This window comes from Chryseobacterium sp. CH21, assembly GCF_004119445.1.
GTDB lineage: Bacteria > Bacteroidota > Bacteroidia > Flavobacteriales > Weeksellaceae > Chryseobacterium.
Map to the genome: position 1 here is coordinate 1 of NZ_QICI01000105.1, position 57,671 is coordinate 57,671.

Annotated in this window: 51 protein-coding genes and 5 pseudogenes (1 of these 56 running past the window's edge); 32 read left to right on the top strand and 24 right to left on the bottom strand. The window is 35.6% G+C overall.

What is annotated here, in order from left to right; translation table 11 throughout:
* Positions 1-450 precede the first annotated feature (450 nt).
* Both BOQ62_RS21350 and BOQ62_RS21355 read left to right on the top strand, forming a co-directional pair.
* Complete coding sequence (locus BOQ62_RS21350) at positions 451-843, top strand: TetR/AcrR family transcriptional regulator (RefSeq protein ID WP_317127409.1); 393 nt, start codon at positions 451-453, stop codon at positions 841-843.
* Between the two features lie 137 nt (positions 844-980).
* Complete coding sequence (locus tag BOQ62_RS21355) at positions 981-1,394, top strand: nuclear transport factor 2 family protein (RefSeq protein ID WP_129042354.1); 414 nt, start codon at positions 981-983, stop codon at positions 1,392-1,394.
* 92 nt (positions 1,395-1,486) lie between these two features.
* Here the strand turns inward: BOQ62_RS21355 and BOQ62_RS21360 are convergent, their stop codons facing one another.
* Positions 1,487-2,494, bottom strand: a complete 1,008-nt coding sequence (locus tag BOQ62_RS21360) for a catalase (RefSeq protein ID WP_129042355.1) — start codon at positions 2,492-2,494, stop codon at positions 1,487-1,489.
* 211 nt (positions 2,495-2,705) lie between these two features.
* Here BOQ62_RS21360 and BOQ62_RS21365 point away from each other — a divergent pair, with 211 nt between their 5' ends.
* From BOQ62_RS21365 to BOQ62_RS21390, 6 genes and pseudogenes are all read left to right on the top strand, one after another.
* Positions 2,706-3,227 (top strand): FKBP-type peptidyl-prolyl cis-trans isomerase, encoded by a 522-nt coding sequence (locus BOQ62_RS21365; RefSeq protein WP_228414451.1) that lies wholly within the window; start codon positions 2,706-2,708, stop codon positions 3,225-3,227.
* Between the two features lie 143 nt (positions 3,228-3,370).
* Entirely contained in the window at positions 3,371-4,324 is a 954-nt protein-coding gene (locus BOQ62_RS21370) for a hypothetical protein (protein ID WP_129042356.1), read from the top strand.
* Between the two features lie 65 nt (positions 4,325-4,389).
* Positions 4,390-4,800 carry an Rrf2 family transcriptional regulator gene (locus tag BOQ62_RS21375; protein ID WP_129042357.1) on the top strand — a complete coding sequence of 137 codons (411 nt, stop codon included), beginning with the start codon at positions 4,390-4,392 and terminating at the stop codon, positions 4,798-4,800.
* 58 nt (positions 4,801-4,858) lie between these two features.
* Entirely contained in the window at positions 4,859-5,512 is a 654-nt protein-coding gene (locus BOQ62_RS21380) for an NAD(P)-dependent oxidoreductase (RefSeq protein ID WP_129042358.1), read from the top strand.
* A 17-nt stretch (positions 5,513-5,529) separates the two neighbouring features.
* A complete protein-coding gene (locus BOQ62_RS21385; protein ID WP_129042359.1) occupies positions 5,530-6,702 on the top strand; it encodes an MBL fold metallo-hydrolase in 1,173 nt (390 codons plus the stop codon).
* A gap of 219 nt (positions 6,703-6,921) precedes the next feature.
* Positions 6,922-7,958: pseudogene (locus BOQ62_RS21390) on the top strand (alkene reductase).
* Positions 7,959-7,991: 33 nt separating this feature from the next.
* Here the strand turns inward: BOQ62_RS21390 and BOQ62_RS21395 are convergent.
* Positions 7,992-9,020, bottom strand: a complete 1,029-nt coding sequence (locus BOQ62_RS21395; RefSeq protein WP_129042360.1) for a M23 family metallopeptidase — start codon at positions 9,018-9,020, stop codon at positions 7,992-7,994.
* Between the two features lie 224 nt (positions 9,021-9,244).
* Here BOQ62_RS21395 and BOQ62_RS21400 point away from each other — a divergent pair, with 224 nt between their 5' ends.
* On the top strand, positions 9,245-10,285 hold the full coding sequence (locus BOQ62_RS21400; protein ID WP_129042399.1) for an NAD(P)H-dependent glycerol-3-phosphate dehydrogenase: 1,041 nt from the start codon (positions 9,245-9,247) through the stop codon (positions 10,283-10,285).
* A gap of 79 nt (positions 10,286-10,364) precedes the next feature.
* Here BOQ62_RS21400 and BOQ62_RS21405 read toward each other — a convergent pair whose 3' ends face one another.
* From BOQ62_RS21405 to BOQ62_RS21420, 4 genes are all read right to left on the bottom strand, one after another.
* Positions 10,365-11,135, bottom strand: coding sequence for a hypothetical protein (locus tag BOQ62_RS21405; RefSeq protein WP_129042361.1), 771 nt, complete (start codon positions 11,133-11,135; stop codon positions 10,365-10,367).
* Positions 11,136-11,145: 10 nt separating this feature from the next.
* Positions 11,146-11,967 (bottom strand): hypothetical protein, encoded by an 822-nt coding sequence (locus BOQ62_RS21410; RefSeq protein WP_129042362.1) that lies wholly within the window; start codon positions 11,965-11,967, stop codon positions 11,146-11,148.
* A gap of 11 nt (positions 11,968-11,978) precedes the next feature.
* Complete coding sequence (locus BOQ62_RS21415; RefSeq protein WP_129042363.1) at positions 11,979-12,704, bottom strand: hypothetical protein; 726 nt, start codon at positions 12,702-12,704, stop codon at positions 11,979-11,981.
* 194 nt (positions 12,705-12,898) lie between these two features.
* Entirely contained in the window at positions 12,899-13,081 is a 183-nt protein-coding gene (locus BOQ62_RS21420) for a hypothetical protein (RefSeq protein ID WP_129042364.1), read from the bottom strand.
* A 512-nt stretch (positions 13,082-13,593) separates the two neighbouring features.
* On the opposite strand from BOQ62_RS21420, the gene mqo reads away from it, so the two are divergent.
* The 3 genes from mqo to BOQ62_RS21435 all read left to right on the top strand — a co-directional run bounded on the left by mqo (position 13,594) and on the right by BOQ62_RS21435 (position 16,441).
* Positions 13,594-15,099 (top strand): malate dehydrogenase (quinone), encoded by a 1,506-nt coding sequence (gene mqo / locus BOQ62_RS21425; protein WP_129042365.1) that lies wholly within the window; start codon positions 13,594-13,596, stop codon positions 15,097-15,099.
* A gap of 67 nt (positions 15,100-15,166) precedes the next feature.
* A complete protein-coding gene (locus tag BOQ62_RS21430; protein WP_129042366.1) occupies positions 15,167-15,568 on the top strand; it encodes a hypothetical protein in 402 nt (133 codons plus the stop codon).
* Positions 15,569-15,574: 6 nt separating this feature from the next.
* The gene (locus tag BOQ62_RS21435; protein ID WP_129042367.1) at positions 15,575-16,441 is read left to right on the top strand and encodes an AadS family aminoglycoside 6-adenylyltransferase; all 867 of its coding nucleotides are present in this window, start codon (positions 15,575-15,577) and stop codon (positions 16,439-16,441) included.
* A gap of 2 nt (positions 16,442-16,443) precedes the next feature.
* Here the strand turns inward: BOQ62_RS21435 and BOQ62_RS21440 are convergent, their stop codons facing one another.
* Positions 16,444-18,024 carry a GMC family oxidoreductase N-terminal domain-containing protein gene (locus BOQ62_RS21440; protein WP_129042368.1) on the bottom strand — a complete coding sequence of 527 codons (1,581 nt, stop codon included), beginning with the start codon at positions 18,022-18,024 and terminating at the stop codon, positions 16,444-16,446.
* Positions 18,025-18,154: 130 nt separating this feature from the next.
* On the opposite strand from BOQ62_RS21440, the gene BOQ62_RS21445 reads away from it, so the two are divergent.
* The 4 genes from BOQ62_RS21445 (at position 18,155) to BOQ62_RS21460 (ending at position 22,907) form a co-directional block, all read left to right on the top strand.
* Positions 18,155-18,772 carry a DUF1684 domain-containing protein gene (locus BOQ62_RS21445; RefSeq protein WP_129042369.1) on the top strand — a complete coding sequence of 206 codons (618 nt, stop codon included), beginning with the start codon at positions 18,155-18,157 and terminating at the stop codon, positions 18,770-18,772.
* A gap of 4 nt (positions 18,773-18,776) precedes the next feature.
* Positions 18,777-19,250, top strand: a complete 474-nt coding sequence (locus BOQ62_RS21450; protein WP_228414453.1) for a GNAT family N-acetyltransferase — start codon at positions 18,777-18,779, stop codon at positions 19,248-19,250.
* Between the two features lie 73 nt (positions 19,251-19,323).
* Positions 19,324-20,133, top strand: a complete 810-nt coding sequence (locus tag BOQ62_RS21455; protein ID WP_129042371.1) for a glucose 1-dehydrogenase — start codon at positions 19,324-19,326, stop codon at positions 20,131-20,133.
* 104 nt (positions 20,134-20,237) lie between these two features.
* Entirely contained in the window at positions 20,238-22,907 is a 2,670-nt protein-coding gene (locus BOQ62_RS21460; RefSeq protein WP_129042372.1) for an MGH1-like glycoside hydrolase domain-containing protein, read from the top strand.
* Positions 22,908-22,921: 14 nt separating this feature from the next.
* Here BOQ62_RS21460 and recO read toward each other — a convergent pair whose 3' ends face one another.
* The 5 genes from recO to BOQ62_RS21480 are packed head-to-tail and all read right to left on the bottom strand — an operon-like array spanning position 22,922 to position 27,582.
* Complete coding sequence (gene recO / locus BOQ62_RS21465; RefSeq protein ID WP_129042373.1) at positions 22,922-23,608, bottom strand: DNA repair protein RecO; 687 nt, start codon at positions 23,606-23,608, stop codon at positions 22,922-22,924.
* Positions 23,609-23,611: 3 nt separating this feature from the next.
* On the bottom strand, positions 23,612-24,223 hold the full coding sequence (locus BOQ62_RS24350) for a T9SS type A sorting domain-containing protein (RefSeq protein ID WP_410494235.1): 612 nt from the start codon (positions 24,221-24,223) through the stop codon (positions 23,612-23,614).
* A 53-nt stretch (positions 24,224-24,276) separates the two neighbouring features.
* Positions 24,277-25,869 (bottom strand): hypothetical protein, encoded by a 1,593-nt coding sequence (locus BOQ62_RS21470; RefSeq protein WP_410494233.1) that lies wholly within the window; start codon positions 25,867-25,869, stop codon positions 24,277-24,279.
* 1 nt (position 25,870) lies between these two features.
* Positions 25,871-26,821 (bottom strand): bifunctional metallophosphatase/5'-nucleotidase, encoded by a 951-nt coding sequence (locus BOQ62_RS21475; protein ID WP_129042374.1) that lies wholly within the window; start codon positions 26,819-26,821, stop codon positions 25,871-25,873.
* Positions 26,821-27,582, bottom strand: a complete 762-nt coding sequence (locus BOQ62_RS21480; protein WP_129042375.1) for a 5'-nucleotidase C-terminal domain-containing protein — start codon at positions 27,580-27,582, stop codon at positions 26,821-26,823. Before BOQ62_RS21480 ends, BOQ62_RS21475 begins: the two co-directional genes overlap by 1 nt.
* A gap of 107 nt (positions 27,583-27,689) precedes the next feature.
* Between BOQ62_RS21480 and dapA the strand changes: the two genes are divergently transcribed.
* From dapA to BOQ62_RS21500, 4 genes are all read left to right on the top strand, one after another.
* Positions 27,690-28,562, top strand: coding sequence for a 4-hydroxy-tetrahydrodipicolinate synthase (gene dapA, locus BOQ62_RS21485; protein ID WP_129042376.1), 873 nt, complete (start codon positions 27,690-27,692; stop codon positions 28,560-28,562).
* Positions 28,563-28,764: 202 nt separating this feature from the next.
* Positions 28,765-29,277, top strand: coding sequence for a GNAT family N-acetyltransferase (locus tag BOQ62_RS21490; RefSeq protein WP_129042377.1), 513 nt, complete (start codon positions 28,765-28,767; stop codon positions 29,275-29,277).
* A gap of 284 nt (positions 29,278-29,561) precedes the next feature.
* Positions 29,562-30,143 (top strand): helix-turn-helix domain-containing protein, encoded by a 582-nt coding sequence (locus tag BOQ62_RS21495; protein WP_105704058.1) that lies wholly within the window; start codon positions 29,562-29,564, stop codon positions 30,141-30,143.
* Entirely contained in the window at positions 30,136-30,582 is a 447-nt protein-coding gene (locus BOQ62_RS21500; RefSeq protein ID WP_129042378.1) for a response regulator, read from the top strand. Before BOQ62_RS21495 ends, BOQ62_RS21500 begins: the two co-directional genes overlap by 8 nt.
* Before the next feature lie 614 nt (positions 30,583-31,196).
* Here BOQ62_RS21500 and recG read toward each other — a convergent pair.
* The 6 genes and pseudogenes from recG to BOQ62_RS21530 form a co-directional block, all read right to left on the bottom strand.
* A pseudogene (recG, locus tag BOQ62_RS21505) lies at positions 31,197-33,282 on the bottom strand (ATP-dependent DNA helicase RecG).
* A gap of 164 nt (positions 33,283-33,446) precedes the next feature.
* Positions 33,447-33,980 carry a thioredoxin family protein gene (locus BOQ62_RS21510; RefSeq protein ID WP_129042379.1) on the bottom strand — a complete coding sequence of 178 codons (534 nt, stop codon included), beginning with the start codon at positions 33,978-33,980 and terminating at the stop codon, positions 33,447-33,449.
* A 41-nt stretch (positions 33,981-34,021) separates the two neighbouring features.
* Entirely contained in the window at positions 34,022-35,533 is a 1,512-nt protein-coding gene (locus BOQ62_RS21515; protein WP_129042380.1) for a peptide MFS transporter, read from the bottom strand.
* Between the two features lie 19 nt (positions 35,534-35,552).
* A complete protein-coding gene (locus BOQ62_RS21520) occupies positions 35,553-36,545 on the bottom strand; it encodes a YhcG family protein (protein ID WP_129042381.1) in 993 nt (330 codons plus the stop codon).
* Between the two features lie 60 nt (positions 36,546-36,605).
* A pseudogene (locus BOQ62_RS21525) lies at positions 36,606-38,359 on the bottom strand (peptide MFS transporter).
* 132 nt (positions 38,360-38,491) lie between these two features.
* Complete coding sequence (locus BOQ62_RS21530) at positions 38,492-40,147, bottom strand: peptide MFS transporter (RefSeq protein ID WP_129042382.1); 1,656 nt, start codon at positions 40,145-40,147, stop codon at positions 38,492-38,494.
* A gap of 261 nt (positions 40,148-40,408) precedes the next feature.
* Here BOQ62_RS21530 and BOQ62_RS22675 point away from each other — a divergent pair, with 261 nt between their 5' ends.
* A complete protein-coding gene (locus BOQ62_RS22675; RefSeq protein WP_164976822.1) occupies positions 40,409-40,582 on the top strand; it encodes a bacteriocin-like protein in 174 nt (57 codons plus the stop codon).
* Positions 40,583-40,748: 166 nt separating this feature from the next.
* Positions 40,749-41,528 (top strand): GLPGLI family protein, encoded by a 780-nt coding sequence (locus tag BOQ62_RS21535; protein WP_129042383.1) that lies wholly within the window; start codon positions 40,749-40,751, stop codon positions 41,526-41,528.
* Positions 41,529-41,605: 77 nt separating this feature from the next.
* Here the strand turns inward: BOQ62_RS21535 and BOQ62_RS21540 are convergent, their stop codons facing one another.
* The gene (locus BOQ62_RS21540) at positions 41,606-41,974 is read right to left on the bottom strand and encodes a helix-turn-helix domain-containing protein (RefSeq protein ID WP_129042384.1); all 369 of its coding nucleotides are present in this window, start codon (positions 41,972-41,974) and stop codon (positions 41,606-41,608) included.
* 151 nt (positions 41,975-42,125) lie between these two features.
* On the opposite strand from BOQ62_RS21540, the gene BOQ62_RS21545 reads away from it, so the two are divergent.
* The 3 genes from BOQ62_RS21545 to BOQ62_RS21555 are packed head-to-tail and all read left to right on the top strand — an operon-like array spanning position 42,126 to position 44,721.
* A complete protein-coding gene (locus tag BOQ62_RS21545; RefSeq protein ID WP_129042385.1) occupies positions 42,126-42,323 on the top strand; it encodes a hypothetical protein in 198 nt (65 codons plus the stop codon).
* A 54-nt stretch (positions 42,324-42,377) separates the two neighbouring features.
* Positions 42,378-43,886, top strand: a complete 1,509-nt coding sequence (locus BOQ62_RS21550) for a thioredoxin domain-containing protein (RefSeq protein WP_129042386.1) — start codon at positions 42,378-42,380, stop codon at positions 43,884-43,886.
* Between the two features lie 10 nt (positions 43,887-43,896).
* Entirely contained in the window at positions 43,897-44,721 is an 825-nt protein-coding gene (locus BOQ62_RS21555; protein ID WP_129042387.1) for a GLPGLI family protein, read from the top strand.
* A gap of 41 nt (positions 44,722-44,762) precedes the next feature.
* On the opposite strand, the gene BOQ62_RS21560 is transcribed toward BOQ62_RS21555, so the two are convergent.
* From BOQ62_RS21560 to BOQ62_RS21570, 3 genes are all read right to left on the bottom strand, one after another.
* On the bottom strand, positions 44,763-44,999 hold the full coding sequence (locus BOQ62_RS21560) for a hypothetical protein (protein WP_129042388.1): 237 nt from the start codon (positions 44,997-44,999) through the stop codon (positions 44,763-44,765).
* An 83-nt stretch (positions 45,000-45,082) separates the two neighbouring features.
* Positions 45,083-45,469: a hypothetical protein gene (locus tag BOQ62_RS21565; protein WP_129042389.1), complete on the bottom strand. Its 387-nt coding sequence runs from the start codon at positions 45,467-45,469 to the stop codon at positions 45,083-45,085.
* Positions 45,470-45,477: 8 nt separating this feature from the next.
* A complete protein-coding gene (locus tag BOQ62_RS21570; protein ID WP_129042390.1) occupies positions 45,478-47,607 on the bottom strand; it encodes a S9 family peptidase in 2,130 nt (709 codons plus the stop codon).
* Positions 47,608-47,827: 220 nt separating this feature from the next.
* Here BOQ62_RS21570 and BOQ62_RS21575 point away from each other — a divergent pair, with 220 nt between their 5' ends.
* Both BOQ62_RS21575 and BOQ62_RS21580 read left to right on the top strand, forming a co-directional pair.
* Complete coding sequence (locus tag BOQ62_RS21575) at positions 47,828-48,301, top strand: hypothetical protein (RefSeq protein ID WP_129042391.1); 474 nt, start codon at positions 47,828-47,830, stop codon at positions 48,299-48,301.
* Between the two features lie 12 nt (positions 48,302-48,313).
* Positions 48,314-48,502: a DUF6496 domain-containing protein gene (locus BOQ62_RS21580; RefSeq protein ID WP_129042392.1), complete on the top strand. Its 189-nt coding sequence runs from the start codon at positions 48,314-48,316 to the stop codon at positions 48,500-48,502.
* Between the two features lie 66 nt (positions 48,503-48,568).
* On the opposite strand, the gene glgP is transcribed toward BOQ62_RS21580, so the two are convergent.
* Positions 48,569-50,233, bottom strand: coding sequence for an alpha-glucan family phosphorylase (glgP, locus tag BOQ62_RS21585; protein ID WP_129042393.1), 1,665 nt, complete (start codon positions 50,231-50,233; stop codon positions 48,569-48,571).
* A gap of 204 nt (positions 50,234-50,437) precedes the next feature.
* Between glgP and BOQ62_RS21590 the strand changes: the two genes are divergently transcribed.
* The 5 genes and pseudogenes from BOQ62_RS21590 to BOQ62_RS21610 all read left to right on the top strand — a co-directional run bounded on the left by BOQ62_RS21590 (position 50,438) and on the right by BOQ62_RS21610 (position 57,190).
* Positions 50,438-51,235 carry a hypothetical protein gene (locus BOQ62_RS21590; RefSeq protein WP_129042394.1) on the top strand — a complete coding sequence of 266 codons (798 nt, stop codon included), beginning with the start codon at positions 50,438-50,440 and terminating at the stop codon, positions 51,233-51,235.
* 190 nt (positions 51,236-51,425) lie between these two features.
* Entirely contained in the window at positions 51,426-53,528 is a 2,103-nt protein-coding gene (locus tag BOQ62_RS21595; protein WP_129042395.1) for a T9SS type B sorting domain-containing protein, read from the top strand.
* 88 nt (positions 53,529-53,616) lie between these two features.
* On the top strand, positions 53,617-54,207 hold the full coding sequence (locus BOQ62_RS21600) for a DUF1572 family protein (RefSeq protein ID WP_129042396.1): 591 nt from the start codon (positions 53,617-53,619) through the stop codon (positions 54,205-54,207).
* A 66-nt stretch (positions 54,208-54,273) separates the two neighbouring features.
* Positions 54,274-55,619: pseudogene (mtaB, locus tag BOQ62_RS21605) on the top strand (tRNA (N(6)-L-threonylcarbamoyladenosine(37)-C(2))-methylthiotransferase MtaB).
* A gap of 54 nt (positions 55,620-55,673) precedes the next feature.
* Positions 55,674-57,190 (top strand): annotated as a pseudogene (locus tag BOQ62_RS21610) (FMN-binding glutamate synthase family protein).
* Positions 57,191-57,254: 64 nt separating this feature from the next.
* Here BOQ62_RS21610 and BOQ62_RS21615 read toward each other — a convergent pair.
* On the bottom strand, positions 57,255-57,671 hold the 3' portion of the coding sequence (locus BOQ62_RS21615; RefSeq protein WP_129042397.1) for a hypothetical protein. It continues 360 nt past the right edge of the window; only the last 417 of its 777 coding nucleotides appear in the window; the start codon falls outside the window, past its right edge — the gene reads right to left on this strand; its stop codon occupies positions 57,255-57,257.

The window sequence follows — 57,671 nt, forward strand, 5'->3', positions numbered from 1 at the left end:
ACCTTTGGCGCTTAATGATTCACCCTGTTTCTTGTGGATTAATTAATACTATAAAGTTAATTTACGTAATTCAAAAAACTTTATAATACAAACTAAAGGGCGCTAAAGATTAATATTGTTTTTAAGGCGCAAGAAAATCAAAGATTTTCAGCAACGTTGAATTTTTAAAATGTAAAGCTTATAGGTTTCAAAAACCTATAAGGTTTGAGGCGATGGGAATCAAAACCTATAAGTTTTTCAGTAAGAATACTTATTAATTATTTAAGATCATATCATTAGTAATATTAAATTTTATCGGAGATAAAATCCTTGCGCCCTTACTATGCTTTATCAATAAAAATTTTGTGTCTTTGCGTTTTCCAAAACTCAAAAAATATTTTCAAAATAAAACAGACAGATCGGTCTGTTCATTATTTTTTTTCATACATTTGTTCCATAAAATAATGCACTATGAAATCTCCAAGAGAAAGAATAATAGAAATCACTTTTCAATTGTTTGCCAGACAAGGCTATAATTCTACCGGAATCAATCAGATTATTTCCGAAGCAGAAGTAGCCAGAGCAAGCTTTTACCAGTATTTCAAATCCAAAGAAGATCTGTGTGTAGAATTTCTGAAGGTGAGACACGAATATTGGTTTGGTGAGCTCAATACCTTTTTAACAAAAGAAAAAGATTCAACATCTAAAATCATCAAAGCTTTCGATTTTCTGATCTATATGAATGAGAAGGAAAACTTCAGGGGATGCAGTTTTCTGAACATTTTATCAGAAATACCAATGGATAATACCAAAATCCTGAAGGTCATTCAATCTCATAAAGCAGATCTCAGAAATTTTTTTTAGAATTAGTGAATGATGATACTCTTTCCGATCATATCTACATGCTTTTTGAAAGTAGTATTATAGAAAGTCAGCTTTTTAAATCTAATGAATTAATTGAAATATCAAAGAAAATAGCCACCAATCTAATACAATAAATTATGGAACAAAAACATCCGCTTCCGCCTTTCACTCTTGAAACGGCATTGGAAAAAATTCAACTGGCAGAAGATGCCTGGAACAGTCAGGATCCTGAAAAGGTTTCCAAAGCATATACCATCGATAGCGAATGGAGAAACAGAGATATCTTCGTGAGTGGCAGAGAGGAGATTGTCGTATTTCTTCAAAAGAAATGGGAGAGAGAACTCAATTATAAGCTTAAAAAAGAGTATTGGGCACACACAGATAATCGTATTGCCGTTCGCTTTGAATATGAATATCAAACCAAAGATGGAAACTGGTTCAGAGCCTATGGAAATGAAAACTGGGAGTTTGATGAAAACGGATTGATGGCGAAAAGATTTGCAAGCATCAATGACTTGGCTATCAGAGAAGAATATAGGAAGTTTAGATAAAATGTAAAGACTGTTGTTAGAACAGTCTTTTATTTTTTAGTTGGATAAAACTTTATCACACTACGTTCAAAAATTCATCACTCATCATTATTTTAACTGTTTTTCCCATGCAGAAGCTTATTAATCTTCCTCCTTGTCTGTACAGAAACTTTATACGCTTCATCGCGTAACTTTTGTATTTTTCCTACAGGCTGAAAAAAGATTTTGCTCTCAAAAGGATTGAATGAAAGAAGTTCAGTAGCACAATGATGTGAATCCAGCAATGAATTTTTATTGATTCTGACCTCACCAATTTTAATAAAGGGGGAGTTTTTCCATTCAACATTCAATCTGTTGATGGGTTGGTCTTTCAGATCATAGCATATCTGTATCAAAACATCTGCAGTAAAATCATAAGTAAGCAGATAACTTTTCAAAGACTCCTTAATCTTTTGTTTTCTCCCTGTATTTTTGTCCACATATTGCGGACATAGCTTTATTTTGATAACCTGATCTCCCAGACGGTAAGCTCCTACAGAATAATAATCAAACGACAGAATAAAATCATTTCTCTTCCCTATAAGCTTTAGCATATTGCGGAACATATCACTTGTTAATAAAGAAGGAATCATTTTGAGCACTTGAATAAACATGGGAAATAAATTTCGCCATTGCTTCATATAAATCCGGTTAATTGCTGTAAATAATTTCAAAAATGTAGAAACAGATTGAATAGGGAACAAAGGAAAATTCACTAAAGCATAATTGGCAAGTAACACTCCGTTTTCGTCCTTGATCTGTACCGCAAAACCATAAGCCGGAATATCTTTTTTAGCATTCTTAATCTTCAGCTGGGCATTGGAAAAACGTATAGTAAGATCAAATTTTTCCTTATCAAAATAGGGCTGCAGCGATTCCGGGATATCAGGCTCTATCCAGAATGTTCCCTTTGCTACGGCATAAGTCTTCGCATGCGCATTCCGGGTGGCATAATTGACATCACTGATGGAGGAGGACTGCTCAACAAAATCAGCTATTGTTTTTTTAGTGATTTCCAGAAGTTTCTTTTCCTCTTCATTCAGCTCATCAAACTTCTTATTATATTTTAATGGATCTGGCATTTAGTTTTTAAAATTCAATTATAACGCCAAGTTTTGAAATCTGTGTTAAGCAAGTATTACAATTGTTTGAATTTTGTGGAAAACAGTATGGAAAATAAGAAAACGTAAGTCAATATGGTTGCCGAATTTTAATTAATAATGTGTTTAAATGGTTGATTATTAAGTTTTAATGGTTGTTGAATAAGAATAAATTGAAAGATTATTGTTTGATATGAAAGAGCTTCTATTTTTAAGCTTTCATCCTAATGCTTCCATCTTCCGAACTCAAAAAAGCCTTATCTTTGTAAAAAATTATAATATGGGAGTAGCAGATTTGTTATTTAAACGTAAAAAAGAATTGGCAGAAAAGAACCTGAAAGATGGTAAAGAATATATGGAAGAGTATGGTAAAAGAGAAAGCGTAGTGCAGTTACCAAGCGGCTTACAATATGAAATCATTACAGAAGGAGACGGGGCAAAACCAGGTCCTAAATCTACTGTAAAGTGCCACTACCACGGAACGACTATTTCCGGTAAAGTATTCGACAGCTCTGTAAAAAGAGGTACACCTGCATCTTTCCCTTTAAACAGAGTGATTTCAGGTTGGACAGAAGCACTTCAGTTGATGCCGGTTGGAAGTAAATGGAGACTGATCATTCCACCGCATTTAGCATATGGAGATCAGGAGATCAGCAAAGAAATCGGGCCAAACAGTACCCTGGTTTTCGAAGTTGAATTGCTGGATATTAAATAATCCTTACTTAAAAATACATTAAAAATTTACCTGATTTCAGGTAAATTTTTTTATTTATACTATATTCGTATGGGTGAATTGTAAAATGAAGAAGAAAGAAGAGAAGAATTTACATTACGCTGGGCAACACAAAATATAACTGTATGAAAAGACTTTTTTACCTTTTTTTTGCTATTGCTGGCTTACTGGTATCCTGTGTTTCCAAAAAGAATCAGGCTATTCAGCAGAATATTCTTACCCTGAAAGACAGCTATTGTAAGGCACCATTCAAGTACAATTATAATAATAAACTTCCGTCTTATAATTCAGATTCTATATTGACAGCCAATAAAGATCTGAAGGAAACCTTTACGGATCAGAGTATTTTGATCTTAAATGCTTTGAATAATCTGGATGATGTTCACAAAATTATTCAGCTTAAAAAAGATTCTTCACTCACTTCACAAGTCAAAATATTACAGCTTAAAACCAAAATTAACAGCAGAATTACTATTGCTTTAACAGAACTGGATGCAGTTGCTGCTGAATTTGATTGTGAAGGAGAAAGAGTAGCACAGATCGGAAACTATGTAGACAATCTGAATTCTTCCAGAAATAATAAATTGATTTTATATTCTATCATTGCCGGTGCAGCTTCTTCCATAGCGGGAGGTATAGTGAAAAGTGATGGCTGGGACAATGCAATAGGTATCGGAGGAGGTATTTTAGGAGCAGGTTTTGGTCTGGCAACCCTTAATCCCAAAGGAAAGAAAGTAGAATTTATCCATCAAAGAAATCTTTTGAGGGATATTTGGAGAGAAAAACTTGAATCTCCCAATTTTCCACCTTTTATCTGGTATATGTATACGGAGAAGAAATTTTCTAACAAAGAAGAACACTCCATTATCGGAAATATGAAACAAAGATGGCTTCATTATCAGTTTGACGATGTAAAAGAAGCTGCAGATAAGTCTGTTATTTTTAGTGATGGAGGATTCTACAGAGCAGACGATCTTCATAACCGGGCAGCCATGCTCAATCAGATGCAATCGGCAACACGTACCATTAACCAGAATATCAATTATTTACTCCTTGATCTGGATAAATTAATCCTTTAAGAAAAATTTAACTGTAATAAATTTTGTTACATTTAAAAAATGTGTATCTTTGCAAAGTAATTACAATGAACAATACAAGATTTGCTACGGCAGTACATATTATGACCTTATTAGCGAAATGTCCTCAGGAGTGGCTTACTTCTGACTGGATGGCCGGTAGTATCAATGTGAATCCGGTGATTGTCCGAAAGGAGATCAGTGTGTTGAAAGAAGCAGGTCTGATTATCAGCAGACAAGGAAAAGAAGGAGGGAGTCAGCTTGCAAAAAATGCTGAAATGATCACTATTTCTGAGATCTATAAAGCAGTAAAAAATACTGAAGTATTAGGCAAAAAAAATCAAAATCCCAATCCGGCCTGCAGTGTTGGAAAGGAGATCAACAATCATTTAAATATATTATTTGAAGAAACAGATCAATTGGTTGTAAACTTTTTAGGAGATAAGTCATTACAGGAATTCACTGACCAGTTTGAATAAAAATTTTTTAACCTTAAATGTAACAAAATTTATTACAATTAAATTAAAATAAAATAGTATGAAAAAAGTAGCAGTAATCGGTGCAACAGGATTTGTAGGAGCACACGTAGTAACAGAATTAGCAGAGAGAGGATATGCAGTAGAAGCATTGGTAAGAGATGCATCCAAAGTAAAAACACAGGAAAATGTAACCGCGAAAAGTGTTGATGTAAACAATGTAAATGAATTGACCGAAGCATTGAAAGGAAGCGATGCCGTAATCAGTACATTCAATGCAGGATGGACCAATCCTAATCTTTACAATGATTTCTTAAATGGTTCTGAAAATATTCAGAAAGCAGTTGAACAGTCAGGTGTAAAAAGACTCATCGTAGTAGGTGGAGCAGGAAGCCTTTACACTCCGGATAATGTACAGATCGTAGATACCCCGGATTTCCCTGAAGCATACAAGCCAGGGGCAACAGCAGCGAGAGACTATTTAAACAAAATCAAAGAAAATAATACTTTGGATTGGACATTCTTCAGCCCTGCTATTGAAATGAATCAGGCCAATGTAGGAGAAAGAACAGGAAAATACAGAACTTCATTAGAAACTCCGGTATTTGATGAAAACGGAAGAAGCCGACTGTCTGTAGAAGATGTAGCTGTAGTTTTAGTAGATGAATTGGAACAAAACAACCACATTCGTGAACGTTTTACAGCAGCTTATTAATCTATAAAAAAACAAAAATGATACAAAAGAAATTATGGTCGTTATTAGCATTGTTGGGATTCATCAGCATATTTGCAGGGAATCTCAAAGTGAAAGTTTATAATCCCGGAACCAAAGCTATTTTTCCCATTACGTCTACCATTATTTATGGTGATAAAGATGCCATATTGGTAGATGCTCAGTTCCAGAAACAATATGCAGAACAGCTGGTAAAAGAAATAAAAGCAACAGGAAAGAACCTGAAAACTGTTTTTATTTCTCACAGTGATCCTGATTTTTATTTTGGACTGGATGTGATTAAAAAAGCTTTTCCCAATGCTAAAATTATCTCAACAGCACAAACCGCTTACCTTATATCGGCTTCAAAAGATGATAAAATGGGAGTATGGAAACCACAGTTGAAAGCAGATGCTCCAACAGAAATTATAGTTCCTGAAGCAGTTACTTCAATTCCTGATCTTGAAGGAAACAAAATTGAAATCAGACAAAATCAGGAAGATCCTGCACATAGCTTTCTTTGGATTCCTTCCATCAAAACCATTGCAGGCGGGATTTCTGTGTCTGTAGGCTCACATCTTTGGATGGCAGATACTCAGAACGTAAAAGCAATTGATCAGTGGATAGAACAAATAGATGTTATGAAAGCATTGAATCCGGAAAAAGTAATTCCTTCCCATTTTGCAGAACTATCCACATCACCACAGTCTCTTGATTTTGTGAAAAACTATCTGGAAAACTATAAAAAAGCAATTACTGAAAACAAAACTTCATCTTCTATTGTAGATTTTATGGTTAAAAAATACCCAAATCTGCCAGGAAATGATGAACTAGGAATGGGAGTGAAGGTTTTCCTTAAAGAAATGGACTGGGATTTGAAATCTCCATATCCGGCAATTGGCCACAAAGTGGAAGTAGATTTTGGAACTGTAAAATTCCTTCTTGATTTTAAAGATAATAAAACCATGACATTTACAGGAACAGCCGGAAGCTCAAAAAACAGTACAGATACTGTAGAATATACTGCTGTGGAAGTAGCAAAGAATGTTTTTATGGTGTACTGGAATGAGCCTCATCTTGGCTTCAATGTAACCCATATTCAGGATTATAATAAAAATATCATCTATTCAAATATTGTAGATCCCGATGGTACGTTTACCCATCTGAAAGGAACACTTAAAATCTTGAAATAGTGAAACAAAAACTGTTGTCGTAAGGCAGCAGTTTTTTAATAGCAGGAACTCTTATTAGGAATAATGTATTATTACTATTTTAGAATGTATTTTTACAAGTGAAAGGATATGTCATTGCTCTATTTTTGTAAATAAAATTACAAGAAAATAAAAAAGCTTATGAAAAAATTATTTCAATCCTATCATCTTAATGGTGTTCAGTTAAATAACAGATTTGTAATGGCTCCAATGACCCGAAGCCGTTCTTCAGAAGGTTCCGTACCCAATGACCTTATGGCAGAATATTATGCTCAGAGGGCTACGGCAGGTCTTATTATTTCTGAAGCAACTCAGATCTCCCTTCAGGGAATGGGATATGCTAAAACTCCGGGTATTTATAATCGGGAGCAAATTGAAGGCTGGAAAAAAGTAACAGAAAAGGTACATAAAAAGGAGGACATCTGTTTTTGCAGCTTTGGCATGTAGGACGTGTCTCTTCTTCAAAAATCAACGGATTACAGCCTTTGGCACCATCAGCTATTCCTGCTGCCAATACTAATGTGTATATTTTTGACGGTGCACCCAATAATGATGCTACATTTGTACCCGTAGAGGATCCTAGAGAAATGACAAAAGAAGATATTCAACAAACCGTGGATGACTTTGTAACAGGAGCAAAAAATGCGATAGAAGCAGGTTTTGACGGTGTAGAAATACATGGGGCAAACGGTTATCTTATTGATCAGTTTCTGCGTAGTAATTCTAATATAAGAACAGATGAATACGGGGGAAGTGCAGAAAACAGAATTCGCTTTCTGATGGAGGTGACCGAAGCAGTAGCCAAAGCGGTAGGTAAAGAAAAAACGGGCGTAAGGCTTTCTCCATTTATAAAATTTAAAGATATGGATGATCCTGAAATACTTGAAACAATTATGCTGGCTGCGGAAAAACTTAATGAATTGGGAATTGCTTATATTCATTTATGTGAAGCAGATTGGGATGATGCTCCGGGAATTCCGTACCCATTTAGAAAAGAACTTAGGGATAAATTCAAAAATACAATTATTGCTACCGGAAATAAGACTCCTTCCGAAGGAGAAGACTTATTGGAGCAGAACCTTGTGGATCTTATTGGTTTTGGGAGGAAATTTTTAGCTAATCCTGATTATCCGGAAAGAGTAAAACAGAATGCATCACTGAATGAAATTACAGATCCTCATACTTTATTCGGAGGAGGAGATGCCAGAGGATATACAGATTATACATTTTTGTCTTAACAAACAAGGGCTGTCGATTGACAGCCCTTATCTTTATAGATTCATAAACAATTTCGGATTAACCGGAGTATTGTTTTTGTGTACTTCATAGTGAAGATGAGGTCCTGTAGAACGTCCGGAATTTCCGGATTTAGCAATTAACTGACCTACTTTTACTTTTTCATTTACTTTAGCAACAAGCTGAGATAAGTGTCCGTATAGTGTAGCCAGCCCGTTTCCGTGAGAAACAATTACACAGTTTCCATAGCCGCCTTTCTGCCCGGAGAAAATAATAGTTCCCGCAGCAGCAGCTCTTACATCAGAGCCATAAGCAACAGCAATGTCTAACCCCTTATGAAACTGCATCTGATCAGCTTCAGCAGGGGGATTGTTTTTTTCAGCAACAGCGGTTTTGGTTACAGTAGTTCCTACAACGGTTTTTGTAGCAGCAGGAGCTGTCGCAGCAGCCACAGGAGCTGCTTTTGGAGTAACCATTACTTTTACTTCTCTTTTATTTCCATAGCTGTCGGTAAGTTCTATGATTTTTTCTACAGGTTCCGCTTTCACTTCAGGTTTTGCAGCGACAGCAACAGCTGGTTTGGATTCTGCAGCAGCACTTGTTTTTACCGAAGCATAAACGGTTTTGAAAGGGATTGGATTTTTTCTTATTCCGAAATTAGAGGAAATATATCCGTCAGTAGGCATTCCTAATGGAACTTGCATCAGTTTTTTCTGAAGATCCATAAGATATTGGCTGTATCGGTTAGCCTGCTTGGAAAGATAAATAGAATTTGAAATACTGTCCTGATCCAGCATCATTAGTTTTTCATTAGAAATGTCCTTAGACTTCAGGAAGGAGTTGAGTTGGCCAACGGTCTGATCTACAAGAGTAAGATCAGTTTTCATTTTTAAATAATCTACACTGTCTTTTTCAGTGTTTATTTTTACAAGGTTTACTTCGTAGGTTTTGTCATCTCTTTCGGAAAAGAGCTTGGCTATAAATACACCTTGTGCAAAAACTACTAGTAAAAGTCCTCCCAGAAGGATATTTACGTTCTTCTTGCTGTTTAGAAATTTTTTCATATTTCTTCTCTTAGTAAGTTAAAACGGTTTTGAAGATGCAAATTTAATTAAAAATAAGTTTTGAGAGTTATTTTTAACTAAAATTCAGTTTTTTCTGTATTTAACGGTTAATTAGCTATTTAATTGTGTTGGAATGTTAATTTTTTCAGAAAATGGCTTTTATCATAGTTTCAAAGCCTGCGTTACGTCTTTGTTTTAATATCTTTGCAGTTCACATTCCAATTATGGCTAAAAAGAAAATTATTTCAGAATCTTCGAATCCAAAAAAGAATAAAAAGGATATTTCTGTAGGAGTTGTAGGAAGCGGAAGTTTTGCAACCGCGATCGTAAAAATGCTTGTTGAAAACTGCAAAGTAGTACACTGGTGTGTAAGAAGTGAATTTGTAAAAGGAGCCATTGAGCTGCGTGGGCATAACCCCACTTATCTTACAGCCGCTCACTTTAATCTGAAAAGCTTAAAACTGACAACAGATATCAATGAATTGGTCTCTGCCTGTGATGTTGTTGTACTGGCAACTCCGTCCATCTACCTTTCTGATACATTAGACAAGATGACCTGTGACTATTCAGATAAGATCTTTATTTCTGCGATTAAAGGGATTATTCCTAAAGTAAATGATGTGGTAGCCCATTATCTGCGTGATGAATTTAAAATCGGTTTTAGAAATCAGGCTGTTATTGCAGGACCTTGCCATGCAGAAGAAGTAGCGATGGAAAGACTTTCTTACCTTACCATTGCTACTGTAGAAGATGAAACCGCTGAAAAACTTGAAGGTATTTTCAGTTCAGATTTTATCAAAGTACAAACAAGTAAAGATATTTTAGGAAATGAATACAGTGCAATCCTTAAAAATATTTTTGCCATCGGAGCAGGAATCGCAAGCGGATTAGGGTATGGAGATAACTTTACAGCCGTCTTTGTATCTAATGCGATCCGTGAAATGGAAACTTTCCTGGAAGCCATCTATGAAGCCCCAAGAGATGTGAATGAAAGTGCTTACCTGGGAGATCTTTTGGTAACAGCATATTCACTTTTCTCAAGAAACAGAAACCTTGGAAATCTTATCGGAAAAGGATATACAGTGAAATCTGCAATCCAGTCTATGAATATGGTGGCTGAAGGATATTATGCAGCAGATTCTATTTATAAAACAGCAAAGCAGAAAAATCTTAAACTGCCGATTATTGATACCGTATATACCATTCTTTATGAAGGTAAAAATGCTGAAAAACAGTTTAAAAAACTGACTGCAAAATTGAACTAAAAAAAACAGAACCTTAAAATTAAGGCTCTGTTTTAAATATAAATAATGAAGCTTAAGCATTACAAATGCTTAAGCTTTTTTATTGACCCATCTTAGTAATAACAAGTGATAACGATGATCTGACATTAAGTGTACTGGCTGTAAAACCGTTTCCTGTATCAAATTCAAACTTCTGGCGAATAGTGGTAGGAGAAGCTAGTGTTAAAAAATAACTTCCCTGGTAAAATGTAAAAGAACTGGATAGTTCACACATTCTGTTAACCTCCGTAATAGTTGCACTCGTAGAAGCATTAATCAGATAAGATCTTGTGCAGGTGAAATTCTGGCCAAGATACTGTGTATTGGCTGTACCGTTATTGTTATTGGCGTTACTTGCATCCACCCCATAACGAATAATATATGTTCCGGCAGGTAGTGTAATGGTTGAATTATCTGCACCCAATGATGCTCCAGTAATTTTATTGGATGTTACTGTAAAAGTATTCAGGGTATTATTGGTACTTCCGGTTGGAATTAAGGTTCCTGAACCTATAAGCAGAGACATGATCTGAGGTTCACTTCCGGAAATAAGAGTACGCTGCCACTGATTTCTTACCCAGACATAATATCCTTTCGGGAAAGTAGAAGCCCCTCCGCTATTGTAGATAATGAGTCCATCTGCAGGGTTGGAAATAGGAGTTGAAGTGCTGTTAAGCACAACAAGATCATATTGTGGAAAAAGAACCCCTTTGTTTGACGAATTGATGTCCAGGACACTGCTTGCATTAGGAGTGTTCGTATTGATACCGACTTGTGCTTTTATGTAAGCGCTGAAAAGTACCATACAGACAATATAAATATATGTTTTCATTGTGTTTTAATTATTGGTTAAGGGCTGATCTTTGAATATCAACTTTCGCATTGGTAATGATGATCTCTCCATTATTAGGAGCAGTTCCTCCAGCTCCGTTCTGATAAGTTCCTCCTGTATCATGAGCAATTGCAGGTAATAAAAGAATAGGAGAAGCTGAAGTAGTCACAAACGAGAAACTCATATTCAACGTGTGGGTTTTGTTGCTGGTAATAGATTGAGCATTGATACTGATGGTCTTACCATACTGAGTTCCGCTCACAGGATCTATCAGCTTTACAAGATACTGATGAAGATGAACCTGAGTTCCCCCTATTCCGGCTGTAGCACTTTCAAGCGCTGTTCTGATATTCAGACATACGTTGATCAGATAACCGCTGTTTCCGGGAAGAGTAATTACACCATTAGAAGTATTGTATAAAGCTCCAATATCATTTGATAACACAGTAAAAGCAGCATCGTTGAAATTTTTATAAGTACCGTTTGCCAAACCACCTAATACTGTATAATCAGTTGTACGCTGCAGCATCATGTAACTTACCAGGTTATAGGTATCAGACAGCAGGTTCCACATATTGTTTTTCCACATGTAAATACCAGGACTTATAGAATTTCCTTTGTTGTATACAATAAGCCCTTCTACCGGACTGTTTATCGGTGATGTATTGCTCAGTACGTCTACAATATCTACTCTTGGAAGAAGAACTCCCTTATTGGTTGTAGAGGCCACATCCAAAACAGCAGAACTGTTAACAGTGGATTTCCCAATCGCAACCTGTGCATATATGGCCTGTGCTATGATCAATAATAGCAGGATATAACTTTTTTTCATATTTATTGTTTTTAAAGCTGAGATATTTTAATATAAGATCCATTGGCAATTACATTCACAAGATCGTAGAATGTACTGTTTTGCATTCTTCCCAGGCTCATTCTTAGACCCCCGATAATATTGGCATTGGCATTAGCCGGTACATTATAATAGAAAGACCAGGTAGCCAGGTGGTTAGTGTTTACTTTTGAAACAATTGGTTCTTCTTTTCTGGAAACGGATACTGCTGTAAAAGTATTGGTGGTATTATTATAGGTATCTGGGAAGAAATCTATAAAATACCCCATTAGATAATAAGTGCTTCCGGAAAGTGGAGCAGTACCGTTTACTCCGGCTGGGCTTTCCTGAGGGGAGTTTAAATTCAGATTCACTTCCACCAGATAGTTTCCCTGTGGAAGAATGAGTGAATATCCTGAAGAAGTGTTCGGGAGAACCTTAAATCCACTGATATTTGATACTCCGGATATAGCCGGATTATTTACTAAAAGTGGGGCACTGTCACCCGCTACAGCATTATCCAGCCCAGAGTATGATCCCGTGAAATCAAGGTATGCTACTTTTGGCGTATTTTGAGCATCAATGGTACTCTGCCATGAATTGGTTGTACTGTTGAAAACATGCAGGGCTTTATTATTGCTGTTTGTCCCTCCGTTAAATCCGATCAGTCCATTGGCAGGGGATGCTACCGGGGTAGTAGTGCTGCTCAGATTAGCAAGATTCAGGTTGGGGAATAACATTCCTTTATTACCCCCTGAAATGGTTACCGTAGGAGCTGTTGTATAACCGCTTCCTCCGTTGTTGATCGTAATACCTGTAACTACTCCTCCGGAAATAGTTGCTGTAGCACGGGCTTTTGAACCTCCGTTTACAACTGACCCTCCTCCATAAAAATTAACAGTAGGTGCTGTTGTATAGCCGCTGCCTCCGTTACTTATGGAGATACCTGTAACTGCCCCCCTGAAATGGTAGCTGTAGCTATGGCAGGAGTTCCTTTGAAATTCTCAATGTGCAGAATAGCACTGGGATCTGGTGTGGACGTGTTGATCCCAACACTTCCACTTTGGGCAAATGCTGCTGTCGCAAACATTGTACCCAAAAAGGTAATAATTTTCATCTTTAGTATGTTTATGAAATAATTTTAATTAAAAATTTGATATAATATCCATTAATTCAATTCAAAGGTACGTAAAAAAAACCATTGTTTTATGGTTTTCATATCGATTTATTTCTATTGTATTGGTTATTTTTCAATAAAAAGTGATATTATTTGTGTGTTTTGTAATTATTTGTCACTTGTGCTTGATAAAAAATAATTACGTAAAGGTTTATGATTGCGATGTTTGGAGCAGTGAACTTAAATAAACTTAATTTTTTACAGCATTTTAGTGGAAAAAGGTAGCTGTATTATTTACTCAATGGTGAATTAAAAAAAATGAAAATTTAATTTAATTTTAATGTAAATTGTGATATTATCAATCATTTTAATGATTTTTTATTGAAATTTTCCATGGCTTTTTGTTGTGTACTCAAGAAGTATTTTTGAAACAAAAAATAACATGTTAAAATCGTTAAACGCACTCCGGTTTTTAAAACTTTTCCCGAAATTTGAAGTAAAATTTTAAAATTATGTCACAATCGCTTACAAGCAGAACACCGAAACCTAAATACGACGTTGTACTGATAGGGGGCGGAATCATGAGCGCCACTTTAGCAACGCTGCTTCATGAATTTGATCCAAATCTTGAAATCGCTATCTTCGAAAGACTCGGAAGGTTTGCCAAAGAAAGTACAGCAGCATGGAACAACGCCGGAACAGGGCATTCCGCTTTTTGTGAGCTAAATTATACCCCGGAAAAACCAGACGGATCTATTGATATTACTAAGGCAGAAAGTATTGCAGAACAGTTTGAAATTTCAAAACAATTCTGGTCTTATCTGATTACCAAAGGATATATTCATGAACCCAAAGAATTTATCAATGCCTGTGCACATATGAGCCTGGTATTCGGAGAAAAAGATGCTGAATATCTTAGGAAACGTCATGATAAAATGGCAGAATCTGTTCTTTTTTCAGGAATGGAATTTTCTACAGACCACGAAAAACTGAAAGAATGGATTCCGTTGGTGATGAGCAAAAGAAATCAATCCGAAGTAATGGCAGCCACAAAGATGGATATGGGAACGGATGTGAATTTCGGAACACTGACAAGAAAAATGGGAAGACATCTTCTGGAAGATTCCAATGTTGAGGTTTTCTTATACCATGAAGTGAAAGATATCAGCCCGAGAGAAAGTGGAAAATGGGAAATGAAGGTAAAAGACCGAATTCACAGCCACAAACAGGAAGTAGTAGCTGACTTCGTATTCATCGGTGCCGGAGGATATGCGCTTCCGTTACTGGACAGTTCAGATATTAAAGAGAGTGAAGGATATGGAGGTTTTCCGGTTTCAGGACAGTGGCTGGTAAGCCATAATCAGGAACTGGTGGAAAAACACCATGCTAAAGTTTATACTCAAGCTACAGTAGACGCTCCGCCAATGTCTGTTCCGCACCTTGACCTTAGAATCATTGATGGGAAAAAAGCACTTCTTTTCGGACCTTTTGCAGGATTCTCTACCAAATTTCTGAGGGAAGGAAGCTATCTTGATCTTCCGGAAAGTGTAAACACGAAAAACCTAAAATCACTCTTCGGAGCATGGTGGCATAATATCCCATTGACGAAGTATCTGATTCAGCAGGTTGCCATGACAAAATCTCAAAGAATGCAGCATTTGAGAGAATTTATCAAAGATGCAAAAGAAGAAGACTGGGAATTGAAAGTAGCCGGACAGAGAGTTCAGATCATCAAAAAAGATGAAAAAGAAGGAGGTAAACTGGAATTCGGGACCGAAGTGGTGGTGAACAAGACAGGAACAATTGCCTCTCTGTTAGGAGCTTCACCAGGTGCTTCTACAGCAGTATATGCCATGTTGAATGTGTTGGAAAAATGCTTCCCTGAAAAACTGCATGGAGAATGGAAAGGAAAACTGCTTGAAATGGTTCCTTCCTATGGTCAAAAATTGGCTGAAAATCCGGAATTGACCCATCAGGTAAGGAATTACACAAAAGAGAAATTAGAATTAGAATATTAACATTAATAATGAGCAATGAGTGATAGTAACTATTACTCATTGCTCATTACTTATTACTCATAAAAAGGTGGAAGAAGTAATTGTAAAACCAGTTATTGCAAAAGAAATCCTGGAATCTCTTCAGGCCAAAACAGAAGAAGAGAAACAGGTTATTGTACACTGTTGTTTTCCGGCATCACCGTTTTTAGGAAACCTGATCAGGATCTGGCATTCGACTTATCTTTTTGACAACCAGTCAGAACATAGAAGCAAAATGATTCATGTGGAAAATATTTCAATTTCTCCATATTGGACACCGGTTCCCTTTATGAAAGACTTTTGGTTTACCCTGATATTTTCCGGTCTTCCGAAAGATTGTAAAAGTTTTGATCTGAAGGAAGTTATTCCCGAAGAAGGCGGTTTTTTTGTAGAATCAATCAAGAGAAATTCCTCTGATGTGTATCGTGTGAAAATATCAGAATCCTATTAATGTAATATGAAAGTAAGGGAAGAAAAATTAGAACAGATTATTCATTGGGCTGAAAACAACCCAGATATTCGTGCGATTCTCCTGACCAGTTCACTGGTAAACCCTTACGCTCCTGTAGATGATTTCAGTGACCTAGATGTAGAACTTGTCTTTGAAAACAGAGCATCTTATGAATCCGGAAATGAATGGATCAGGCTTTTTGGCGATCCCATTTCTATGATTGAAGAAGATGATCGTGTTTTTGAAGGAAGGCATGCCATGAAAATGGTGCTGTATAAAGATCATGTAAAAGTTGACTTTAAGCTTTATCAGGTATCAGAATTTATTGAAGAAATCAAAGAAGAAAACCTTTCCGAAGATTGGGATGTAGGATATAAAGTTTTAATAGATAAAGATAAGCTGACTGAAAATCTGAAGCCATCAACATATCAGTCCATTATGATTCAGAAGCCATCTGAAAAAGAGTTTCAACAGCTGATGAATGACTTCTGGTGGGATACAACCTATGTTGCAAAGTGCCTGAAGCGCGGAGATATTTTTTATGCTAAATTCATGTCTGAAAATATACTGCGAACAGATTATCTTGTCCCTTTGATTGAATGGTATATTGCCGGAAATCATGACTGGAATAATCTCACAACTAATAAACACGGAAGACTTTTCAAGAAATATTTATCCCAGGATCTATGGAATAAAGTGGAAGCTACTTTTTCAGGAAGTGATATTGCAGAAAACTGGAATGCATTGTTTGCCTATGCAGATCTAGTACATGAGTTGGGAATTTCTCTGGCAGAAAAGCTTCATTTTACCTATCCGGCAAAGCTGGAGGATGATATCAGAAACTATCTTAAGGAGGTACAGACAATGCCTTAATTTCAGGCAAATTCATTCTGTTTGATCAGATTTTCAATACAGTATTCTGCAATGGCTGTAATGGTTACAAACGGATTTACCCCAATGGTTCCAGGAATTAACGATCCATCCAGGACATACAGATTTTCATGATCTTTTAGCTTTCCATATTCGTTGGTAGCTTCTCCTAAAACGCATCCACCAAGTGGATGATAACAAATATCTGCCCCAAAACCATTATCGAAAAGAAGATGACTTCTGGTACCACCATTAGCTTTATTCATTTTCCGGATAAAATATTGGGCATTTTCTTTCATTTTCATAGTATTGCTTTCGTCCCAATTCAGCATCAGAGATTGGCTGGTTTTATTGTAAGTAACTTCTCCTTTTTTATCAACTCTATTGATTAGTAAATACAAAGCGGTAGCGACATCCATACCCATAGGTAGTGGTGCAATTTCTGTGAAAAATGGATGTTCCGGATCATCCCAGTTATCAATTCCTCCCACAGGAATCGTAGATTGCTTAGCTCCTGTACCACCAGACAAAGGCTTAACCCAGTTTCTTCCGGTCATGAAATTACCATTGTTCCCCCAATTTTTTCCGATATTTTCATGTATAGGGAAATTATTCTGAGCATTAGATTGCAGCAGAAGCTGTAAAGTGCCCATTGTTCCTGCAGAAAGAATCAGTTTTTTACAGGTGAAAACTTTGTCGGCAACCAAAATTCCGGAAGTATCAATCTGCTGAACATTTAAAGTATAGCTTTTATCATCATTCAGCTGAATGGACTGGACACAATGAAGGTCAAGGATTTCTAAATTTCCGGTTTCCATTGCTTTTTTGAGATATGTTTTATCCAAACTATTTTTCCCGTGATTATTTCCATAGATCACTTCTGTATTAAGGGCAGAGCGTGGAACTTCATTGCGGAATTCTTTTTCCATGTATTTAAAATCATACACATTCGGAACTCTCATCGTTTTAAAACCAGCTTTGTGAGCTTCTTCTTCACCTACCCGTGTGAACTTATAATAAGGACAGTCTTTCAGAAACTGTTCATCAATAACATTTACTTTAAGCTCTTCCCGAACCAGAGGAAAGTAATGACTGTAAAACTTTTCTGCATCAAGATTGGGGAAAACTTCTTTAAAATAGCTTTCCTTTGGAGTAACGGCCATCCCGCCATTTACCAGAGAACCTCCGCCAACCCCTCTTCCTACCCAGATATTGATATGCTCAAACTTCAGACGGTCCAATATTCCGGTAAAAGGAGTCAGAGAAAAAATATTCATAAAAGGAGCAATGCTTTTCTTTTTCAGCCAAGCAGAACTTTTCCCGGGTTTCAACAGATTGGAATAGGGAATTCCTGACTTTTCCCAGTTAAGACCCATCTCAAGTAATAGCACTTTTTTTCCGGCTTCACAAAGACGCAGGGCAGATACAGCGCCACCGTATCCGCTGCCAATAATGATAATCGGGACATTAAAGTTTTCTTTTACATTGCTGTTTTTTCTTTCTGCAGCATGGAACAATCCGGATTGAAGAAAATAGAAACCGGATATTGCCAATGCACTGGTTTTAATGAAATTTTTTCTGTCCATGACCTTTGATTTTCAAAAAGTATGCTAAATCTATGGGTGTTTATTTTATTTATTACAGATTATATTTTTTATTACAATTTTAACTTTTGTTGTTTCTAAAATTCATAGTTTTACTTATAATTTTAAACTCATGAAAAAATATATATTCCTCTTTTTACTCTTACCACTATGGTTTTTTTCACAAAAAAAGATGTCAAAGGAAGAAAAAGAGGTACAGAAATTTCAGAAAGAACTGAATGCTGAATATCTCAATCCAAAGGAAACTCCATTAAGAGGAGATAATTTTAAAAACTTTAAACAACATCCTTTCTTTCCTTTTGATGCTAAATATAGAGTAACCGCAAAGTTTGTTAAATCAAAAGACACCCAGCCTTTTGAACTTCCTACCTCTTCAGGGAAGACAAAAACTTATCAGGAATATGGAAAAGCAACCTTCACACTGGACGGAAAACCTTATACCGTTACTTTATACCAGAGTCTGGATTTGATCAAGCAGGAAAAATACAAAGACTATCTGTTCCTTCCATTCCGTGATGCTACCAATGAAAAGGAAACGTATGGAGGAGGAAAGTACATGGATCTTAAAATTCCGAAAGGAAATACCATTGTGCTTGATTTTAATCAATCCTATCATCCTTTCTGTGCTTATAATGCTTATGATTACAATTGCCCTGTTGTTCCTGAAGAAAATAAGCTTCCAGTGGAAATCCGTGCTGGGGTAATGTATGAAGATATTTACCATCACTAATACTATGATCCATTTAGAATTCTTTAAACAGGAGCATCTTTCCGGGGTAAGTTATGCTTTGGATGAACATCAGATGAGATTTACTGCAACGGCCCAACAGGCTTTGCAGAGTATCAGCGAACGGGATGATGATGACGCATTTCCGGTGACCATATTTGAAAATGGTACACCAGTTGGTTTTTTTGTGCTTGATTTTGGAAAAGATAAATTAGAGCTTACAGATAATGAGAATTCAGTTTTAGTACGTTCTCTATCTGTGAACCCTCAGATGCAGGGTAAAGGAATTGGAAAAGCGGCTATGCTGAGAGTTGGTGATTTTGTCAAAGATCAATTTAGAACCTGCAATGAAATTGTCCTTGCAGTCAACCAGAAAAATGATTCTGCATATCATATTTATCTTCAGGCAGGATATATTTACGATGGCAAAACCAGAATCGGAAGAAGCGGACCTCAATATCTGATGTACAAAAAACTTTAATAAACTTTAAGAGTTATAATTTTTTATCTGCTGATATCTTTCCATAAATTTGAGTAACAACAAATTACAAAAGATGGAAATATCACTTCAAAATCAGGTAGCCGTAGTCACAGGAGCTTCCAGCGGAATCGGCTCCGGAATTGCAAAATCATTAGCATCAGCGGGAGCAACAGTCATTGTTAATCATTCTTCCGAAAGATCTGCAGAAGAAGCTAAAGCTGTTTTGAAAGAAATTATGGATGCCGGAGGAAAAGGAATGACTTATCAGTGTGATGTCTCCAAAGAGGATCAGGTAGTCAAAATGTTTCAGGATGTAGTGGCTGAATATCAAACCATAGATATCCTGATTAATAATGCAGGGATTCAAAAAGATGCAAAGTTTACCGAAATGACTATGGATCAGTGGAACGCTGTTATAGGTGTGAATCTTACCGGGCAGTTTCTATGTGCCAGAGAAGCCATTAAAGAATTTTTGCGGCGAGGGATAGATCCCTCACGTTCCGTTGCCTGTGGGAAAATCATTCATATCAGTTCAGTACACGAAATTATTCCATGGGCGGGACATGCTAATTACGCTTCTAGTAAAGGCGCAATAAGAATGTTGATGCAAACCTTGGCCCAGGAATATGGTGCCGCTAAAATCCGTGTGAATTCAATTTGTCCGGGAGCCATCCAGACTCCTATTAATCAGAATGCTTGGAGTACTCCGGAAGCGCTCAATTCTCTTCTTACCCTTATTCCTTATAACAGAATCGGACAGCCGAAGGATATCGGAAATTTAGCCGCTTTCCTTGCCAGTGACCTTGCAGATTATATCACGGGAACCAGTATTTTCGTTGATGGCGGAATGACTACATTTGAGAGCTTTTCTACAGGAGGATAATGTAGTTCAAGGTTTAAAGTTTAAAGTTTTAGATTTTCTTCATCACTTTAAACAGCATCAAATATTACTTATTGCTCATTATTCATTACTCATAATTATCGCTTATGTCAGAAAAACAGAGAATTTCGGATGTTTCATGGAAAAAATGGGGTCCTTATGTAAGTAATCGTGAATGGGGACTTGTCCGGGAAGACTACAGTGGAAACGGAGACGCCTGGAATTATACCAATCATGATACAGCAGAAGCCAAAACATACCGTTGGGGCGAAGAAGGAATATGCGGAATCTGCGATGATCTTCAGAAGCTTATATTCTCGGTAGGATTTTGGAATAAAAAAGATAAAATGGTGAAAGAGCGGTTCTTTGGATTGACCAATGGGCAGGGAAATCATGGGGAAGATGTAAAGGAGTATTTCTATTATCTGGATTCTACCCCTACGCACTCCTATATGAAAATGCTGTATAAGTATCCTCAAAATGCTTTCCCCTACGAAGATCTTATCAAAACAAATGCTGCAAGGAGTAAAGAAGAAACCGAATATGAGCTGATTGATACTGGAATTTTCGATCACAATGAATATTTTGACATCTTTATCGAATATGCAAAAGAAAGCCAGAATGATATTCTTGTGAGATTAACGATTGTGAATAAATCTGAAAAAGAAGCTCCTCTTTTACTATTGCCCACGGTGTGGTTCAGGAATACCTGGAACTGGGGATATGATGACTATAAGCCACAATTACATGCTGAAGATGCCGATCATATTCATGTGAATCATCAGGATGTTGAGATTAAAAATGTATATGCAAAACAATCTTTAAAGACGCTGTTTTGTAACAATGAAACCAATAATGAAAGGCTCTACCAGTCTTCCAATGAATCAAAATACTGTAAAGACGGAATCAATAATTTTGTGATGACAGGAAATTCCCAATCTGTCAATCCACAGAATATCGGAACCAAAGCTTCTTTCTTCATTGATGAAGATTTTAAGCCTGGCGAATCCAAAACATTTGAATTCAGACTTTCAGATAAAGATGTAAGAGAACCATTTAAAGACTTTGAGATTCTTTTTGAACAAAGACAGAAAGAAGCAGATGAGTTTTATGCCGAGATCCAGAAAGGAATTTCTTCGGAAGATGAAAAGCTGGTTCAGAGGCAGGCTTTTGCCGGAATGTTGTGGAATAAAATGTTTTACCATTATAATGTAGAAAAATGGCTGAAAGGAGATCCTTCTGAGATGCCTCCGCCAAAGTCCCGGGAAACAATCAGAAACTACGAATGGAAGCATCTTAATAACGAACATATTATTTCCATGCCGGATAAATGGGAATACCCCTGGTATGCAACATGGGATCTGGCATTTCATACCATAAGCTTCTCATTGATAGATTCTGATTTTGCAAAACATCAGTTAAAACTCTTTTTGTTCGAATGGTACATGCATCCCAACGGACAGCTTCCCGCATACGAATGGAACTTGAGTGATGTAAATCCTCCTGTACATGCATGGGCTGTTTTCAGGGTGTTTAAAATTGATGAATATTTAAAAGACAAACCCGACATTGAGTTTTTGGAAAGTGCTTTCCAGAAGCTATTGATGAATTTTACATGGTGGGTTAATAAAAAAGACCATAATGGGAATAATATCTTTGAAGGTGGTTTTTTAGGGCTTGATAATATTGGTGTTTTTGACCGGAATTCTGTTTTACCGAACGGAGAACAGCTGGAACAGTCAGATGGAACAAGCTGGATGGCCATGTTTGCTCTGAATATGATGAGAATTGCTCTGGAGCTGGCTCTTTACAATAAAGTGTATGAAGAAATGGCTATGAAGTTTTTTGAACATTTTCTGTCGATTGCCCATTCACTGGATAATATGGGGGATGAAAATTTCAGTCTTTGGGATGAACAGGATGAGTTTTTCTATGATGCAATAGCTTCCAGTGACGGAAGTCATATGTATTTGAAGTTAAGAACCATTGTAGGACTGATTCCGATGTTTGCCGTTGAGGTTATTGATGATGAAATGATTGAAAATCTTCCTAATTTTAAGAAAAGAATGAAATGGGTGCTGGATAATAAACCGGAGCTCGCTTCTCTGGTTTCAAGATGGGAAGTGAAAGGTCAGGACTCCAAACACCTTTTGTCTTTGCTTCGGGGACATCGCCTGAAAAGACTGCTAAACCGAATGCTGAACCCAGATGAATTTCTAAGTGATTACGGAGTAAGAGCTTTATCCAAAGAATATGAAAATAATCCCTACACGTTAACGTTGAATGATACGAATTACAGCGTTAAATATACACCTGCGGAAAGTGACAGCGGACTTTTCGGTGGAAATAGCAATTGGCGCGGTCCTATATGGTTTCCGATTAATTTCCTGATCATTGATAGTCTGCAGCGATTTTTCTTCTATTACAGCCCTGATTTTTTAGTAGAATATCCTACGGGGAGCGGTAATTATTCGAACCTGGATCAGATTGCAGATGCTTTAAACAAAAGACTTGCAAAAATATTTTTAAAGGATGAAAATGGTAAACGCCCGGTTCATGGGCAGTATGAAAGATTTCAGACCGATCCGGATTTTAAAGATCATATCCTTTTCTATGAATATTTTCATGGAGATAATGGTCGTGGAGTAGGAGCATCCCACCAGACAGGATGGACGGGGCTTATTGCCAAGATCCTCCAGCCACGGTTCTCCAAAAAAGAAATTGCAGAGTCAGAAACTGAAATGCCGGATAATGTTGAAAAAACAAAAGAGAAGTAAAAAACAAATTTATTTTATTCAAATATCTGCTGAATAATCTCTAAAGATGTAGGAGTTTTGAAATCCGTAATATGATAATGATAATACACCAAAAGACTATCGAGGAAATCCTTCCGTAAGGAAGAATGGATCTTTGTCGCATAAAAATCTTCCGCACAAAGCGCTTCTTTCCACAGTGTAGAAATTTCTTCATTGAACAGCTGATGGCTGATTTCAAGGGAGAAAGTTCCGGTTTCCGGATCTAAAAATTTGCCTTCACTCAATAATGGGGCAACACCCTGAATTTTTAAGAAAGCCAGTAAAAACAGAAGGTGAGCCTGATAATTTTTGTTGGTCAGCTCATTGATAAAATGATCAATGCCGGAATAAATCGGGATATTTTTATTTTCATACTTCAGGATATGACTCAAAAAGTCTGAAATAAAGAAAATAACAGTATTGACTTTTATATCGGTATAAATGTCATTATTCTTTACCAGTTCAAATTTTGAAACAGTTGCTATACCATTACCCCGTGATGGATTTACAGAAAAATTAAGCTGGCTCAGAGGTTGCAGCAGGGCTTTCTTTTTATTCTTTTTAGCATAGATTCCTTTCAGAAAATAGCTTTGAAAACCCTCTTCTTCTGTAAAACAATGCAATACAGCATCATTTTCTCCATATTTGATAAATGAAAGTAAAAAACCGTTTTGTGAATTCATTAATTAATTGACTACTCCTATTTTGGCTGTAGCTTTGTCAGATCCGTCTTCATTGGTCATCAGAACAAAATAAATTCCTGATGCTACTCTTGTTCCTTTTTGATTATTAAGATCCCATTCATAATAACCTCCTCGTGCTACAGCAGAGTGAACTACATTTCCTGCAGCGTCTACAATTCTTATATTGGTTTTTTCTGCAAGACCTTTAATGGTTACTTTTCCTTTGAAATTGGAATAAACAACAGGGTTTGGATATACCATAACATCCCCAAAATTGGAAGTTACATCTGCAACATCCCCTTGATAGGTTACAATGCCGTTATACGTTACAAAATAGACCTTACCTGTTTTCTTGTCAATTTTTATATCCGTGACACTGTTTGTCGGCAGCGGTGAGTTTTCTTTAGTAAAGTGTTTTATGGTTTTCTGACCATCAGAAGACAGATAATATACACCACCTCCATCAATAGATACCCACTTATGATCTCCTCCGTCTACAGCAATTTGAAGAATGGCTGATTCTCTGAAAAGTTCTTCTCCCAGACCATTCTGTTCTATTACAATAGGTTCCATTGCAGGGTGAGAGTTTTTGATTTCAGACGAAGCACTAGGCATTACTCTTAAACCACTGTCTGTGCCAATCCATGCATCGCCGGATTTGTCAAATGCTACGGATAATACACCTCCTGAACTTCCCGGAAGCCCATTATTTTCAGCAAGAATATAATCAGTGTCATCAGAAAGATTGGTTGCTCCTTTATAATCATATACCCAGAAGTTATTGGATCTCGGTAGGGGAGTCCATAGCATGTTTTCATGAAAAACTGTTTTCTGAATACCATCACTGGCAAGTACGATTTTTTGATGACAAAGTCATCAGCTGCTTTATCATAGATTCCCATAGAAGGGTTTCCGTCATTAAATCCAAAAGATACAAAAAGATTACTCTGAGAATCTGTAGCAAAACCTACAGGACGTCTGTAATAAGGCTGTGCTCCAAGATTATAATACTTTACCATTTCAAAATCCTTACTGGTAGCATTATACTTCATTTTGTAAACCCCATTCTCTCTCATTGTATAATTAGTAAAAAGAACTTCATTACCACTGAAAGGGCTTATAATTGCATCCAGTACATTAATGTCAGGTGAAGGATTATTAACAAAATAGGAAGGATAAATCCATTCTGTTCCGTTGAAATAATAGAAGCCTGGTTTCTTAGGATTAATAGCCGGTTCATTATAGTTATTTGCCCTTGCTCCTGTAGAGACAAGCATCTGATTGTTATCAAAAAGATTGATATTATAAGCTATATTGAAATAAGGTCCCGATGGCTTATAAGTATTGTTACCTTCATCTTTTATCCCTGACAGTACAGTTCCACCCAAGATTTTTCCACCAGCAGTGAGTGCGGTATTGCATTCTTCACCAAGACTTACTGCATTCTGAGAAACCCCGTTTATTCCGTAGGTATAAACTCTGTTGTCTGTAACAATAATATTATTGGATGTAATAACAACATCACGAATATTTTCGAAATTAGTAGGAAGCTGTATTGGAGTACCGTTATTGTAAGCATAGGCTACTGTAGCATTGGAAAATACCAGTTCAGATTCTGAATCTATATGTTTAAAAGCTCCTGGAATCTCAGTGGTCCAGGTAGAATACACAGGGAAAGTGGTATTCATTTGATGGCTTTTTAATCCTGTATTGGTTACAGAATATACTTTATTCCCGAATATGGTAGCTTCATTACTTGCCTGATACACTCCACCAGTAAGGAAAAATGCAGAATCTCCAAATTCTTTATTGGTCAGATTAAAGATGGAAAGTCCATATCCTACAGAAATTACAGCCTGATCTCCTGTGATGGAAATATGGTTGATCTTTTTATTACCGTTATAGCCGGTAGCAATGGGGATATCAACAATGTACTTGATTTCCTGCGGAGTGATCACATCCATGGAGCCATTTTCATAACCGATAAGCCCAATTTTAGTCTGTGGATTATAATCGAAAGCTGTAATTCCGATATTATGCAGACCATTAGCTTTGGACAACTTCGTAATTTCTCCTGTTGCAATTGTATAATAGAATATTCCGTTTTCTGTGGCTGCAATGATTTTTCCATTGTCTTCTTTCATGGCGAAAACATTATTGTAGGAAAATAAATCCGACCATTTTTTTGATGAAATGACCTGAGCTTTTGTAAACTGCAGAGAGGCTAAAATACCAAGAGAAATTAGAGAGAGTTTTTTCATATTATGCGGTTATGCTGCTGTCTATTGCCTGATTGTTCCAGGAAATATGCTGTACGTTTTTGTTTATATCAAAATAAAAATCTATTCTACCTAAAAGAAGTCCTGCCCATCCAACCTGGTTCACCAGTACATTTCTGCCCTGTCTGTTGGTATAGGATTGAGGTTCCGGTAGGAATGTATGGGTATGGCCACCTAAGATAATATCAATATTTTCTGTATTGGCGGCTAATATTTTATCACTTATTTTATTCGGTTCATCTTTATAATCGTAACCGATATGGGAAAGACAGATCACAAGATCACATTTCTGATCTTTTTTCAGGAAATTTGAATAGTGCTGTGCTACATCTATCGGATTGGAATAAACGGTTTCTCCATACTGTTTTTTACCTACAAGGCCATCCAGCTGAATTCCCACTCCGAAAATTCCTACTTTGATTCCATTCTTATTGAATATCTTATACGGAGATGTTTTCCCGTCAAGAATAGTGTTTTTAAAATCATAATTGGAACAGATAAAAGGAAACTTCGCATTAGGAAGTACTTTTAAAAATCCATCAAGACCATTGTCGAAATCATGATTCCCCATGGTAGAGGCATCATATTTCATCATGGACATTAATTTGAATTCCAGTTCTCCTCCAAAGAAATTGAAATAAGGAGTTCCCTGGAAAATATCTCCAGAATCAAGAAGCAGTACATTGCTTTCCTGACTTCTGATTTGCTGAATTAAGCTAGCTCTTCGTGCAAAACCTCCCTGATTAGGATTTCTTGTATAGCTTGCATCGAAAGGTTCTATTCTGCTGTGTTGATCATTAGTATGAAGAATAGTGAGTTTATTCGCAGATTTTAAGTTGAGAATTTTTAATTCTTCCGCCATCATCATATTGGGAGCTAAAGCCATTGCTAAAGATCCGCCGCCTATTGCTTTTAAAAAACTTTTTCTATCCATTATTTCTTCCCGATAAAATTTAAACGAACATCAGAATTGACCACAACTTCAGGAGTTTTCTTAAAATAATCAATAAATAAATCTCTCATTTTAATACCTGTTGCTATTAATTCTCCTTTTGCAAAGAATTTCATATTGTCTCCACCCAGCGCAAGATAATCTGAAGTGGCAATATAATAGTCTTGAGCCGGATCCACTTCTTTACCATTGATTAATGATTTGATGATCTGCCCGTTTTTGGTCTCAATATACAAGTGAGAAACAGGATTGTTGACCTGTGTTTTTGCATAATACTCAAAAAGTCCCTGTATATCTGCTCCTTTCATTTTCACAATAACCACCTCATTCTCGAAAGGCATTACTTCAAATACATTTTTGAGCAAAATATCTCCCTTTCCAATAGTAGTACGGATTCCTCCGATATTGATTAATGCAGCATCTACGTTTTGCTTAAGATGAGTTTTTATCCATTCGTTACCTCCTTCAAACGTATAATCAGCTAAAAGATTTCCCAGATTGCTGTTATCACCCTGCTTGGTAAGATCCACATGGGTGTGTGAGATCTTCTGGTTCATTTCTTTATCCAGTTTTTGTTTATAGGGCTCAATAAATTTTACAAATTCCTCTTCATTTTTTAGCTCATTATTAATAGAAATATTTTTCTGAGTCTTTACAGACATAAGCTGCTGCGGTACAGAAGCCGTTTTGCATGCTGTAAGGGACGCCAGAGCAATTCCTAGTAATAAGAATTTATTTTTCATAATATCTTTTAGTATATGCAAATATAACTATATGTATAATAAAACATTATTATTTATTATAAATTCTTGGTGTAAATGACTAAATTTGGCAAAAATAATTCTAACAGATGAGCATTTTAAAAGGAGTAGGTGTTGCATTGGTAACGCCCTTTAATGAAGATTTATCCGTTGATTTCGACAGTTTAACGAAACTTGTTGAATACAATATCGAAAACGGAACCAATTATTTAGTAGTATTGGGAACTACGGCAGAGGCCGCAACGCTTTCTGCAGAGGAAAAGAAACAGGTAATTGAGCATATCATTAAGGTGAATAGTAAACGTCTTCCTTTGGTTTTAGGAATTGGCGGTAACGATACTCTTGACGTTAAGAAACAAATTGAGGAAGCAGATCTTTCTGCATTTGAAGCAGTACTTTCAGTATCTCCATATTATAATAAACCGAACCAGGAAGGACTTTATCAGCATTATAAAGCGTTAGCTTCTACCGGGAAAAATATTATTATTTATAATGTTCCTTCAAGAACGGGACAGAATGTAGACGCAGATACGACACTTCGTCTCGCTAAAGAATTTCCTAATTTATTCATGATTAAAGAAGCTTCACCTAATATTTTGCAATATTTTGACATTCTTAGAAAGAAACCTGAAGGCTTTTCATTATTGTCAGGAGATGATGAATATACATTACCAGTTACTCTTGCAGGTGGAGATGGAGTGATTTCCGTAATCGGGCAGGCTTATCCTAAAGAGTTTTCTACGATGGTACAGCTGGCTTTTGAAGGTAAAGTAAAAGAAGCCTATGAAATCCATAATAAGCTGGTAGATATTACCCGTCTTATTTTTGCAGAAGGAAACCCTTGTGGTATTAAAGTAATTCTGGCTGAAAAAGGAATTATCAAAAATTTCTTAAGACTGCCTTTAGTAAAAGCTTCAGAGGGTCTTCATGCTAAGATTAAAGCTGAAATGACAAACATTTAAAAATGATTAAATACGTTTCTGGAAATAAATTCTAATTTTTTCAGTAACATTTTAATCTTTCCATAAACTTATTAAGGTGAAAAGTTAAACGCTTTTCACCTTTTTTATTTCCCATAATTGGTAAGTAGAAAAACATCTGTAAGAGTAAAAAATAAAATATTCAGGAAGAATTTTTGTAAACTTTGTATTTAAAATCAAAATAATGAAATTAATAGAAGCGAAAGAAAAGGATATTCCTTTGATCCAGAATTTGGCAAGAAGATCGTGGGAGAGTGCATATGTAGGAATTATTTCCAATGAACAGATTAATTATATGTTGGGCGAAATGTATTCTCATGATGAAATTTCAAAGCATCTGGAGAATCCCAATTATCATTATTATTTAATTTTTGATGAAAATAATGAATCTTTTGAAGGTTTTATCGGTTATGAACACGGTTATGAAAAAGAAACTACCAAGCTTCACAGAATTTATCTTGTGCCGGAAAGTAAAGGAAAAGGCTTCGGCAAAGGAGCTCTTGACTTCCTGAAAACAAAACTCTCCGAAAGCAGCGATAAAAGAATTATTTTAAATGTAAATAAAGACAATAACGCAAAAAAATTCTATGAATCACAGGATTTTAAAGTATATAATGAATTGGTTTTGGATATAGGGAATGGTTTCGTAATGGATGATTATCAAATGGAGTATATAATTCACTTTGATTTGACTTAAAATTCTGTAACATTTAATTATAATTCTATAACAAGTGATGTGTTTTTTTGATTCATCTTTGCTTCAGAACCAAATCACTTATAACAATACATTCATATGCTTGGTTTTGAGCTGAACAGCTTTTTATCAGTATATTTTTTTCATCCTTAGTGTTTAAATTCCTGTATTCAATGATACAGGAGTTTTGCGTATATACGTCAAAATAAAAAAATAACAGCTATTTCACTTTTAAATGAAATAAATTGTTATATTTACTAAATAATATTGGCTTATATAATACTAGGATGAAAATGTATGTTAAATTTGATTTCAATGCCCTTTGTAAAAAGGTATTGGACGAGAAACTTAAAGAACACGGACTGAAGTACAGGTTGCTGAACTTTGGTGAAGTGGAGTTCTATGAGCCCCTTACTCAGGAACAGCACAACCTTTTTAAGAAGAATCTGGAAGACTATGGTATTGAGATCATAGAAAGTCAGAAGACCGCACTGGTACAGAAAATAAAAGATGCTATCGTAGAATTGGTCTTTTCTGATGAGATTATTCCGGTAAAAGCATCCATTTACATTTCTGAAAAATTGAATCATAGCTATGGATACCTTTCCAACCTTTTTTCGGAAGTAGCATTTACTTCTATTGAGAATTTTATAATTCTGCAAAAAATAGAACATGCAAAAGCACTGATTATACGAAACAAGCAAAGCCTCACAGAAATTGCCCACAAGCTGAACTATTCCAGTGTGGCACATTTGAGTACCCAGTTTAAAAATACAACAGGAATCACACCATCCCAGTTTCAAAAGATTATTGGGAAACGAAGAAGAGCTCAAAGCGCGGTAATAAATCCAAAAATGCAGTATGAATAAAGAATTTCTGAACGTAATAGTAGCAGATAACGATGATAGGACCTTGATTATTTTTAAAAATATTTTAAAAGAACTTAAAATCTCTATAAAAGTTCAATGCTTCAACAACGGAAAAGATCTTATGGAATATCTGAACAATGAAGATGCAGTAGTTCCGGAAATTGTTTTTATCAACTACACAATCTCAGGAAAAGAAAGTATGGATTGCCTTGAAGAAATTGGATCCAATTCAAAATTCAATAATATGGTAACCGCCATTTTCTCTGAACCGATTTCGGAAAATGAAATAGAAGATATTTTTGTAAAAGGAGCTCATATTTTTATGAAAAAAACTGAATGTTTTGAGAGCTTCAAAAAGGTGCTTACAGAAGTTATTACCATCAATTGGCAATATCATACTTCCGGATTAAATAAAGATCATCTCATTCTGAAAGTATGATGAATAAAGGATTTATTAATTTAATATTAATAAATTATAAATCATATTTATTGCATACTATTCACAAATAAGTGATAATTTTATAACTAATAATTAAAATAATATAAAAAGGATCTGAATTAATATACAGACATTTGTAAAAGTAAATTCAGAGACACAAATTTCATTATATAGTAGAAGATACGGATGAATGAGAAGTAATTGTTTCTAAAAAACAAAAAATTATATAAATCACGATGTTAGTTAAACAAAATGGATTATAATAATTTTCCAATTTTAAAGCATAGAAGATCTTTAAACAAAACGGTACAATCATGAAAACTCAAAAGTAGTTGGAGATATTTTTATTCGTTTCATTCCCTCATCTCCACCGAAACACAGTTAGTTTTTATAATAAGCAAGTTGGAAAAATAATTCATTTTGTTTTTTTATAATTTATTTTAATAGTTATGGTTTTGACTCATTATTATATTGTTATATAAATATTTTCACACCACATCACAAAATATTAAGCCATAACTATTAAAATGAATTTTTTTTGGACAGACCAAAAGTAATTTCTTCTAAATAACAGTTTTATAAGGGGACCGCAGGAAAATTTTCTGCGGTTTTTTTTATGATATTTTACTCCACTTATTTTTTCCTTTGTAATATCTGATATAATAGTTTTAATAATCAGATTATCAGGTCTGGAAAGCATTGGATCTGCTTCCAGAATTCTTTCTACCGTATTTTTCGTGGTTTTAATGATCGCAGAATCATTAATCAAATCCAATCTTTTAAAATCTACCACACCACTTTGCTGAGTACCCAGAATATCTCCCGGACCGCGAAGCTGCATATCTACCTCAGAAATTTTAAAACCATCATTGGTCTCAGTCATGGTCTTGATACGTGTTCTGCTTTCTTTAGACATTTTATCTGAAGTCATCAGAATACAATAGCTCTGTTCCGCCCCTCTTCCTACACGCCCTCTCAACTGGTGAAGTTGTGAAAGCCCAAATCTTTCCGAACTTTCAATCACCATAACAGAAGCATTGGGAACATTTACTCCCACTTCAATTACCGTAGTTGCGACCATAATTTCCGCTTTTCCGGAAGCAAAATAAGCCATAGCTGCATCTTTTTCGTCAGGCTTCATCTTTCCATGCAGCATGGTTACGTTATAATCCGGGAAAAATTCCATAACGTGTTCCAGCCCCTCCATTAGATTTTTATAATCTAATGTTTCAGATTCTTCAATAAGAGGATATACGAAATAGACCTGTCTGCCTTTTTTAATTTCATCTTTACAGAAATTATACACATACAATCTGTCTTTTTCACGTCTGTGAGCGGTAATGATAGGTTTTCTTCCTACAGGCATTTCATCAATTACAGAAACATCAAGATCAGAATAAAAGCTCATAGCAAGCGTTCTTGGAATAGGAGTAGCGGTCATCACCAGAATATGCGGAGGAATTTTATTTTTAGCCCAAAGTTTAGCCCTTTGAGCCACTCCAAACCTATGCTGCTCATCAATAATAGCTAATCCAAGATTTTTAAACTTAACCTTATCCTCTAAAACAGCATGGGTTCCCACCAAAATAGAAAGCGAACCATTTTCCAGTTCCTCATGGATAATTCTTCTTTCGGCTGCTTTGGTAGATCCGGTTAGAAGGCGGATATTGATTCCGGTTTTTTCTAATAATTCTTTGATCCCGTTATAGTGCTGCTGGGCAAGAATTTCTGTAGGTGCCATCATGCAGCTTTGAAACCCGTTGTCCATCGCAATAAGCATGGTAAGAAGGGCAACCATCGTTTTCCGGAACCTACATCACCCTGCAGAAGTCTGTTCATCTGAATGGGTCTTTTCATATCCAGACGAATTTCTTTTAGTACTCTTTTCTGTGCATTGGTAAGCTCAAAAGGAAGATGATTTTCATAAAAATCATTGAAATGGTCTCCTATAATACGGAAAGGATTACCATATGACTGTGTTTTGTGATGGAGTTTCTTCAAACCATACCCTAATTGAAAAAAGAATGATTCTTCAAATTTCAGTCTGTAATCTGCTTTATCAAAATGTTCCTGATCTTTTGGGAAATGGACATTCAGAAAAGCATGCTGCCTGGACATGAACTTAAAGGTTTTCATCAGGTATTCCGGGAAATTCTCTTCAATAAGGCTCGGAATCTCTTTACAGATGTTTCTCAGTGCATTCTGAAAAAATCTTTGATTTAAACCTCTCTTTGTTAATTTTTCAGAACTTGGATAAATCGGCTTAAGGCGGGTGTCACCCTCTTTATTTTCTTCGGCTTCTATTTCTGGATGCGGCATAGAAAACTGACGGTTGAATACATTGATCTTCCCAAAAATATAAACTTCCTTGTTAATAGGAAGCTGCTCTTTCAGCCATTTGGAATACTGAAACCAAACCAGATCCATACTGCCTGTCTCATCATTGAATTTTGCAGACAATCTCTTGGTCTTTCCGGTCTGTATTTCCTGTACGTGAGTGATTCTTCCCTTCAATTGTATTTCCTGGCTGGTTTCTTCCTTCAGCTGAGAAACTGTATAAATTTTACTTTTATCCAGATAACGGATAGGATAGAAGTTTAGCAGATCTTCCACGGTAGATAGGCTCAACACACTTTTGATGAGTTTGGCTCTTTCCGGGCCTATTCCTTTTACATATTCTATGGAGGTTTCGAGATTCATTTTCAGATATCGGGATGCAGTTTTCGAATTTTTTGAGCCTTATTTAGGACAAAAGAAATAAAGGTTCGAATTTCGGTAAAATAAAAAAGACTTCCAAAAAAATTGGAAGTCTCTATAGTGAATTTTTATAATTGAACCTTACAATCAGGTTTTAACGTTATTAATTAATCTTTGATTTTAGATTTGAATTTTTTCTGGTAATCCTCCCACTGTTCTCTCGTTTTGATCTTTTTGAACAAATCTTTTGAGATCAGTTCCAGATAAGGTTCCAGTTCTTTGGCTGAAAGCTCTCCCTGAAGAATGGTTATAGGATCTCCGTGTCCATCCAGAAAAACAGTACTTGGGACAGCTCCTACATTCATGTATTGTGTAAACTCATGCAGAGAGTTTTTCCCTTTTTTATGCTCAGTATTAGGATTGGAAAAAATTCTTCCAAAGATCTCGATACTCTTTTTTTCTTCTGCATTAAACTTTACAGGATAATAATTCTCATTTAAAATCTGAGCAATCACAGGATGCCCATACGTTTTTTTATCCATGATTTTGCATGGGCCACACCAGTCGGCATAAAAATCAATCAATATCTTTTTGGGACTTTCCTTTTGAGCTTTTAAAGCTTCTTCAATGGTCATCCACTTTACCTGTGCAAAACTAAAATTCAATAAAAGTAAGAGTACTATGCTTAAAATTTTCTTCATATTGTGATATTTAGGTAAAAATAAGCATAATTACTTATTTTCTATTTTACATCCTGCATTAATTTTTTCACGTACGGAGATATCAAAATTAATACCACTCCGGCAATTACTGCATATAATCCTAATTGTTTATATCCATCAGTATAAGTGATCAAAGCATCATAGTTGGTGGAACCTTTTTTTGCGGTGGCAAGACTCGCTCCTATAATCCCTGCAACATACTGTCCATAGGCTGAAGCGAGAAACCACATTCCCATCATCATTCCCTGAAGATTCTTCGTAGAAAGCTTAGTCATGATGGATAATCCGATAGGAGAGAGGCACAATTCCCCAAGGGTAATGATTAATAATGCCAGTGTGAAGAAATTCAAAGAAGTGATTCCTTGAAGATCTGCAAACAGCCGGGTTGCAAATAAGACATAATACCCTAATCCTAGGAAGATAAATCCTAATCCGAATTTAATAATCGTATTGGGTTCAATTTTTCTCTTGTTTAGCCAGATCCAAAGAAGTCCAATCAATGGAGCAAGGAAAATAATGAAGAAAGCTCCTCCTGAGTTATTCACCCCATTTGGGTCTAATCCTAAGAGATCTTTGTTTAGATTTTTAGCTGCGAAAATACTTAAAGAACCTCCACTTTGTTCATAAATTCCCCAAAATATAATGGAGAATATAATGAAAACTAAAGCTGCCCAAAGCTTTTTACGTTCTGAAGCTGTTACTTTAGACATTTCATAGAATAGATAGATTAAAGTTAATGGCCCGATTGTCCACATAAAATAATCCGTATATTCTGTTTTAGCCACCATAGTCATAATGATCGGTACAAAAATCAATGACAAAACATAGACTCCATATTCTTTCCATTTTGGGATTGGAGCTGTTTTTTCTTCCGCTAAAGGATGTCCTGGCTGTAGCCCAATAGTACCCAAGGTTCTTTGAGTAAATACAAAGTTAATTAAGCTTACTACCATCACTATTGAAGCCAGTCCAAATGCAATGTGCCATCTCATTTCTTCTGCAATTACATTGCTCAGGAATTCTCCTTTACCAATTGCAATACATAAATAACCTCCTAATAATGCCCCAAGATTGATTCCCGCATAGAAGAGTGAGAATCCTGCATCTGCTCTTGAATCATTAGGTTTATAAAGCTGCCCCACCATGGATGAAATATTAGGTTTGAAGAAACCTGTCCCTACTACGGTGAATGCTATTCCTAAGAAAAAGAATTTGTGGGGATCTGTAGCAAGAATCAAGCTTCCTACGATCATCAGGAGACCTCCCCAAAACAGGGATTTTCGGAATCCTAAAATTTTATCCGCAAAAAGGCCTCCTACAAAAGTAAAGGCATATACGAAGGCCTGCGTTGCACCATATTGAAGGTTGGCTTCTTTTTCATGGAAATTAAGCTGGGATATCATAAAGAAAACCAGCATTCCACGCATTCCGTAGAAACAGAAACGTTCCCACATTTCAGAGAAAAACAGGCTCCAGATTTGTCTGGGATATTTTCCTTTGAAACTTTGTATTTCATCTAAAGTTAAGCTCATAATGCTATATGATTAAGTTCTAATAAGGGTTTTTATTTTCCTGATCCAGTTCAAAACGGATTCTGTCCTGATCGATAATTTGTTTTAATTCTTCTTCTTTTGGGAGGTACAGCAGATATTTGCTGGCAAATAAATTGTTTTTATCATTCAAAACGGAATATTTTACGATAGTTTCATCCTTTTCTGAACATAATAAAATTCCGATGGTTGGGTTATCTCCTTCACCACGTTTCAGATCATCATACATTCTTACATACATATCAATTTGTCCAATATCCTGATGAGAAAGTTCTCCTGTTTTCAGGTCGATGATGACAAAGCATTTTAGGATATAATTATAGAAGACAAGATCAATGTAGAAATCTGAGGTATCAGTAGAAATATGTTGTTGTCTGGCTACAAAAGCGAATCCTTTCCCGAATTCAAGCAAAAACTTTTGAATATGGTCAATAATGGCTGTTTCAATTTCTTTTTCAGAGAATTGTTCATCAGCTTTTAAGCCAAGAAATTCAAAAATATAAGGATCTTTTAAAACACTATGAATACTTTCTGTGGAAGATTTTTTATGCTGCAAAACCCTTTCGTAAGCAAGGGAATTGATTTGTCTTTTGAGATCTCTGTAGTTCCAATTATTCTGAACAGATTCATTGATGTAATAATTTATTTTTTCGGCATTGTCAAGCCTAATCAATAGTCTGTAATGAGTCCAGCTCAATTCGTGACGCAATGCGTCACATATTGGAAATGCATGATAAAAAGAACGCATATTTCTTAAGTTACTTTCATCAAAACCTTTTCCAAATTCCAAAGTGAGTTTTTCAGAAAGCTTTTTCAGTGTATACTTTCCATATTCTGCGCGTTCTTTCCCCTGTTGTTCATCTTCAACAATAAGTTTTCCAATCTGCCAGTAAGTAAGCAGTAGTGTAGAATTCGCAATTCGAAAAACTTTTTCGCGCGATTGTCTAATGATTTCCTTTACGGATTGGAATAAAGAATCTTCGGAAATTTCCATCGTACGAAAATAAAAAAACCTCTGACTTGGCAGAGGTTTTATTATATTTTGTTGATACAATTAGTTTACACCGTGCATCATTTTCTTTAAGATAGGCGAAATTAAACCTAAGATTACAGAAGCAATACCACAAAGTACTACGAATACCATGAAGAATTCGAATAGATTGTGAATTTCAAATCCTACAAAAGTAGGGTTGTGTAATGGAAGCTGAGCTTTATCGAAAGCAGCAACCTGATCAGCTGTCAGGGTTACTTTTTTATCCAAAACATCCTGTAAATTAATTCCCATTTCTTCAGCTTTTTTGAATTTATCACCTGTTGCAGGGATAAGAGCTCCTAATGAACCTGCCAATGCATAACCAGCAGCATTAGAAATGAAGAAAACACCATATAGTAATGAAGCAAATCTTTTCGGAGCAAGTTTACCCACTAAAGATAAACCAATTGGAGAAAGACAAAGTTCACCACAAGTCTGGATGAAGTATAGTAACATTAACCATTTGATGGCTAATAATCCTGAGTTTCCAAGATCTTTTACATTGTGTGCAATGATGAAATAAGAAAGGGCAATTAATGCTAACCCCATCGCTTGTTTGAACGGAGATACGGGCTCTTTTCCTTTTGCTCTTAATTTGTCCCAGCATAAACTGAAAGGAACCGCTAAAAGAACTACGAAAATACCGTTGAAGATCTGAACCATTGAAGGAGGCATATTCCATCCGAAAATGTTTCTGTCTGTCTGGTTATCTGCAATAAATGTTAATGAAGATCCCGCCTGCTCAAATGCAGCCCAGAAGAAAATAATAAAGAATGATACAATATAGATTACCCAGATTCTCTGTCTCTCTACCTTATTTTCTGCAGAAGACATAATCAGGAAAGCAAGAGCAATACCAGCTGAATAGATGAATGGATAGATGATACCCTTGATCAGTTGTCCCATTTCTACAGAATTGAATCCAAATTCACCTACAAGAAGGTATCTGAAAACGAAGAATAAAACAACAAATATTCCTCCTGTGATCCCTAACGCCTGGCCCGAGAATTTAGCTGTTTGCGTTTCTCCTTCTTCAAAGTCTGCACTTGTATTATTTTTTGGTAATCCTCCGATAGGTCTTCCTTCAGGAGTTACTACATATTTGTTTTTAAGGATAAAGAATGTGATTGTTCCAATTATCATGGCAATAGAAGCTGCAAGGAATCCCCATTTGAAAGCAAAAATATCTCTTACTCCCGTTGCAGCATCTTTTACGTCTCCTACGTATGGACAGATAAACTGACCTAAGAATGCTCCAATATTGATCCCCATGTAGAAAATAGTAAAAGCAGAATCCAGCTTAGATTTCTCCTGTTTTGGATAAAGGCTTCCTACCATTGAGGAAATATTCGGTTTGAAGAATCCATTACCGAAAATGATAACGAATAATGCCAGCCACATGATCATTTAGCACTTCCAATATCTGCTGAGAATGTAGAGGCACTGATGAATAATAAGAACTGGCCAATAGCCATTAATGATCCACCAATGATGATAGCATATCTGTTTCCGATATATTTATCCGCAATAAATCCTCCCAAAAGAGGAGTTAAATAACATAACGCTAGAAATCCACCATAGATGATTGCTGCATCAGCTTCTTTTATTAATAAGGAATTTACCATGAAGAGCGTCAAAAGAGCTCTCATTCCATAAAAGTTGAAACGCTCCCACATTTCTGTTCCGAAAAGAACCCATAATCCTTTAGGATGCCTGGAATTCTTATTCTCTACAAATTCATCCGGTTTCGGACTCAATGCTTCAATATTATCCATTTCTATTGTTAATTTTTGTTAAGACTGACAAATATAGTTTATTTTGGGTTTTTGGCAAGGTTTTAATTTTATTTTTAAATAAAAAAGCTGCGGAACTATTCCGCAGCTTGCTAATCGTTATAATATCAAGGATTAATGTCCTTTTTCCTTCATGATTTTGTTCAGCCTTTTTAACATAGAAAGACCCAAAAGTGTAGCAAATATTAACAGAGCGAAGTTCACCAGGAAATAATTTGTCTTATTTTCGTAGTTATACCACGTACTTGCAAGGATTCCTGAAAGTTTATTCCCAACAGAGTTAGCCAGGAAAAAACCACCCATCATCAATGCTGTAATTCTTGCAGGAGAAAGTTTAGAGACAAAAGAAAGTCCCATGGGAGACAGACAGAGTTCACCAATGGTAATGACTCCGTAGCTGGCAACCAGCCATAATGGTGAAACTTTTATGGATCCATTATCTCCGGCCATCACAGCTAAAACCATCACAAGGCAGGAAAGTCCGGAAATAAATAATCCCAACACAATTTTCGTAGGCGTTAAAGGTTCTTTTCCTTTTCTTCTCAATAATGCCCAGAATCCTACGATAACAGGAGTAAGAGCAATTACCCAGAACGGATTAATAGACTGGAATAATTCTGTATTATACAGATATACTTTATTTTCAGGGTTTTTCTCAAGGGCAGCACGCTGCTCAGGTGAAATGTTTTTAAAATAAACATCTTTCCCCATTTCTTTCTTCGTTTCCCCGTTACCATCTTTTTGGGAACGGAACTGATTATCATAAACAGGTGTTTCTTTGTCTTCATAGCTCTTTCCGTCTACCATATAAATTCCTTCCAATGGTTTTTCAAGAGAAGCAGGAACACTTCTGTCTGTATAATAATTCGCCCATCTTGTCAAAGCTGTTCCGTTTTGTTTGAAAACAGCCCAGAAGAACATACTGATCAGAAATACAGAAAGTAATGCACCGATAGAAGCTTTTTCATCTGGCTTGGCTTTAAAGTAAAGAGAGGCATAAAAGTAAATTACAGGTACACATGCAAAAATAAAGGCATCTGTACTGTCGCTTCCAAAGATATTGTTAGGGATAAACCAACCTATAGCTCCTGCAACGATAGCCGGAACGAATACTTTCAGCATAATTTCCGACAGCTTTGTATCGCCTTCCTGTACAGGTTTCATCTGTGCAGCATGAATGTAATGTTTTCTTCCGATGGTAAAAATAATCATACCGATCAGCATTCCGACTCCGGCAGTGATGAAAGCTTCACCCCAACCGAATTTATTACGCATGAAAGCGGCAATAATGTTACAGATAAACGCTCCGATATTAATTCCCATATAGAAAATATTATAGCCGGAGTCTTTGTTGGCTTTATAAGGTTCTTCAGAATAAAGATTTCCTAATAATGTTGAAATAGTAGGTTTAAAGAAACCGTTTCCGATGATAATTAATGCCAGAGAGGTATAAAATAAAGGTAGATCCTTAAAAACACCCATTCCTATATATCCTGCAGCCATTAAAAAGCCACCTAGATAAATAGATTTAATGTACCCTAAAACTCTGTCTGCCAGGAATCCTCCAATGAATGGGGTCAGATAAGTTAAGGCAATGTAAGTTCCGAAAATATCATCAGCAGTTTTGTCTGGCAGTCCAAGCCCTCCTTTCATTCCGGTAGGCTCAATAACATACAGTACAAAGATTCCAAGAATCAGGTAATACCCGAAACGCTCCCACATTTCCGTAAAAAAGAGAAAGGGCAGCCCTTTAGGATGTTTAGTCTTCATATAATCAATTTTCAAATTTCCCAAAAATAGCTTTTTAATTTCAATTGATAAAATAAATAATACTTACCTAAATGATTAATGAAATAAATAAGAACTATGAATGTGCATAAGGGTTTTCTTTATTTAAAAACTTGTACATATTTCACAAATTAAAACACAATGAATAAACATAAAATATACATATGTATTTCCTTTCTGAGTGATATTTGTTTTCTATTTTCGCCCATGTCAATAGTGACATATAATATAAAAACATTTATTATGAAAAAATTAAAAAAGATTTCGAGAGAAAAGTTAAAAAGTGTCCAAGGTGGCAGGAAAGATTTCTGTCAGCCAGGGGTTGGTGATGTATGTGCGCAATATGGACTTGAATGTGGTTTTTGGTATACTGTGCAAAATGGTCAAGTGATAGAGTCACATAATGCTTGTATGTAATAATATTGACTTCAGTTAAGGGTTTAAGGAGGCTGTTTCAAAAGGTAAATTAACACTCTGAGGATCTCCTAAATGACAAAAGTTGTCATAAAGGAGTCCGAGAGAGGGGGTGCTTTTGATACAGCCTCTTTTTTAATAGGGAGATTTTCATGAAAAATTACTTTTTATCTTATTGCTGGTATCGAATATTTTGGCTGCACAGAATATTACTTTTATATATGGACTTACTTTTAGGGCTGATAATAAAGATGTAAGACAAGAATACTATTATTTGGATGTTCTGGGTAAGCAATCCGTTTTCAGGTCAGTAGAAATACGGGAGGCAGATTCGTTAATGCAAAAAAATGGTTATTGGAACAGCCGTAAACCTATTTTTGAAGACATATATTCTTTCAAAAACTTAATCAATAATAAAGTTTACAAAAGTGTTACACATCCTGCTATGTATGATTTATATTACATCAATATTAATGATAAACTAAACTGGAAAATTCAATCTGATACAATGAAAGTTAATGATGTGCTATGTCAGAAAGCTACAACAGAATATGGTGGTCGTAATTGGATTGCCTGGTTTGATCCTACAAATCCGATACAAGAGGGGCCCTATATATTTTATGGGCTTCCGGGATTCATTATTAAACTTTCAGATGAACAAGAGAGTTTTGATTTTAACCTTATTAAAATTAGAAAGTCTACTAAAAATAATATGTTCTATTTACGAAAGGGAAGAGAAATAACTTGGGATGTTTATAAGAAATTACAGATTGATTATTATAATGATCCATTTGCTGAAATAAAAATCAAAAATATTAAAACAAAAATTGGAGATGCCAATGGAAATCCTGTTAATATAAGTTTTAAAGAAATCACAGAAAGTATTCGGAGACAGATGAAAGAAGGTAACTACCCTATAGAACTGGATAAAGCGGTAAAATATCCTTGATGATATATAAAAAAACCTTTCAGAACTTCTGAAAGGTTTTTATTATTCATAAATAATATTATATAATACTCTATGGATTAAAATCCATTTTGAGATTTTAGTACTTGATTTTCTTCATTTAGCTCACAAATTTTTTGTTTTAGAAAACCAATATAGTCCTGTAAATTTTCAATTATTGAACAATTGAGATTTTGGGTGTACTGATATTGGGATGTGTCTTTGAATGTAGAATTATTAGTACTGGTTACCCATTCTTCCTCTTCCTTAATATCAGAAATAGGAACACTGAGCGATTCAGCTATTTTCTTCCATTCTTCTTCATGTATCCTTACCTCACCCCGTTCTTTCCGGGAGTAATTGGAAGGATCAGTAAATAAAATTTTGGCCATCTTCTCTTGAGAGATGCCTTTGAGTTTCCGTAGGTTTTTTAGTTTTTCTTGCTTCATTATTTCTTAATGTCTATTACAAATATGCGAAACATGTACAACTTTTGCAAGAAAAATGCCGGAAAAATGCCTGATATATTTATTTTATTGGATGATTTAATTTATAGTTTTGAGAAGTCAATAATGACACAGAATATTTAATTAAAACATTATGAAAAGCAATTCTTTAAAAATTAAGAAAGCAAGTTTATCTAGAAATGAGTTAAGATCTCTTAAAGGAGGAAAAATTGGAAACGGAGGAGGAACTTCTATCGGAATCGGTGGAGGTGGAGATGTAGAGTGCGGTTGTGTACAAGCTGGTTGTGCTGGAGACGGAAGTGCAAGATGTGGAGGAGGATGTTGTAACTAAAATTAAAATCTTAATCAGCAATGAAATTTCATTGCTGATTATTTTTAAGTATTTATGAAGAAAAATATTAATATACTAACAAGCTATTTAAATCTTATTGATATTCATGTTGATAAGAATGAGTTTGAATATCAATTAAATGGTCATCCGGAATTCCCTAATATTCTGTCTTTTTCCGATACGCTTCATTTTTTTAATATTGATTGTTCTGTGTTTGAAATAGATGAAGAAGATGTTGAGTTATTACCTGAAAATTTTATATCCATCAATGATGAAGGCTTTAAATTGGAAGACAAAAAGAATTATAATCTCTCAGCGTCCAATGTTGTCTTATTAGTAGATAAATCAGAAAGCTTTTACAACGAAAACAAAAAAAATAATCTATTCTTATGGAGCTCTATTTTATTGGGCGCTCTCATGTTATCTGTTTTGTTATTGGATTTTTCTTTCTTTTATACAGGTGCCGCATTTGTGTCACTTTCATTTTTAGGGATTTTCCTTTCCTATGAAGCTTATAAAAAAACTCACGGTAAAGGAACCATCATTCCTTTAGGGGTATGCCAGAATAAAATGTTGAAAACAGATTGTGATTATGTATTTAATTATAAAAAATGGAAGTTTTTTGATATATCTGAGATCTCTTTATTATTCTTTTTCTCTCAAATTATCAGTTTTATAGTTTTAGCAATCTATAAAGATCTGAGTTTTTACTATTTTATATACAAGTATATATTCTATCTCTTTATACCTGTCTCGTTTGTTTCATTGTATTACCAAATCATTGTTATTAAAAAGTTATGTCCGGTTTGTATTGGTATTATAGTTTGTGTTTATACTCAGCTGGCTCTTTTGTACTTTTTGCCTAACGCATTGATAAAGATTAATCCATTTTCTATTGTTTTATATGGATTATTTGTTTTAGCTTCTGCTTTATTTCTGCTTTATCTAAAGGAGAAAATTAACTGGAATAATAAACTGAAAGAAGAAATTGTAAAAAGTTCGAGGTTTAAAAGAAACTATACTTTCTTCAGAAATAACCTTGCAATTCAAAAGAAAACCCTTAATGATGATTTTTTGAGTTCGTTTAATTTTGGAACTTCCGATGCTAACTTAACGCTGACTTTGGTAACCAATCCTTCATGTAAATACTGTAAGGAATTCTATCCAACATTTATGAGAATAATACATAATTATAGTAATAAAATTAATATTCGTCTTGTGCTGGATGCAGATTTGGATAATTTTTCAGAAGAATTAGCTTCTACCTATATACATATGGCCTGCATTTATGAAAATTCGGAAGATAAGACAACTTTTTTTGTAGCTTTGGAAGAGTGGTATACGATAAGAACAGATAAAAATGGTATCAGCAAATGGAATAATAAATACTCTCATTTGTTTACAAATCAAGATCATGTTATTTCTATTTTAAACAACCAGAAAAAATGGAGAAATATTAATGATATTAATTTTACACCGGATATCTTTATCAATGGATATCAATACCCTATAGAATATGACAGAGCAGATTTGGAATATTTCATATCTGAGATGATGGGATAAATATTAAACTATGAAAAAGCTATTGTTTTTATTATTGGGAACATTTATTTGTTTTTCACAAAGTAACAGATTTGTATATGAAGTAACTTCTAAAAAAGATTCTACTTCTCAGAATCTGATAAAAGAAAATTTTAATCTTGATACTACACCTAATGATATAGCCTATTACAATAGACTTTATTATGTAAATGATTCAATATTTTTAACTAAAAATGAGTACGGGTACAAAGGTTATAAGCTGACTTCATTTCTGATTAAAAAAAATAATAGCAATGAATATCAGAATTATGAATATATAGGAGATGTAAATTTCTATAAGATTAATGAAAAGGCAGAGCAGCGTTGGAAAATTTCAGATAGTACCAAAACATTTGGAGGTTATCCCGTTCAAAAAGCTGTAACAGAGTTTGGAGGAAGAAGCTGGGTGGCATGGTTCACAAAAGATATCCCAATCCCTTACGGGCCCTATAAATTTAACGGCTTGCCTGGGCTGATCATGGAGCTTTATGATGCTAAAAAAGAATATTATTTTAAAGTCATCAAAAGCGAGAAAATTCCTGAAGATTATAAACGGGTTTCGTTAGAGAATTCTATTTCCAGGGCCATTCCTGTAGATTATGCTAAATTGAATAAATTAAGATTAGAATTGTATGATAACCCTTTCAAATATATAATGAACGGAAGGTTAACTCTTCCTGAAGGAAAAAAATTACAGCTTGATGACGGAACAATTCTTACAAAAGAGGAACTGAAACCTGCGGAAGCCAAAGAAAGAAAAAAATTAAAAGCCTTTAATAATCCTATAGAACTGGATAAAGCGGTAAAATATCCTTGATGATATATAAAAAAACCTTTCAGAACTTCTGAAAGTTTTTATTATTTAGATTTTTTCGGAGCCATTGGCGGTGGAGGTGCCACTTTGATTTCTACAACATCTGTTCCTCTCTTTTCTGCTTTTACAATACCATTAACAAAATTTTCCATTTCATTTTTATTAGCATCAAACTGATTGGCATAGGTATGGGTAGATACACTACAATAGCCTCCACTGGTAAGGTAAAGGTTTGCCATATATTCAAAATCCAGTCCTTTAACATTGGCGCTGTATTCCACATGAAGTACTTTAATCCCATTAACAGTTCTATATTCGGATTTTTTTAATTTAAAATAATCTGAATTTCTTTGGATAATGGGAATCAGACTTTTAAATTTTTTAAAGTCTGAACCGGCATAATTTCGCTTCCGAATAATGCATACACTGTAGAATTTGAAATGTTATTAAACGCATATTCTACAAAAGTTGCACTCTCCGGAGCTTTTACTATTTTCCATTTTTTAGGATTATAATAAAATCCTCCATCTACATTTTTACTTTTTACAAGGAACGTAGATTCTTTTGTTTTTTCAAATGGCTCTTCATTCGTTACAATTGTTTCGAGAGTTTTTTCGTCACTTTCGTTTACAAATTTCCATGTTTTATTGTCTAAAAGAACAACTTCTTTCCCATCTTCTGTTAATGCTTTTACCTGAGACTGAACAGAAAGTGACAACAAAATACATGCAGATAAAATAATCTTTCTCATTGTGAATATTATAGATTATTCAGAATGAAGTCCGTCATTTTCTGATACAGTTGAGGTCTTGTCTGCCCACCATAAATTCCGTGGTTTTTATCCGGATAAGCCATGAAATCAAACTGTTTTTTGTTTTGAATCAAAGCTTCTGAGAATTCCATAGAGTTCTGGAAGTGAACGTTATCGTCAGCCGTTCCGTGGATTAATAAGAATTTTCCTTTCAACAGATTGGCATATTCTGTAGGTGAATTTTTATCATATCCGTCCGGATTTTCCTGAGGTGTTCTCATGAATCTTTCCGTGTACACAGAATCGTAATATCTCCAGTTGGTAACAGGTGCTACGGCAATTCCCACTTTGAAAACATCAGCCCCTTTAGTCATTGCCAAGCTGGTCATATAACCCCCGAAGCTCCATCCGAACATTCCGATTCTGCTCTTATCAACATAAGACTGGTTTCCGAACCACTTTGCTGCCGTGATCTGATCTTCAATCTCATATTTTCCTAAGTTCATATAGGTTACTTTCTTATATTTTGCTCCTTTGTAGCCCGTTCCACGTCCGTCTACACACGCCACAATATATCCTTTTTGTACAAGGTGGTTGAACCACATGGCGTTTCCGTTATCCCATGAGTTAGCAACCTGCTGAGAACCAGGGCCTGAATATTGGAACATAAACAGAGGATATTTTTTATTCGGATCAAAGTTTTTAGGCTTCATGATCCATGCATTCATCTGATCACCTACAGCATTTGGAATGGTAATGAATTCTTTTTCAACAAAATTATCGGTTTTTAATTTTTGCAACTGATCATTGTTATTCTGAAGCTCTTTCACTGCTTTTCCGTTTCCGTCTTTCAAAACATAAGTGTATGGTCTTGCAGCGGTAGAAGAAGTTTCAATGAAATAATTATAGTTTTTGCTGAAGTTGGCAGAATTGTTTCCTTCTGCATTAGAGATCAGCTGAGATTTTCCATTGTCAATATTTACTTTAGAAACAACTTTATTGATGCTTCCTTTTTCAGTAGTCTGAACATAAATTTCTTTAGATTTTTGGTTAAAACCATAATAATCCGTTACCTCCCAGTTTCCTTTTGTGATCTGCTTTTTAAGCTTGCCATCTTTGTCATACCAGTAAAGGTGGCGGTTTCCGTCTCTTTCAGAAGCCCAAAGGAAAGAATCATCCTCAAGGAATTCTAAAGTAGGACTGTCGGTATCAATCCATTTATCATCCGTTTCTGTGAATAATTTCTGAACAGCTCCTGTTTTGGTATTTACTTTTAAAATATCTGAAGCATTCTGAATTCTTTCAGAAGTAATTAAAACAATTTCGTCCGGTTTTGCAGTCTGGAATACATTCTGGATGTAGTAGTTTTTGAAAGAACCTAAGTTCAGCTGCATTGTTTTCCCGTTATCAAGACGGTATAGCTGTGCTGAAACTACAGAATTTTTCTCCCCTGCTTTTGGATACTTATAACGCATTTCAGCCGGGTAAAGACTTTTTCCATAGATCGGAATATAAATTTCCGGAACCTGGCTTTCATCAGATTTTACAAATACGATAGCATCAGAATTCTTTGTCCATTCATACTGTCTTGCATGCCCGAATTCTTCTTCATAAACCCAGTCTGCTAATCCATTCAGGATAGCATTCTTTTTACCATCTGTAGTAATCTGTATAATTTTTCCTGAGGTAAGATCCTGATAGAACAAATTGTTGTCAGAAATGAACGCTACTTTCGTAGCGTCAGGTGAAAATGTTGGCTCCTGAACTGTTTTCCCTTCATTCAGACTGATTACTTTTCCGGATTTTAAATCTTTTACATCAAATTTCCCTAAGAAAGAATGTCTGTAAATAGGCTGGCTTCCTGTCTGTAAAAGGATTTTAGATTCATCATCAGAAAAAATATAGCTTTCAAATTTTCCGTCCACAAGATTTCCTTCCTTCTGAGAAGTTTTGTAAGAATATTTTGCAATTCCTGAAGGTTCAATCACAAGATAATTTTCTCCGTTTTTCATTGAAGTAATCCCTGCTATTCCTTTTCCACGGTAATATCCAGAATATATTTTATCTAAAGTAATTTCCTGTGCTGACACATTTTGAAATACCGCAGCCACAGTAAGAGTTAAAAGGAGTTTTTTCATTTTCAATTTTAATGATTCCAAATTTAATAATTCTTGCTTACATAACCATATAAAATAAAAATCAGAGTCAGATGTCATTTTTCTTCATCTTTCTGGGGAAATGTTTTTTAGTTTCGGATCTTATATAATTGAAAATATTCATTAACGAAATTTCTTAGAAAAGGCAATTTGGCAAAAAAATTGAATATATAATAAGTATAAATCAAATCAAATGATAATTATGGAAACGAATGCATATAACCAGAAACTGAACCGTTATGTATTAAATGATCAGATTGTTTATACAGGTTTTTCCAGTTTTAATGACGCAGAAGAATGCGCTCAGAAAAAAGGAGGAACATTGGTAGAAGTGGTGTTTAGAGACGGAAATGATAACCCCGAAATTACTGATGAAGAAGGTTTGATAGAGAAAAAGCTTCATTACCATGTGGAGGCAGGCAATGAGTACAAGTTTATCCATTCCTCAGATCCTGGATTCCGAAAATATGCGGATGAGCTGCAGAAAATAAAGGCCAGCAATGATAAAACAAGTCCGGATGAGCGGTATTTTGCCAATTTTGAAATAGAAAATATAGAAGACCCGATTATTGTGCTTAAAAATGATCACTTTGAATCGGTAACATCGAGAGAGCGTTCAAAGTATTTGAAACATGCCTGCGTTTATGAATTAGGGGTTTCCCTGCCAAAATCTTAAAAAAATTACATCATGAGCAAAACGAAATATTCAGACAAAGCTCAGGACAAAGTAGGAAAAGTAATGCACGAATTTAAGGAAGGAAAACTAAAATCTTCTTCCGGACAGAAAGTGACCAGCAGAAAGCAAGCCATTGCTATCGGTATTTCTGAAGCAAGAGAAGAAGGTTTGAAAGTTCCTCCAAAGAAAAAAAGCAAATAAACTTTAATATAAAATGCCCGGAAAAAATTTCCGGGCATTTTTATTGAAAAACGAAAAGCAAATTAATTATTTCGCTTCGTTATAAAGCAGTCTGTAATATTCATCAGCCATCCTGTCGCTGTTGAAATGATCTTTTACATCATTCATTGCGTTGTGCTGGATTTTTCGCCACTGGTCAGGACGGTCATAATAGGTTGGAAGAATTTCGTTTTCCAGGATTTCATATAATTTGTTTAAATCATAATTATCCTGCTCATAGATGCTCATGTTATGATAATCTGCCTTAGGAACTACGAAAGAGTTTTCTCCATGTTTGGCAAATTCAGGAATCCAGCCGTCATCTGTGGATAAATTTACGGAACCATTCATAGCAGCCGTCATACCTGATGTTCCCGAAGCTTCTCTTGGAACTCTTGGATTATTAAGCCATACATCAGAACCTTGTTTTAAAGATTTACTTAAAGAAAGTTCATATCCCGTAAGAACCGCAATATTTTTATGATATTTACTTTCTTCCACCAAAGTATTGAATGTAGAAATAGCCGAGTAGTCCATTGGATAAGGTTTTCCAGCCCAAATAATCTGTACCGGATATTTCGGATTGTTCAGAAGTCTGTAGAATCTCTCTTTGTCATGTAAAAGGAGATCTGCTCTTTTATAGCCCGCAAATCTTCTCGCCCAGACAATGGTGAAGACGTTAGGATCAAATAAATTCCCTGTCTGATCTGCAACGATGCTGAAAAGTTGTTTCTTTAAATGCTTTTTACGGATGTCAAAAACAGCTGCCTCATTCTCATCTTTTGCATTGTATAAAGGTTTATCTGCCCAATATTTAAACTCCTGAGCATTGGTGATTGATGTAATTTCGCAAATGCCGGGATATTTACTCCACATCGCTCTGGAAACTACCCCATGAAGCTGGGAAACTCCATTCGCAATTCTTGCCATTCTTAATGCACAAAGAGAGTGATTGAAACGGTCGTCATTGGAACCTTCAATCTTTTTTACCTCTTCCATGCTGTAACCAGAGAAATAAGACATGTCATAACACAGTTTGAAATTATGTTTTTCATTTCCTGCTTCTTCCGGAGTATGCGTGGTGAAAACTAGTTTTTCTCTGACTTTATTAAGATCGCCGTTGTATTTTCTTAAAAGATGAAACGCTGCCGGAAGTCCGTGAGCTTCATTAAGATGATACACATCTCTTTCTGTATTCAGCTCATCCAGTAATTGTGCGCCTCCTTTTCCTAATAAAATATATTGTGCAAGCTTAGTAGATTCATTGGCATCATACAGCTTGTGGCAGATTGTTTTGGAAACATGATCATTTTCCGGAACATCTGTAGAAAGGAAAAACATAGGAGCCGTATTGAAAATTTCGGGATCAAGATACCATACTTTTACCCAAACCGGAGCACTGTGGATTTCGATTTGAAATTTTATTCCGGTATCTTCAAGAAAGCTGTACATCTTTTTTGTCCATACTGGCTGTAGCGTCTGATCATGATTTCTTGCCTGGTCATAATAACCAAATTTCCATAGAATGCCAATTCCGATAAGGTCCTGCTTAAGATTGTAAGCGCTTCTCATATGAGATCCTGCCAGGAATCCAAGTCCTCCTGAATATATTTTAAGTACTTGCTCAATGGCAAATTCCATTGAAAAATAGGCGGTTCTTGTGGAATATTGGGGGTTGATATTGTAAGGTATTCTGAAATTCTTAAAATCCATAAATAGGTATTTGTGTTTAAAAAAGGCAAAGGTATTAATTATGAAAATAAACTTTACATTAATTAATAGATAAATTAATCGTAAAACTAAGTATTGAATAGTTTTTTTACTTACCTTTAAGTGTGTAAATTTTTGATTATCAAAAACTTTTAACGATGAAAGCCCATGGCTGCATGTGTTCTTTAATTAAATAAAAAATCACACATGAAAAAGACGTTTTCTGAGGAAGATCTGATAAAGAATCTGAGTTTATATTACCTGAATCGGCATTTGAAAAAAAAGCCCATAGAGAAGTATCACCGTACCATAGACGAATCTCCGCTTCATGACCGTGAAAAATACAGAAAGAAATCCGAGATTCTTCTTCTCAACTCTTTTATGCATCACTTCCCCGATGTGAAATTTGAAAACCTTACCTGCGAGAGTCCGGACTTTATCGCAAAACTGAACGATAAAAAAATCGGAATAGAATTGACCGAAGTAATCAACCATCTGGAAATGAAGAAAGTGGAAAGTACTTTGAACAAGATGTTCCGTCAGGCAGAAATATTATTAGAACAGGAAGACACTACGAAATATCGTGGTGTTTATTTTTTAGAATTCCACTCAGAAACAAAATTCGATAATCTGGAAGTGCAGCAGGAAAATATTATTAGTATTTATAAAAGCATCAAAAAAAATAAAGCGGTAGGCTGTGTAAAAAGTATCAGAAAATCCTTCCATCGGAGAAATGTGTTCATCACTCATGAATACAGCATGAGCCTTTTTGATGAACTCTGTTCAGAAAAAATTCTGGAACTCATCGAAAAGAAAAATGAAAAATTTCCTTACTATGATACCTCAGTAGATGAATGCTGGCTGGTAATTGTTTCGGATATGAATTCTATTGCTTCAAGATATACGTTTATTCAGGATAAAGAGCATTTAAAAGAAGTAAAAAGTCCTTTCCATAAAATATTTCATCTTGAAAATCTTTGTGGAAATATTACAAGTATTAAATAAAGTTGTGAGTTTGGTTATTCTTTGGTTTAATTTGGATTAAGATGAATAATTTTAAATTATTTGGTGTTTTAATTTAAAATAGTTTAAAATTATATAGATTTTATTGTTTGTAATTAAAATATGGGTATATTTGATGTACGTTGAATATCAATATGATGTATAACTAATAAACCACAAAAACATATAATCTATGAGAAAACTTTTACTCTTCATACTTCTGTGTATCTCTCATGTTTATTATTCTCAGGCAGATTGTGCTACGGCGCTTTCAGTTTGCGGAAACTCAAATATCACTTATAGCCCTACAGGATACGGTAACATAAAAGAATTGGTGAATTCCGGAAGCTGTATAGATTTTACCGGTGAGCATAACTCTATCTGGTATAAAATTACGATTGCTACAGGAGGAACGCTTACTTTTGATCTGGTTCCGAATAATCCGGATGCCGATTATGACTGGGCCATTTTTGGTCCAAATGTAACCTGTGGAAGCTTGGGATCACCCATACGCTGTAACGCTGCAACGGTTATCGGGCCTGGTCCTGCAACAGGATTAAATATGACAAGCACTCTTTTAAGTGCTGCCGGAGGTTCGCAGACTCCTTATTGCAGATATCTGGATGTTTTACCTGGGCAAACTTATTATTTGTTTATCGATAACTGGGTAAGCAGTACAAGTTCTACAACAGCTCCATTTTCTTTAACCTGGGGCGGAACTGCCACACTTGCTTCTCCATTTACAGATCCGAGTATTCAGACACAGCCATTTATTCCCCCTGGAATTCCGGCTGCAAATCCTGCAGACCCAAGAGAAGTGGTAATATGTTCACCTACCGCTTCATTTGATTTTTCTACATTATCTACTGGGATTCTTAACGGAAATCAAAACTTTGGCGTAAGCTATCACCTGACTCAGAATGATGCTTTAACAGGGAATAATCCAATTACAACTCCTATAACAGTCAATACAACTACAGTTTACTATTACAGTATTAATTATACCGATCCCACGAATGCAACCAATCCGCTTAATAAATGTAAACAGGTTGGAACATTTAAATTTAAAAACGGAGCCATAACAGTTAAAAATGTAACATTAACTGCCTGTAACAATAATAATGCAGGAACTGCCTTGTTTGATTTAACAACTGCAGACATTATTGCCAACCCAAATGTTACGAAGAAATACTATCACACGATGGCGGATCTCAATGCCGGTATCAATGAAATTACAACTCCTATGGCTTTTGTATCTGCGGAGGGGGTTATTTATGTAAAGGTGATATCTGAGTTTGGCTGTATTGCCATCGCACAGATTACCCTGAAGTTTAATCCGGTAGTGGTAGTGAATGAGGTCACCTTGAGATCATGTTTTATCGAAGCCAATCCATCCACAGCCTCTTTCAATCTTGTCAATGCTTCAGTAACAGGTCAAACGAATCCTACCAAAAAATATTATCCCTCATTGTCAGACGCTGTCAATCAGACCAATGAAATTCTGAATGCCAATAATTATATTGCCCCTAATGGATTTGTGTATGTAAGAGTTTCCAATGCACAGGGATGTTATGCCGTAGCCCGTATTACTTTGGTAGTAATTGCGCCTGTATATTCTGATACGCTTAAAGATGTAACCATTTGCGCGGAAGATCAGACAACGTTGGATGCAGGAGCAGGATTTAAAAGTTACGAATGGAGTACAGGAGCTACTACAAGAACCATCAAAGTGGGAATCGGAGTATATTGGGTGAAACTGAAAACCGGAGAATGCATTACGACACAAACGGTGAAAGTGCTTCCTTCCGATCAGCCAGTTGTTTCTGGAATTGATATTTCAAATAATACCATCACCATATCCGTAATAGGAGGAAATCCGGCTTATAAATATTCCATTGATAATATTATCTGGCAGGATTCCAATGTCTTCAATAATCTTTCGAGAGGAGACCACAAAGTATATGTAAAAGATGCTTACGACTGTGATCCGATAGAAATAGGAATTGTAGTACCTAATCTGGTTAATGTGATTACCCCTAATGCTGATGGAATAAATGATGTGATTGATTATTCAGCATTAGCCAGCAAACAGAACCTGATCATGAATGTTTTTGACCGATATGGCAACAAAATCTTCCAGGCAGACCGATCAAACGGTTATAAATGGGATGGTATCCAGGGCGGAAGAAGAGTGCCTACCGGAACATACTGGTACTCTATCACATGGAATGAAAATGACAAAAAGAATACTCCAATCAAATTTAGCGGTTGGGTATTGGTAAAAAACAGAGAATAACAATCAATAAAATACATAGATAAAACCACTTCATCTGAGGTGGTTTTATGTTTCTAAAGGTGTTACATTAGATAGCAAAATAGAAAGCATGAAAGACCTGTTTGTAAAACGCTTTGAATACTATAAATCTCTTGGTGATAAAACATTCGGCCAATTGACTGATGATCAGATGTTCTGGCAGTACAATGAAGAAAGTAATTCTATTGCCATAATAGTGAAACATATCGCAGGAAATATGCTGTCGAGATGGACCAATTTCCTCACAGAAGACGGAGAGAAACCCTGGCGCAACCGTGACGGAGAATTTGTCAATACCTTTACAACGAAAGATCAGGTTCTTGATTTTTGGGAGCAGGGCTGGAAATGTCTTTTTGAAGCTCTGGAAAAAATAAATGATGAAAACCTCTACTCGGTAATCTATATTAGGGGAGAAGCACATCCGGTAATTGATGCTGTCCTTCGTCAATTGGCTCATTATCCTTATCATATTGGTCAGATTGTTTACATCGCAAAAATGATTAAGAATGAAAACTGGAATACGTTATCTATTGCCAGAAACCGTTCTCAAGAGTTTAATACTGAAATGAAAACAAAATTTTCAAGCCATGAACCGGAAGCCCATTCATCACCCGTCTGCTTTCAAAACAGTCCTGAAGTAAGGGATGAATATAAACAATAGATTTAATCAATCTTGGATTCTTATTAAAATTACTATCTTTGCACCCATAAAATTCAGGAGTAACAAATGTCTACTTTTCACAGAACTGCCGCGTTTCATACACTTGGCTGCAAACTCAACTTTGCAGAAACATCTACTATTGCCCGTCAATTAACAGATGCAGGTTATGATAAGGTAGGTTTTGATGATAAAGCGAATGTGTATGTTATCAATACCTGTTCTGTGACAGAAAATGCTGACCGTGAATGTAAACTTCACGTAAAAAGAGCAATGAAAGCCAATCCGGAAGGACTGGTCGTTATTGTAGGATGCTACGCACAGCTAAAGCCTGAAGAAATTTCACAGATTGAAGGCGTTGACCTTGTTTTAGGAGCAAAAGAAAAATTCAATATTCTAAGCTATCTTGATGATTTGGAAAAATCTGAAAGCGAGGGGGTAGTCCATTCATGTGAAATTGAAGAAACCGATTTCTTTATCGGAAGTTATTCTATCGGAGACAGAACCAGAGCTTTCCTGAAAGTACAGGATGGATGTGATTATAAATGTACTTATTGCACCATTCCGTTAGCCAGAGGAATTTCACGTTCTGATACTATTGAAAATGTTCTACGAAATGCCACAGAAATTGCTGCAAAAGACATCAAAGAAATTGTTCTTACGGGTGTGAATATCGGTGATTATGGTAAAGGAGAATTTGGAAATAAAAGACATGAGCATACGTTCCTTGATCTTATTTCAGAATTGGATAAAGTTGAAGGGATCGAAAGAATCCGTATATCTTCTATTGAACCCAATCTTTTAAAAGATGAAAGTATAGAGCTGGTTTCTAAAAGTAAAAGCTTTGTTCCGCATTTTCATATCCCGTTACAGTCCGGAAGCGATGATCTTTTGAAAAAGATGAAACGCCGTTACCTGACTAAACTGTACAATGACAGAGTTAACAAGATCCGCGAGGTTATGCCTGATGCGGCTATCGGTGTAGACGTTATTGTAGGATTCCCGGGAGAAACAGAGGAATTATTTATGGATACTTATAATTTCCTTAATGAACTTCCTATTACTTACCTTCACGTATTTACCTATTCTGAAAGAGAAAATACGGAAGCTGCTGCAATGGAGGGTATTGTTCCGATACCTGAAAGAAAAAAACGTAATAAAATGCTTAGAATTCTTTCTGAAAAGAAGAAAATGGCATTCTATCAGACGCAACTTGGAAAAACGCTTCCTGTTCTTTGGGAGCACGAAAATAAAGACGGGAAAATGTTTGGCTTCACAGAAAACTATGTGAGAGTCCAGAAAGATTTTGATCCTGCATCCATCAATCAAATTGAATTTCTAAATTTAGAAAAATCCTGTCAGATGGCACGGTTTCTGTGCAATCTTCTTACCAAAGTTTTTTAGCAAAAGCATAGGCTCTTTGTAAAAATTCTACTAAATTTATTTTTAAACTTTTAAATACTACATTCATGAGAGATAAGTTTTTATCTTGGGGAATTGTATTAGTAGCTGCTACATGGATTATAGCACTGCTGATCAGAGCGCATTATTGGATACCAACGCTGTTATCCGTCATCTATGCATTGGGTGTTTACAATGCTTACCAATCGAAACATGCTATTTTGAGGAACTTCCCGGTATTGGGATACTTCAGGTATTTTTCGAAAGTATTTCACCCGAAATGCAGCAATACTTTATTGAGAGGGAGACAGACGGGAAGCCGTTTCCAAGAAATCAGCGTTCTGCAGTATACAGACGTGCAAAAAATCTAAGTGATACCGTAGCTTTTGGTACACAGCTGGAAGTGAATCACAGAAAATATGAAGGAATAAAGCACTCTATTTATGCCAAATCACCTTCAGAAGAGCTTCCGAGAGTTTGGGTAGGCGGAGAGCAGTGTACACAGCCTTACCATGCGTCATTATTCAATATTTCAGCAATGAGTTTCGGGGCATTGAGTGACAGAGCACAAATTTCATTAAACAGAGGAGCTAAAAAAGGAAACTTTTACCATAACACAGGAGAAGGAGGAATTTCACCTCACCATCTGGAAGGAGGTGACCTTTGCTGGCAAATCGGAACAGGATACTTTGGATGTCGTGACGAAGAAGGAAAATTTAATCCAGAACTATTCACTAAATATTCAAACCTTCCTAATGTGAAAATGATTGAAATCAAATTATCACAGGGAGCAAAACCAGGTCACGGAGGTGTACTTCCAGGCGTAAAAAATACACCGGAAATTGCAGCCATCCGTCACGTAACACCGGGTATGACTGTTATTTCACCACCATCACACACTTCATTCTCAGACGCAGCAGGACTGTTGAGGTTTGTACAGCAGCTGAGAGAACTTTCAGGAGGAAAGCCAGTTGGATTTAAGCTGTGTATCGGGGATACCAAAGAATTTGAAGATATCTGCGTTCAGATGAATGTACTGAAAATTTACCCAGACTTTATTACCATAGATGGTGCAGAAGGAGGAACAGGAGCAGCTCCGCCAGAGTTTTCAGATGGAGTAGGGATGCCATTGGAACCTGCTTTGATATTTGTGAACAGAACACTTAACAATTACAATGTAAGAGATAAATTAAGAGTGATTGCCAGCGGAAAGGTTCTTACCAGTCTGGACATTCTGAGAGCCATTTCAATGGGTGCAGATATGTGTAACAATGCCAGAGGATTTATGTTCTCTTTAGGATGTATTCAGGCGTTGAGATGTAATACAAACAACTGTCCTACAGGAGTTGCAACACAGGATAAAATGCTTATCAAAGGACTGGATGTGACTGATAAAGCAGAAAGAGTATATCACTTCCATAAAAACACTCTTCATACCTGCAATGAACTGATTGCTGCTGCCGGAAGAAGTTCTTACGAAGAAGTAGATGCTACCATGTTTATGAGAGGAGATGAATTCGACCACCTTGCAGACCTTTATTTCCCGGATATCTTAGGAAATGTAAAACAGAAAGCAAGATCGTAATTGTCATTTTACATAAAAAACACCGTCTCAGTGACGGTGTTTTTTATTATATAATTATCTTTTATTATTGTTGTTCCTGTGTTTGCTTCTCACCACTTGGCCTGTCAGATCTTCCATAAATCTGAAAGTTGAATATAAAAGATTTGTTTCTGTAAGAAGTATTCAAATAAGGATAATGAGGATTTCTTGCAAAAGCAGCTCTTGAAGGAACGATGATTACTCCCTGTAAGTTATAAGGTGTTTCACTTGAAAGATTCTTGAAAGATTTAAATTTCTGTAAAGCTTCTCTGAAACCTGAAATTTGATAATAACTAGCTTTTTTAGCTGCATCAGTTGTACCAGCATCTAAAATTGACTTCTTTACATAATAATACATAGGATCAATAGCAGGAATACCACTTCCGTCAATTGTATTTAAAAAAGTAGCTTTTGATTGAAATGAAGTATTTCCATCAGAATTAACTGCCAGATAAGAGTAAAC

Excerpts from the sequence above, each read along its gene's own strand:
- BOQ62_RS21350 (WP_317127409.1), top strand. The coding sequence starts at position 451 with ATGAAATCTCCAAGAGAAAGAATAATAGAAATCACTTTTCAATTGTTT.
- BOQ62_RS21355 (WP_129042354.1), top strand. The coding sequence starts at position 981 with ATGGAACAAAAACATCCGCTTCCGCCTTTCACTCTTGAAACGGCATTG.
- BOQ62_RS21360 (WP_129042355.1), bottom strand. The coding sequence starts at position 2,494 with ATGCCAGATCCATTAAAATATAATAAGAAGTTTGATGAGCTGAATGAA.
- BOQ62_RS21365 (WP_228414451.1), top strand. The coding sequence starts at position 2,706 with ATGAAAGAGCTTCTATTTTTAAGCTTTCATCCTAATGCTTCCATCTTC.
- BOQ62_RS21370 (WP_129042356.1), top strand. The coding sequence starts at position 3,371 with ATGAAAAGACTTTTTTACCTTTTTTTTGCTATTGCTGGCTTACTGGTA.
- BOQ62_RS21375 (WP_129042357.1), top strand. The coding sequence starts at position 4,390 with ATGAACAATACAAGATTTGCTACGGCAGTACATATTATGACCTTATTA.
- BOQ62_RS21380 (WP_129042358.1), top strand. The coding sequence starts at position 4,859 with ATGAAAAAAGTAGCAGTAATCGGTGCAACAGGATTTGTAGGAGCACAC.
- BOQ62_RS21385 (WP_129042359.1), top strand. The coding sequence starts at position 5,530 with ATGATACAAAAGAAATTATGGTCGTTATTAGCATTGTTGGGATTCATC.
- BOQ62_RS21395 (WP_129042360.1), bottom strand. The coding sequence starts at position 9,020 with ATGAAAAAATTTCTAAACAGCAAGAAGAACGTAAATATCCTTCTGGGA.
- BOQ62_RS21400 (WP_129042399.1), top strand. The coding sequence starts at position 9,245 with ATGGCTAAAAAGAAAATTATTTCAGAATCTTCGAATCCAAAAAAGAAT.
- BOQ62_RS21405 (WP_129042361.1), bottom strand. The coding sequence starts at position 11,135 with ATGAAAACATATATTTATATTGTCTGTATGGTACTTTTCAGCGCTTAC.
- BOQ62_RS21410 (WP_129042362.1), bottom strand. The coding sequence starts at position 11,967 with ATGAAAAAAAGTTATATCCTGCTATTATTGATCATAGCACAGGCCATA.
- BOQ62_RS21415 (WP_129042363.1), bottom strand. The coding sequence starts at position 12,704 with ATGTTATTCCCCAACCTGAATCTTGCTAATCTGAGCAGCACTACTACC.
- BOQ62_RS21420 (WP_129042364.1), bottom strand. The coding sequence starts at position 13,081 with ATGAAAATTATTACCTTTTTGGGTACAATGTTTGCGACAGCAGCATTT.
- mqo (WP_129042365.1), top strand. The coding sequence starts at position 13,594 with ATGTCACAATCGCTTACAAGCAGAACACCGAAACCTAAATACGACGTT.
- BOQ62_RS21435 (WP_129042367.1), top strand. The coding sequence starts at position 15,575 with ATGAAAGTAAGGGAAGAAAAATTAGAACAGATTATTCATTGGGCTGAA.
- BOQ62_RS21440 (WP_129042368.1), bottom strand. The coding sequence starts at position 18,024 with ATGGACAGAAAAAATTTCATTAAAACCAGTGCATTGGCAATATCCGGT.
- BOQ62_RS21445 (WP_129042369.1), top strand. The coding sequence starts at position 18,155 with ATGAAAAAATATATATTCCTCTTTTTACTCTTACCACTATGGTTTTTT.
- BOQ62_RS21450 (WP_228414453.1), top strand. The coding sequence starts at position 18,777 with ATGATCCATTTAGAATTCTTTAAACAGGAGCATCTTTCCGGGGTAAGT.
- BOQ62_RS21455 (WP_129042371.1), top strand. The coding sequence starts at position 19,324 with ATGGAAATATCACTTCAAAATCAGGTAGCCGTAGTCACAGGAGCTTCC.
- BOQ62_RS21460 (WP_129042372.1), top strand. The coding sequence starts at position 20,238 with ATGTCAGAAAAACAGAGAATTTCGGATGTTTCATGGAAAAAATGGGGT.
- recO (WP_129042373.1), bottom strand. The coding sequence starts at position 23,608 with ATGAATTCACAAAACGGTTTTTTACTTTCATTTATCAAATATGGAGAA.
- BOQ62_RS24350 (WP_410494235.1), bottom strand. The coding sequence starts at position 24,223 with ATGCCTAGTGCTTCGTCTGAAATCAAAAACTCTCACCCTGCAATGGAA.
- BOQ62_RS21470 (WP_410494233.1), bottom strand. The coding sequence starts at position 25,869 with ATGAAAAAACTCTCTCTAATTTCTCTTGGTATTTTAGCCTCTCTGCAG.
- BOQ62_RS21475 (WP_129042374.1), bottom strand. The coding sequence starts at position 26,821 with ATGGATAGAAAAAGTTTTTTAAAAGCAATAGGCGGCGGATCTTTAGCA.
- BOQ62_RS21480 (WP_129042375.1), bottom strand. The coding sequence starts at position 27,582 with ATGAAAAATAAATTCTTATTACTAGGAATTGCTCTGGCGTCCCTTACA.
- dapA (WP_129042376.1), top strand. The coding sequence starts at position 27,690 with ATGAGCATTTTAAAAGGAGTAGGTGTTGCATTGGTAACGCCCTTTAAT.
- BOQ62_RS21490 (WP_129042377.1), top strand. The coding sequence starts at position 28,765 with ATGAAATTAATAGAAGCGAAAGAAAAGGATATTCCTTTGATCCAGAAT.
- BOQ62_RS21495 (WP_105704058.1), top strand. The coding sequence starts at position 29,562 with ATGAAAATGTATGTTAAATTTGATTTCAATGCCCTTTGTAAAAAGGTA.
- BOQ62_RS21500 (WP_129042378.1), top strand. The coding sequence starts at position 30,136 with ATGAATAAAGAATTTCTGAACGTAATAGTAGCAGATAACGATGATAGG.
- BOQ62_RS21510 (WP_129042379.1), bottom strand. The coding sequence starts at position 33,980 with ATGAAGAAAATTTTAAGCATAGTACTCTTACTTTTATTGAATTTTAGT.
- BOQ62_RS21515 (WP_129042380.1), bottom strand. The coding sequence starts at position 35,533 with ATGAGCTTAACTTTAGATGAAATACAAAGTTTCAAAGGAAAATATCCC.
- BOQ62_RS21520 (WP_129042381.1), bottom strand. The coding sequence starts at position 36,545 with ATGGAAATTTCCGAAGATTCTTTATTCCAATCCGTAAAGGAAATCATT.
- BOQ62_RS21530 (WP_129042382.1), bottom strand. The coding sequence starts at position 40,147 with ATGAAGACTAAACATCCTAAAGGGCTGCCCTTTCTCTTTTTTACGGAA.
- BOQ62_RS22675 (WP_164976822.1), top strand. The coding sequence starts at position 40,409 with ATGAAAAAATTAAAAAAGATTTCGAGAGAAAAGTTAAAAAGTGTCCAA.
- BOQ62_RS21540 (WP_129042384.1), bottom strand. The coding sequence starts at position 41,974 with ATGAAGCAAGAAAAACTAAAAAACCTACGGAAACTCAAAGGCATCTCT.
- BOQ62_RS21545 (WP_129042385.1), top strand. The coding sequence starts at position 42,126 with ATGAAAAGCAATTCTTTAAAAATTAAGAAAGCAAGTTTATCTAGAAAT.
- BOQ62_RS21550 (WP_129042386.1), top strand. The coding sequence starts at position 42,378 with ATGAAGAAAAATATTAATATACTAACAAGCTATTTAAATCTTATTGAT.
- BOQ62_RS21555 (WP_129042387.1), top strand. The coding sequence starts at position 43,897 with ATGAAAAAGCTATTGTTTTTATTATTGGGAACATTTATTTGTTTTTCA.
- BOQ62_RS21565 (WP_129042389.1), bottom strand. The coding sequence starts at position 45,469 with ATGAGAAAGATTATTTTATCTGCATGTATTTTGTTGTCACTTTCTGTT.
- BOQ62_RS21570 (WP_129042390.1), bottom strand. The coding sequence starts at position 47,607 with ATGAAAAAACTCCTTTTAACTCTTACTGTGGCTGCGGTATTTCAAAAT.
- BOQ62_RS21575 (WP_129042391.1), top strand. The coding sequence starts at position 47,828 with ATGGAAACGAATGCATATAACCAGAAACTGAACCGTTATGTATTAAAT.
- BOQ62_RS21580 (WP_129042392.1), top strand. The coding sequence starts at position 48,314 with ATGAGCAAAACGAAATATTCAGACAAAGCTCAGGACAAAGTAGGAAAA.
- glgP (WP_129042393.1), bottom strand. The coding sequence starts at position 50,233 with ATGGATTTTAAGAATTTCAGAATACCTTACAATATCAACCCCCAATAT.
- BOQ62_RS21590 (WP_129042394.1), top strand. The coding sequence starts at position 50,438 with ATGAAAAAGACGTTTTCTGAGGAAGATCTGATAAAGAATCTGAGTTTA.
- BOQ62_RS21595 (WP_129042395.1), top strand. The coding sequence starts at position 51,426 with ATGAGAAAACTTTTACTCTTCATACTTCTGTGTATCTCTCATGTTTAT.
- BOQ62_RS21600 (WP_129042396.1), top strand. The coding sequence starts at position 53,617 with ATGAAAGACCTGTTTGTAAAACGCTTTGAATACTATAAATCTCTTGGT.